We start from the raw sequence: 57,671 nt of genomic DNA on the forward strand, positions 1-57,671 counted from the left end.
GGGCTGTTGATCGGGGCGGAGCGCGGCTGGCAGGAGCGCGACGAAAAGGAATCCTGCCAGAGCGCGGGAATCCGTACCTTCGCGCTAACCGGCCTATTGGGAGGCTTGACCACCTTGCTCAGCCAGTCTATGGGCATGGCGGTCTGGGTCACGGTGCTGCTGGCATTAATGCTGGTCGCCAGCCTTGCCTACGTGAGCGATTTGCGCCGTACCGGCGACCAGGGCATTACCAGCGAGCTGGCGTTGCTCATCACCTTCCTGCTCGGCAGCCTTGCATTGTCGGGTTACGCCATGCTTGCCAGCGCCGGGGCCGTGGTGGTTGCCTTGCTGCTCAGCCTCAAGAATGTCCTGCATTCCCTCCTCAAGCGCTTGAGCGAAGCCGAACTGTCCGGCGCGCTGAAGCTATTGTTCATATCCGTGGTCATGCTGCCGGTACTGCCCAACGAGACCTACGATCCCTGGCAGGTGTTCAATCCCTACACCACCTGGTGGATGGTGGTGCTGATCGCCGCCCTTAGCTTTATTGCCTATATCGCCGTGCGCCTCACAGGCACGCGCTACGGCTTGATGCTCACTGCTATCCTCGGCAGCCTGGTTTCCTCCACGGCCATGACATTGACCTTGTCGCGGTTGTCTTCCAAAAACCTATACAAATTGCTCGCTGCGGGATTGCTGGCGACGTCAGGCTTGATGTTCCCGCGCGTGCTGCTGGAAGTCGCAGTTGTGAACGCCTCCTTGCTGCTGCCGATCGCCTGGCCGCTGGGCATCATGTTCCTGGTCTATATGGCAGGGGCGGCTGTTTTCTGGCGGCGCGCTGTCAAGGAAGAGCCCGCAAACGCTGAAACTCCGCTGCGCAACCCGTTCGAGCTGGGTCCTGCGCTGCGGTTCGCCTTGCTGCTGACACTGATCCTGTTTCTGGTGGAGGCGGGCAGGCGCTATTGGGGAGATGCCGGTGTCTACCTGGTCTCCCTCCTGGCCGGGATCGCCGATGTGGATGCCATTACCTTGTCCCTGTCGCGCAGCGCGCAGCATGAGCTTGGTAGCCATGTCGCGGTGCAGGGCATCGTGCTGGCGGTCATCAGCAACAGTGTGCTCAAGGCCGCTTTGGTGGGTTTCATTGGCGGACGGGAGCTTGCATTGCGTACTTATCCGGTGGTCGCGATTGCCTTGTGCTCGGGCATGCTGGTGATGTGGCTAAGTGGGTGAGGCTGCGGCTCCAGCACTGATTTATATCAAGCTGCCAGTCATCATCCCGCTTTCATGCGCCAGCAGCCATTGCTTGCGCGGCAGCCCGCCGCCATAGCCGGTCAGGGATTGATTGGCGCCGATGACGCGATGGCAGGGAATGACGATGGAAATGGGGTTCGCGCCGTTGGCCATGCCCACGGCGCGAACCGCGGCAGGCTTGCCGATGCGTTGCGCCAGCGTGCCGTAACTGATGGTCTGGCCGTGCGGAATCTCCCGCAGCGCCTGCCATACCGCGCGCTGGAAATCCGTACCGCCCGTGGCATACGGAATCTGGTCGATGATGGCGATATTGCCGTCGAAATATTCCAACATGGCGCGCGTGGCCGCAGAAGTCTGGTTGGTTTCATGCAGGCTGATACTGTTGCCGTGATACTGACGCCTGAAGAATGTATGCATATCCTCTTCATGATCCTGCCAATCCAACGCGCGCAAGCGCTGTTGCTGATCGGTCACGATCAACATCTGGCCCAGCGGCGTGGCAACCCGTTCCAATAGAAAATCAAAATGTGTCATGCAAGACTCCAAGCAAAGTGAGCGCCGCCGTGAATTCCCGGCGGTGTGCCATGAGCATACTGCAATCAGGAAAAATCAGCATCCAGCACTACTCTGTATCGCGCATTGCCATCAGCCAGATGGCGCATGGCAGCATTCACTTGGCTCATGGGAAAATGCTCGACTTGCGGATAAATACGGTGGCGTGCAGCGAAACGCAGCATATCGGCAGTGGCGGATGGGCTGCCGTTGAGCGAGCCCGCTACCCTCTTTTGCCCGAAAATAAGGTCAATAGCCGAGATTTCCATAGGGTCGAGGATTGCACCGACAATCGCCATGCGGCCATTGGGCTTCAGGGTTTTCAGCAGTGCGGACCAATCCAGCAAATTATTGACGGTAATCAGCAGCAAATCCAGCGTATTGGCAGCTTTGACTATCTCTTCAGAATGACGGCTGTTGACGACATGGTGCGCGCCAAAGCCGCGGGCTTCGTCATATTTGGCGGGATTGGAGGTAAATGCCGTGACCTCACAGCCCCATGCCATGGCAAATTGCAGTCCAAGATGCCCGAGTCCGCCTATTCCGACAATACCTACGCTATCGGTTGGTTTGACGCCAAAGGTCAGCAGAGGTGTGAACACCGTTGCGCCCGCGCAAAGCAAGGGGCCAGCGGCGGTCATATCCAGGCTATCAGGCAATGGCACTGCCCAGGCCCAGTGTGCTCGCACCCGCTCCGCGAAACCGCCGTGGTGATTGACGATGGTGGGTTGTATGCTGCCGCAGAGGTTATGTTCTCCCGTTATGCAGGAGTGGCAGTGCATGCAACTACCGGCATTCCAGCCTATGCCTACCCGTTGCCCGAGTTGCAGACCCTTGACTTGCGGTCCCATGGCAACGATATGGCCGACTATCTCATGACCGGGAATCAGGGGGTAACGGGATAAGCCCCAGTCATTATTCAACATGGAAAGGTCAGAGTGGCACAGGCCGCAATGGGCCACCTTGATCTCGACCTCTTCCGCACCCAATGCAGAGGGAGAATATTGATAGGGCTGGAGTTCGGCATGAGGGGCAAGTGCTGCCCAGCTTCTGATCGGTTCCATGAGATTTCCTTTATTCGAATGGAGGAGGAAACACTATAAAGCTTGGCGAAAGGAAAAAAACTCCGATTCTTGCTATTGTGTCATGGTGCTTGCCATTGCCATAAATGCGCCGCGAGCAGCGCGCGCCACGGGCTGAATGGCTGTAACCAGCTTTCGGCGGATTTTTCGGTCAGCTCATACGCCTGGAGACGAGGGTCGGACTGCATCAAGGTGCGGATGGCGCGCCTGACGGCGGCATCGCCGTGCAAGGAGCCATCCAGCCAGCCATATCCGCGCAGCAGGGTGTAGTTGACGGTCCATGGGCCTATGCCCTTGATGTTTCTCAGCGCGGCGGAGATATCGGGGAAAAGTTCGGCAGGCGCGTGCAGCCAGTCGTCCAGCGGCAAACGCTGTTCCAGCACGGCATGGCTGATGGAAAGCAGGGCGGTCGCCTTGCCCTGCGATATGCCGGCCAGCCTGAACGTGTCGCTATCCATGCCGGATAGATGATAGGCGTCAGGATAGCAATACAAGCCGGATGAATGGCGGATGCCAGCCTGCCGGATCAATTTCCTGCGCAGGGAAAGGGCGGCGGCCAGGCTGATCTGCTGCCCGGTAATCGCCCAGCTCAACGCTTCAAACGGCGAGGCGCATACCGGCACCCGCAAGCCGCTTTGCTGCCGGATCATCGTGCCCACCACAGGGTGCGTGCCGTGCGCGGCTTCAAACTGCTCAATATTCTGCGTCAGGCCCAGCATGCGGCGGGCCAGCGCAGTCAGCGCGGGCGCATCCTCCGGGCATGGCTGCGTGTCATCTATCTGCAGATCAATCCTCGCAAGCCCGGTTTGCAGGCTGATGGACAGCAACGCGGGCTTGCCATGCCAGAGCATGCCTTTTTGCAGGATGTTGCCCAATATGCGCTCGGAAACGCTCTGGCTGTCGCGCCCATGAAACGACAGCATGTCTGCGGGCCGGTAGTTCAGCGGCAGCGGAAGGGATTGAGCAATCAGCATGACGGCCTATTTTTCTGCATCATGCAGCATCACGCCCAGCGTATGTCTATGGCCGGACAATATCCTGCTGACGCCGTGGCGTAGATGCGTGCGGTAAATGCCGCGCGTGCCTGTGGCAGGTTTGTGGTGCACGGCAAAAATGACGGCGTCGCCCTGTTGCAATGGCACGACCTCGACCCTGGATTGCATGCGGGGCCTTTGCTCCGTCATGACAAATTCGCCACCAGTAAAATCCTTGCCAGGTGCGGACAGCAACACCGCCATTTGCAGCGGAAATACGTGCTCGCCATACAAATCCTGGTGCAGGCAGTTGTAATCACCCTTTATATATTGTAGTAGCAACGGCGTGGGCAATGTCTGACCGGCTTGGTGGCACTGGGCGATGAAATCTGCATGGCGTGGCGGAAACCGCGCCTCCAGCTTCATGAGCTGCTGCCAGCGGTTGGCAATGGAGGCCAGATGGGTGTAAAGCGTTTCCCTCAGCGCTTGCAGCGGCGTGGGCAAGGGATAGGCAAAATATTGGTATTCCCCTTGGCCAAATCCGTGGCGCTCCATCAATACACGTTTCCTGAACCGGCTTGTATTGTCATATAGCCGCGCCATCCACTGGCATTGCCTATGAGAAAACAGGCCGGGAATAATGGCATAGCCATGATGATTCAGGTGATCCTCCAACGTCGGCCAATCCTGCTGTTGCAGAATGCTGGCCGGGGATGGATGCGGCAGGGCGGTTTCACTCATTGCCATTTTCCGGCTGGTTTTTCCGTGTCTTGGCCTGCGCTTCCTTGTCGAGCAAGAGTCGCTTGCGTTCAACGCCCCAGCGGTAGCCCGAGAGTGCGCCATCGGTGCGCACGACACGATGGCAGGGAATTGCCACTGCCAGCATATTGGCCCCGCAGGCCTGGGCGACTGCACGGACAGCCTTGGGCATGCCGATTTTTTCCGCAATCTCGCTATAGCTTGCCGTGCTGCCATAGGGAATATTGCGCAACGCCTGCCACACCCGCTGCTGGAATGCCGTGCCGCGCACATCCAATGGCAAATCCAGCCCGAGCTGCGGCGCTTCGACAAAGCCTACCACTTGCGCCACTAGCTGTTCATAAGCGGCATCCGCGCCGATCAAGGTGGAGCGGGGAAACCTGTCCTGCAAATCCCGCAGCAGGAATTCCGGGGCGTCATCCATGAGAATGGCGCATACTCCTTTGGCGCTGCTGGCGACGAGGATGCTGCCCAGCGAACATTCCGCAATCGCAAACCTGATCTCGGTATCCTGGCCGCCTTTTTTATAATCCGAAGGCGTCATCCCCAGCACCTGTCCCGCCGTTTCGTAAAAGCGGCTGCTGGAGCTATAACCGGCGGCATAAATGGCATCTGTGACCTTGCTTTGTTGGCCGAGGTGTTCCTTCAACACGCGCTGGCGCTGGGCGGTGAGGTAGGCTTTTGGCGTCAGCCCGGTGGCGGCCTTGAACAGGCGGTGGAAATGGTGCTCGCTCATGCCGACATGTGCCGCGATCTGCGCCAGGGTGAGCGCTACGCTGGATTGCTCGATGAAGCGGCAGGCTTGCTCCACCAAGATGCGATGCCGCTCTGTCAAGCGCAGTTGGTCAGGCCTGCAACGTTTGCACGACCGGAAGCCCGCTGCCTCAGCCTCTTGCGCGGTATTGTAGAACACCACATTTTTAGGATGAGCGGGGCGGGCACCGCAGGAAGGGCGGCAATATACCCCGGTTGTCCTGACCGCATAATAAAATGTTCCGTCAGCGGTGGCATCACGCGCCAGCACTTTCTGCCAGCGAGGGTCGTTCAAGGTGGCGGCAGCGCGTTCAGCGGTTGTTTTATTCATGATGCTCACTCTAATCCTCTCGGGTCTTGCAGGCATCATAAGCCACACTTTCCATGCAAACACTCCAACTCTTGCTTTTGAATTCCGTCTTTTAAAATAACAGCTCCATTCGAGGCTGGTGAGGGATGCCAAAATATTGTGACAGCAAACGCTTGACGTTGTGTACATTCGTACAGTACATTTTTGCTTATGGGACAAGACAAAGACTTTGAATATCTGGGCAAGATCCAGGACTATTTCGCCGAGCACAAGACGTTGCCTACGTTCAGTCATGTGGCGCAGTTGCTTGGCTTCAAATCCAAGAATGCCGTGACGTCTTTCGTGGCGCGGCTCAAGCTGCAAGGCTTCCTGGACTATGCGCCGGACAAGCGACTCAAGCCCGGCAGGCGCTTCTTCGAGCGTATCATTGCCGAGAGCACGGTGCAGGCCGGGTTCGCCACGCCGAGCTATGGCGACAGCCTGGACACGATGGGAATCGACGATTACCTCATTGAAAAGCCCTCGCAAACTATCCTTATCACCGTGCGCGGCGACTCGATGAAAGATGCGGGTATTTTCGACGGCGATGTCGTCATCGTGGAAAAGCGCGCGTTTGCCAATGTCGGTGATATCGTTGTCGCTATTCTCAACAAGGAATTTACGCTCAAGACTCTGGGCAAGCAGGACGGGAGGTTTGTCCTGATTCCCGCTAACAAGGATTTTCCCATCATCCGGCCCGAAGGCGATTTTGAGATATTCGGCGTGGTGGTCGGCCAGTTTCGCAAATACGGTTAAGATCGCTAACAAGACTATTACCTACAGCAGAGCCTTTTGTTGAGTTTTGTTAGTTACTTTAAGCACGGATTCATATTGAAAAAATGCCATCGCCTGAAAAATAGGCAATGGCATTTCTGTTTACCGCTCTAGAGACTGTTGACGTTTCACATGGATAACCCTAGTAAAGCACAGGCCTGGGCAACCACGTTTTCGTAATTTTGTTTGAGCTTATCGAAACGTAATGCTACTGCCCGGAACTGTTTCAACCGGGCTAAGGCGTTCTCCACCAGGTGAAGACTCCGGTAAAGCCCCTAGTCCATATCCGTATTGCCTTTAACCGAGTTGCGTCTTCTTGGAATGACCGCTCTGGCACCTTGCTGCTTAATCTGATCGCGTATCCTTCAGTGAAGGCTACGGAAAACCGTACTGACCCTCGTGCTTGTATTGGCGGTCGGTCTGTATTTTGGCCAGCCTGCATTTTGTTGTGTACCACTACAAGTTGATAACGGGCGATGCGAAACGGGATTTACGCCTCTCTCAGATCAAATGGGAGTTTCAGAAAGCTGATTATCAAGTACGCATGGCTGAGCTGACGCAGGAGTGCGATAGACAGAAATACATGCTGGGGCAGCAAGCCAAAGCTCCGTAGAGGCACGAGCTAGTGGAGTTCATCAGCCAAGAAAAAACCCCGCAATCAATAGGATTTGCCGGGGTTTGTTAGATGGGGTGGAACACGGTGAAACAGGTGCTGGGGTCAATCTAACAGATCTTTGAAAGCCTTGTGCTGCAATGGTTTGTGAAATTAAGTTTTTCAAGTTACCCCAATTATTTCAATGCTAGTCTGTTTTTGCACACGTCCATTTCACTATGCTCCCTCATTTCAACTCTCTGAGTCCCGACCGCGGCGATTGCTTCCATCCCATCATTAATGATAAACGTTCGCATATTAGTCCGTTAAGACTATTGCCGTGCCTGAGGCGCTACGGCAAGCTTGCTGCCGATTAACAAAAATTAACAGTTGTAATTATTAAAGGGGAATGTTGTGAAGATTTTAAATACCGTATTGGTAATAACTGTTTCAGCTGTTGGATTGCATTCCATAGTTGCTCAAGCAAATCCTGTTATCAATCAAATCTTGTTCTATGAAGAGACTATCCAATCGGACTTTGTCCTTTATTTGGCCAGCCATCACAATTTGTTCTGAGTAATGGAAGCTCATTGGATATTGGGCATTATTGGTATAGTCCTCCTACTACAGGTTCAGCATATGGAAACTCTTCGATAGTTACTGACACCAAGGTGCAAGATGGAAAAATTTATTATACGTTTAGCAATCCCAAAGCCTTTCCACCAGGTGGGGGATATGAATACATTGACCAATTAGCTTTTTTAGTTACCACTGATCATGACCTGCCCTATACCGTATCAGGCAGATTCGAAGCCTACTCTCCTTTGGTATTAGTTGCAGAGGAGGGCTCAACTAAAGCCATCTTGTCAGGCTACGCCAAGTTGGTAGAAAATAATAATGTTCATTATGACTATGCGTGGTATGAAGATCATGAAATCAATTTTGCCGCGCCCATAGGCTCTTTGGTCTATTACGAAATGGAGTTCAATATCTCCTGGTGGTCCTCAGATAATCATAAACACGCATTTACCACAGATTTTTTCGAGTCGCCGACTGATTATTGGAATGACCCGTACCCTGTCATCAAGATTACAGGGAAAATTGACTTCACCAATATTCTCATACCAGTTCCAGAACCCTCTACATACGCCATGCTCGGCTTAGGCCTCGGCGTTATGAGTTTCGCAGCACGTCGCCGCAAATCGGCCTAACCTAAGGCACATCAATCACAGGGCTTATGCCCCTATTTTTGTTTCAGCTTTAAAGGTTAGGGCTATTGGTGTCACCTAGCACACTTACATCAAGTAGCAGGCAATAAAAAACCCGCCGGAGCGGGTTGGGTGTTTAAGAAAGCAACAGTCCGAGTATTGCAAGCCCCTGAACGGTCTATTCCAGTAGTGAGTGATCGCACGCCAAAAGTTACGTATGTCGTACGTTTTGAACGCTATGGTAGTAATACCGGCTATAAGCATGCCGAACCCTATAACCAGCACTAAAAGACCGAGACGCTTGATTGGGGGGTTAAGCGGGGAGACTGGCTGCATTTGTCTTATCGTTTATATGAGTACCGATCAACCATCGGAACATCCTTTTCAGCCTTACCAGTTCTTTCGCTCCAAAGGGCAACTAGTGTGCATCCCGTAGAGTACTTGGGCTCTGCCCCACCTTTATATCCCTGCAGTGTGCTGTAAGGGATGCTGGTTTGTTCTGCCGTTGCGTGAAGCGAGATACCAATCTTATTGAGGTCTGCCAGAATGCGGAACCAGTCTACCATTGAAGAGGTAGAGTGTTGACCATAATGAGCCATTTTCCCTCTTATTATAAACGTACGTGCGCGCGCGATTAAGTCAGGGGCTGTTTTGAGTATCTTTTTAAACGGGTGAGGGCAGTCCTGCTCGCTAATCAGTTTTACCTTTCTCAGCACAACCTTTTGCTTTTCGTCGATTGGTAGGGTATCAATCGAGAAAGTCTGTTCATCCAAGTTCTGGATGATTGACTCAAATGGAATGGCTTGGCATTGCGTAGTGATACGTCTGAAAGTGCCATTTTGGGGTAACCATTTGTGGGGTAAGTGCTGTTACCCCTAAAGTTACCCCCGCTGGATGGGTCAAGACACGGCATGAGACGGTATGAGACAATAAAAAAGCCAGGAACGTTGATTTTCCTGGCTTTTTGACACGTTATGACATGTCGTGATACTTGATTATGGTGGTGGGGTGGAACCCTGTGCCAAACCTCAGTAACTCAGCGCCTTACAACCGCTTCGAACTGCTGCGGAAAGGTGCGGAATCCAGCCCTTGTTGCCCGCAATCCTACCAGTTCAGCCTGGCCGAGGTCACCTGCCTCGGGCATCGCGCCGGACACCCGTTCGATTCCCTTTTGCGGAATTGAACCCGCGTCCTTCCTTAAAATTTTGCTTCTTGCGGATCGTAGGGAAAGGGATCTTTGATAGCCATTGTTAGCGGACCGTCAGAAGGCTTGCGCAAATAACTTGTCCAATGCTCGGTGGTATTGCGAAGATCTATTTCAGAGTTGGCTTTGGACTGTCGGCATGCATCCATGCGCTCCTCTATGAGGTATTTCTCACGGATGAACGATGCCAGCTGCTCCTCGTCGAATGAACGCGCGAGGTACGGGTAGTGAATAGCCAATTCGGCACATCCGTCTCTTTCCAGTTGGGCATTGATCTTGCCAAAGAGACGATCCACACGTCCTACGCGCTGCTCGTTATCACCTGGCGTCCATGCGATACCGTAGTGATGCACTTTGCGGCACTGCAGGTGCAGATTCACCCCTTCCTGTAGCACTGAGGTTGCTGCCAGCACGTTCGGGTAGAAGGGGCTGTTGAAACCGAAGATCAACCGCTGCCGGTCCTTGACTGCGCCGCTGGCATAAAACGCTGGGCTGCTTAGCCCTGTCAATACGTGCCAATTGCCCTTGCAATGATCCTCCCAGTTCTCGCAAAGCACCTCAAAAGTTTCCAATGCTGCGCGGAAGTAGGCGAGCGCTAGGGACTCGTTCAACTTGTTGTTGATGAATTCCAAAAAAGCCCGGTAGCGCTGCTGTGCATCGCCCGTTTCGCCGCGCCTGCAAAACTCGGCATGCCAGCAGTACAACTCAACGATTACAGGACTAGCAAAAAGAAAGCCGTTTTTCAGATAGTGTCCAAAGTTTTCAGCTTGTGCAGTGTTGCGAGCTAATCTTTCGATCCTCTCGCGGTCTGCAGGTTCGAGCACCCCGTACATCAACCCCCAAAGTGTTTGCATCGGCTTCTCGAATTGCAGCTTGTTGTCCGCAACCACCCCGACACCTCGCTGTTCGCCAAATCCACGAGTTTCAAGTGCCGCAGATGCGTACTCATCCCGCAACCTATCGCCGGATTGTTTGCGGTAGTAATAGGGGTATGTTCCGTCCCGATAGTTGCTAGCCGGTTCGAGCAATAGGGAGAACAAGCTCTCCGGTTTGCGCAACCGCAGACTAAAGTTCGAGCAATCGGTGCTGCGATTAGCCCCAGTTTTCTTCACGACAAAGAGATTGGCCACCCGCGAATGGACATCCGCATCGGCGTCAGCGTGCTCCTCGGGTAGTTGCTCATCGCCGTCCAACAAGACGGTATCGTCAGCTTGTGCCTGGCTCCCGAAAAGCCGATTAAATGCCTCGCGTGACCAATGACTAGACTCCCATCTGCTGAGTAGCGTTCCAGAATCATTGGGTGCTAACGCATTTGCAATCATCTGGGCCATCTGTCTGTCGTAGCCAGTGTTGATACGCTTGGCGATCTCGCGTACTGAGGGAATCCTCCGCACGAATATCAGATGCTTGTGCTCGTGGACATCCATGGCAGCATTAAATACGTCGCTGGGCATGCAGCGGCTTACCAAAGCGTCGTACTTTGGGTGTGCTGGCAAACCGCCCAGGTCTTCATGTATTCGTGCCAATCTAACCAGAATTTCCGTGTCTGGCGCACCCTGGAAGTCCCGTTTAGCAGCGTCTTCTTCTGTGCGTTGCTCCTCATCATGTTCCTGGTGCACGTCGCAAGATTCGAATCCTTCCAGGTAGCCATAGAGGAACCGTCGGCCGTCCTTGACCTCCTGTTGAACCAAAAGCTTCTGGTAGAGCGCGAAGAATATCTCCGCAGCCGGGTCGTTGAAGTCTGCTCTTACGTCCAGCTCATTGCGGTAGCTGTATTTATCGTAAGTGCCATTTAGTCCTCTCATGCGGCGCAGCCTGCGCAATGCGAATTTCTTCAAAAGAACATCGGCCCTAGTTTCTCCCACATCGGTTGCATAGCTAAGGATCGCAGAAATATCGTCCATTGATTTATGACTGGGCGTCGCGGTCATCATCAGCGTTCGAGCCCCCAGCCGGTGACCTGCATGGCCGAAGAACTCACGAGCTGCCTTGGCCCGCTGAGACTTCCCTTCGCTGTTGCGAAAATAGTGCGCTTCGTCCACGATCACCAAGTCGAAGCCTTGCTCGCCCAGTGCCTGCTTGATTCTGCGGTGAATCGCAGCTGCTGTGTCGGCCGCCCCTTTGAGCTTGTCAAAGCCTTCGTCATCCTCGCCACGAACCAGTCCACTCAGCGAATAAATCGTCGTAATGAAGAAGTGGTGGCTTTGCTCTTCAACTGCAGCAGCCAGCTCATCTAGACGCCAAAGCAGTTTGGGAGGGTGAAGAGGTTCACCACTGCCAATGGCACGAACGACACCATCGGACGCTCGATAATGCGTCCTCACGAACTTTCGGTATTCCCGCTCCCAATGCCGACAAATATCCCGATTTGGTGCCATCACCAGCACACGCGCACCAGGTTGCATACGCCACAGCAATGCCATCACTCCCAAGGCCTGTAGCGTCTTGCCCGTGCCTACCTCATCGGCAAGCAGTGCAGCGTCGTAACGGCTCAGCTTGTTCCACAGGCCAGCTACGCCTTCCGCCTGGCGTGCGGGCATCGAAGTGTCGCCCTCTTGGTAAGTCCAGTTCATGTCGTCGCGATCAAATGTCACCACATCGGACACCTGTTGGGGAGTTAGCACGCTCCAGTTCTTAGCGCACATAACCGCACATTTCCTGAATCTGCTGCATGTACTGGACATTGCCGCTGATCTCTGGTGGCAATGAAATTGCTCGGCCTTGCAATCTTAAGCTGGCCCATTTGCCGTTCTCGGGTGGCACCGTGCGCGAGTGTTTAGCTCGATGCTTTGCATATGCTTGCAGCACTGCCTGCTGCAGACTACTGACCTCCTGCCAGAGAAACCAATTGAATACAGCATTGCCGTCCAATGCTGATAACTGCGCGCTAACCTTTTGCACCAACTCTTGTACGCTGCCCGGGTACACAAACAGCAATTTTTCGAGTGTATCCATCGATGTCGCCTCGCGCAGGCGCTTACGCAACTGCTCAAAGGCGTGAAACAATCGAAAGTAAGTCAGACTGTCGCTCGCGTCAGTAGCTGATGTGCCAAATGCCTCATCTGTCAGGTCATCGTGCCGTAAAACTGGGCGTAAACGGGGTTTGGTACTGGTTTTTGAGTCCACACCGTTGATTAGATCGTTTAGTAAATCCTTCAAAGAGTCATAACCCTGGGCTCGCCTATGGGCAGCACCACTCTCCTGCACCAGACCGCGAAACTCCAGTTGACCATCTCGCCAGACCTCGTAACAGTGATCTGCCAGCAACGATTCGTTGTCGGCGACCTCGCACGTCACGGGTTCCAACGGCCAAGCGCCTTCGCTCCGTCTTGTCTTCCAGCGCAACGGAATCTGACTTTTTACTCCTGGCAGGCGCAAGATGTAGTGCGCCCCATCGCTTTCCTTATGGAGCTTTCCTTGCACATCGTAAACCCTGTGTTCCCAGTCGAAGCAGACCTGCAATTCGAAGGGCAAAGGATAAGGTTCGACCTCCAACGCTTCGTCTTCCAGTAATTGTTGGGAGCCGAAATCAGTCTCGTCCAAGCAAAGATCCTGACCCGCGATTTGAGTCTTAGCTGCCACGCCAATCAATATTCCCGCCTCGATGTTGCTCCGTTCAAGGCTCGCGCACCCTGGTTCCGTGCAGTTCCAAGAGCCTATGGCCAGGCGTGCCTTCTGGCCCGATGCCAGCCAAAGCTTGGCATGGGTCATTTCGATATTGTCTGAACGTGGCGAAGGGCGATCATGGAAACTCAGTATTCCGTCCTGCATTAATTGGCCAATGGCTGGTGACCACTCTGTGCGCACATACCGATGCGTGGCACGATCAGGCACGATGGCATACTTCAAATCCTTGCCCGCAAAGGTGGAAATTTTGGCGAGTAAGGCTGCCAGATCGCGTGAAAAGTACGGTGACCACACCGTCAATTGATCGGCCTGGGTGTCTGCCAGTAGCTGCTGCAAAAAGTTCGCTTTTTCAAAGCTGTGCACAAACCGCCAATCGGTATCGTTACCACCAAAGCGACGGCGTACGCCAAATGCCTCAGTGATATCGATGCTTGCTGTCTTTGCCAAGGGCGTGAAAAATCGCTTGATCTGTTGGTATTGCTCGTTGTGGCTCACAGGGCGAAAGATGAACACCTCTTGGTTGCGACCCCAGCCGCTTATGCTCAGATTGGCGCTACCGGCACCCAGCACCATATGGCCGTGAATATCTTCTAAAAAAATCACTTTGGGGTGGAATAGCGACTCCTGATCAAAACTCCCCAGCCATCCCGGCAAGATGCCATGCACAGGAATGGCAGTGCGTTTTAGCTGGTCTGCCTCCATCATGCGCATATCGCAAAAAACGCGCACATCGATGCCAGACTCGGCTAGCTGCAGCTGCATGTTCTCGTAGTCCATGCGGTTTACCGGTGGGTCGGCTGCAAGTAACGCTGGTAGTAGGTGTGTCTCGAAAAAGGGGATTCCAAGATTAAAGGTGGTAAACCAGGCCCGCTTGAGCGGACCCAAGGCTTTCACCTGATCGCGAAAAGCGTTCAACAGTTTCATGCGCATCCTCGCAACCCGGACAGCAAATTGCGAAACTGCGGCAGATAGTAGTGGTGTACCCAAGCCCCTATTGGGCGATCATCCTTTGCAGGCAGCTGCCGAATGCGCACATCGACTTTGAGTTGATTACCTCCAAGTAGTCTTAACCAGGGTGACTGACCACGGGCTTGCATCACTTTTTCGTGGTAGTGGAGCAAACCTTCCATTTGTTGCTCGATATTTTTAACGCGTGCGAGTGCGAGCAATTCGCTTAAACGAACGGATGCCGTGCCAGAAGCTTGCGCCTGCATGGCGGTATTCGTTTCGATCGGAGCGGCCCGATCCGGCAGGGTGCGGGCATCACGTCCAAGAGACTTCCACTTGTTGGTTGCCTCGCCCAGTGTCTGCGATTTGGCTGAGAGCATCACGCCCAGCAGCAAGTCCATCTCAGCTAGAAAGGGCTCTAACACGCGCACATATTCAAGCTTGGTTTTGTCATCGGCAGTGAGCGAGCTGTTCGCAGCAGCCTGTGCAAAAACATCAGCGGTTTGTCGTTCCTGGCGTTGGTTTGCGGATGTCCACTCCTGATTAAGCACCTCATACAAGGCCCCCGGTGCGCCTTGATCCAATTCTGTGACGGCGAGCCAGAAATCACGTGTATATGTACCGACCACAACGGGCGAGCGGAACGTACTTACAAAGGCGCGTTTTAGTTCAGTGGGCAGGTCTGAGAAGCTGCACTCCGGTATACGGCGCACGTCGGCAAGCAGCTCGGCCAGATGCTCTCGAGCCAGCTTATGCAAGTTCGCCAGCGGCTTTGACTTCACAAGCAATTGCGTCCGAACCTTCTCCCATTGGACGCGCGACTCTGGTAACGCATAGTCATAAGCGCCATCAAAGAATTTCATTTCAACCAGGGGCGTCTTGTAACGCCCACTCACCCCGAGTGAATTTTGGCGCACCAGCACATGGGCATTGGATTCGTGGCTAAAAAGCAGCCGGGGATTGCCTTGCGTTTCATCCCAGCGACGGCGAGCTTTGGAAATGCCGAGTACGCCAGTGGTTTCCACGTCCTTATTGTTCTGCGCCGCAATCATGGCGTAGGTGAATGCATTTTCCAGGTAGATCAGGCAGGCCTGTTTAAAAGCGGCGGAATCCTTGCCCCTCCCGGCATACGCAGGGTCATTACGCAGACCTTTACCCAAGACCACGCCGTCATCTTCGATTAGCGATCGAATCACCGCATGATTGAAAAGGTTCAACGTAAAGTTGCGCACATCATTAGAGATGGAGCTGATGCGACGCCGGAAAATGTCCTGGCCATAAGAAGACCAAATAACCAGCAGCCCCAGAGGATCAACATTCAGTTCGCTACTGATTGTTTCATCAAACTCGGTAAGTATTTCATTCAGTACATGCAATTTGGTCATGCATGCCACCAACTGGACCTTGGGTTTGTATACGAGCCCGACTTACCAGCTCTCAACAAACCTGGCGTGACAGCTCCTGCCCCCGGTTGGATGAACTTTGTGCGGGTAGTGTCCGATTTATTGGGTTTGCGGGCCATGACGTCATAGCCCTGAAGTCCCGCCAGGTGGCTTCTGATGTTTCCAAGCAGGTTCGCGGTGTACGAGTCGCTGCTGCGAGGCTGGGTCTGTTGATCCATTCGTATTCCTGTCTTATCCCTGATTCTGTGTCCTCATTGCGTATCGTTGCGGCACCTGTTGCTGGCAATTGAAAGCATCACCACCCTTAAATTCTGTTGGTTGTAATCACAATGCGTCGCATACAAATACTACGAGGATGCGTTGGACACATTGTAGAGCGGCTTATATACTGTACGCAATAGACCTAACCAACCATTGTTGATCCGAATGAGCCAGCCAGGATGTCGATAGAACAACTTGCCGACTTGACCCAGCCGCAACGCGACCGGCTCGCGTTTGTAGAGTTGCGCGTCCGCTTCATTGGGGAGATCCGCCGTCAGGACTTGGTGTCTCGGTTTGGCATCCAGTCTGCTGCGGCTACGCGGGACTTGGCTCTGTATAAAGAGATCGCCCCGGGCAACATCAACTATGACACCAAAGGCAAGGCCTACGTCCTGGGGCCAGACTTCCGCCCCATCTTCGACTTTCCTCCGGAGCGGGTGCTGTCTTGGCTGACCCAGGGCTTTGGCGATGGTGAGCCGATGCGGCTCAAGGCGTGGGTGGCCAGCGAGAGCCCGTCACGGCTCACGCATCCGGATCTGGATGTGCTGGCGAGCGTGACCCGGGCGATCCACCAGGAGTGTCCGCTCGGCATCGAGTACCACTCCATCTCCAGTGGTCGCACCGAGCGGGAGATCGTCCCGTTCGCGCTGATCGACAACGGCCTCCGTTGGCACGTCCGCGCCTTCGACCGGAAGTCGCAGGAGTTCCGGGATTTCGTCATCACCCGGATCAAGCGCCCGGTCCTTATGAGGGATGCAGATGTGCAGCCCCATGAGCGCAGCGATCAAGACATTCAGTGGACCCGGATCGTCGAGCTGGAGCTGGTGCCGCACCCGGATCAACCCCGGCCGGAGATCACCGAGATGGATTACGGCATGCGCGACGGTGTGCTGCGGATGAAGCTACGCGCTGCCACGGCAGGATACATCCTCCGCCAATGGAGTGTGGACTGCTCGCCAGACCACAGCCTGCGCGGCCATGAATACCGACTTTGGTTGAAAGACCACCTTGCTATTTACGGTGTGCGTAGCGCCGTTTTGGCGCCGGGCTTTGCGCAGATGAATGCAAAAGCGTCGATAGATGACTGAACGGGAGCGTCCATGAAGTTGATCCACAACACCGGCGCAGACCGAGTCATCGATCTGATCCGGCCGCATCTCAAGCACGGCAATCAGCTCGGCTGCGTGACGCCCTCGTTTTCTCTCTACGCCTTCGCTGAAATGCGCGAAGCGCTGTCAGTCCTTGATCGGGTCCAGTTGATCCTGTCTCCTGACGACGGGGCGCTCGAGTTCCTCGGCGCGGAGGGCGATCGTGCCGCACGCAATCGCTTGCAAGCGCGATGGTTGGCCAATCAGTGTGCGAATTGGATAAGTCGAAAGGTGGATCTTCGGCGGGCACTGGGACCGGTGCCACAAGGCGCTGTGGTCATGCGCAAGCCTGACGCCACACCTGAGCAAGTGGTACTCGGATCGCTTGCCTTCAGTACCGCCGGCCTTGGACTAACGCCGGGTAACCCATTGAGCCTGATCCAGGCATCTGAATCCGCCGACGAGGCAGCCCAACTCGCCCGGTGGTTCGATCAACAGTGGGCGAGCCTGCACGGGCAGTCGGGGGAATCAACTAGCGGCCGCGACGCACTGATCAGCGCCTTGCGGGCCATTGGCGAGCACCGCGATCCGTTCACCGTCTACACACTGATATTGCATCACCTGTTTCGCGATAGCGGTGACGAGATGGACGAGGACCGAATCGTCAAGTCCGCTACCGGCATCCGCAATACCGTGGTGTGGAAGAAGCTGTTCAAGTTCCAACGTGATGGCGTAGTGGGCGCCATCGACAAGCTGAACCGCTTCGGTGGCTGCATCATCGCGGACAGCGTCGGCCTCGGTAAGACCTTCGAAGCCCTGGCGATCATCAAATACCACGAGCTGCGCAACGATCGTGTTCTGGTGCTGGCGCCCAAGCGTCTGCGCGACAACTGGACGCTCTACAAGGCCAACGACAAGCGCAACATTCTCGCGGCGGACCGCTTCAACTACGATGTCCTGAACCACACCGATCTGTCACGGGACGGCGGCACCTCCGGCGACATCGATCTGTCGCACGTGAACTGGGGCAACTACGACCTGGTGGTGATCGACGAGTCGCACAACTTCCGCAACAAGGCGACACACAAGGGCAAGGAGTCGCGCTACGACCGGCTCATGCGACGGATCATCAAGGAAGGGGTCAAGACCCGCGTCCTCATGCTGTCGGCCACGCCAGTCAACAACCGGCTTGCAGACTTGCGCAATCAGATCGCCTTTGTCACCGAAGGCGATGACACCGCCTTGCTGGAGCACGGCATCGCCAGTATCGAGGCGACCACCCGCAAAGCCCAGGCCCAGTTCAACCGTTGGTTGGCGATGGACGAGTCCGAAAAGACGCCATCGAAGCTCGTTGAAATGTTGGGCTTCGACTATTTCACTCTGCTGGACCACCTCACCATCGCCCGCTCGCGGCGGCACATCGAGAAATACTACGGCACCAGTGAGACTGGCCGTTTCCCGGATCGCCTTCCGCCAATCAACATCAAAGCAGATGTTGACCTCGCCGGTGAGTTCCGCGCCATCCGCGATATCAATCTGGAAATCCGCCGCCTCACACTGGCCAGTTATGCGCCCCTGCGCTATGTCCTGCCACACAAGCAGGCGGCTTATGACGCCAAGTACAGCACCCAGGTTCGCGGTGGCGAGGGCTTCTTCCGCCAGGTGGACCGCGAAGAGAGCCTGATTCACCTGCTTCGCGTCAATGTGCTAAAGCGCATGGAAAGCGCAGTGTCGTCCTTCACGCTGACGGTCCAAAGGCAGCTCAGGGATGTGGAAGCCACGTTGGCCCATATTGAATCGCACACGGACGAGCTCGAAGAAATCGACATCGCCGATGTCGACATAGACGACCCGGCTTTCGAGGCGCTGCTCGTAGGGCGCAAGGTCAAGGTGCTGCTCGGCGACGTTGACCTGATTCGCTGGAAACAGGATTTGATCGAGGACCGCAACCGGCTGGCCACACTGCTGGCGGCAGCGAAACAAGTGGATGCCACCCGTGACGCAAAACTGGCTGCGCTGCGCCAGATGATCGAAGACAAGTGCCGCCACCCCATCAACACACTAGATGGCAAGAGCAACCAGAAAATCATCGTATTCACTGCCTTCTCGGACACTGCGCACTACCTCTACGAGCAGCTCGCCCCCTGGGGCAAGAGCACGCTGGGTATTGACGCCGCGCTGGTGACCGGCAGCGCCGGCATACAGACTACCTTGCCCGGTTTGCGCAAGAGCATGAGCGGCGTGTTGTCGGCGTTCGCCCCGCGTGCCAAGGAGCGCCCCGAAGAGCTCGCTGCTGAAGGCGAGATCGATTTGCTCATTGCCACCGACTGCATTTCCGAAGGCCAGAACTTGCAAGACTGCGACTGGCTGATCAACTACGACATCCACTGGAACCCGGTGCGCATCATCCAGCGCTTTGGCCGTATCGACCGTATTGGCTCACCTAACGAGTACATCCAGCTGGTCAACTTCTGGCCGAACATGGAGCTGGAGGAGTACATCAACCTGGAACAGCGGGTCAGCGGACGTATGGTGCTGCTCGACATTTCCGCCACCGGCGAGGAAAACCTAATCGAGCAGCAATCCGGCAATCCTATGAACGATCTGGAATACCGGCGCAAGCAACTGCTCAAATTGCAGGATACGGTCATCGACATGGAAGACCTTTCCACCGGGGTGTCGATTACTGACCTGACCCTGACTGATTTCCGCATCGATCTGGCGCAGTACCTGAAGGCGCACCCCGGCAAACTCGACACCCAGCCGCTCGGCGCCTATGCCGTCACGACCACCCTGGATGCCGATATTCCGCCGGGCGTGATCTTCTGCCTGCAAGCCTGTGGTCCGGCGGCCCACAAAGCCAAAGAGTCTGACTACCCCTTGGCACCGCATTATCTCGTTCATGTCGGTGACGACGGCGCCGTATTGCTGCCTTACCCCCAGGCCAAGCACATCCTCGATCGCCTCAAGCGTCTCGCGCTCGGGCGCGAAACGCCCGACACGGGCGCCTGCGCCCGGTTCGACAAGGCGACCAGGCAGGGGGAAGACATGCGCCATGCCCAGAAGCTGCTTGCCTCAGCGGTCGCTTCGGTCGCGGGCAAGAACGAGGAACGCGCCGTCGCCAGCTTGTTCACGCCGGGCGGCACCCACGCCATCAAAGGTGAGTTCGCCGGCAGCAATGATTTCGAGGTGGTCGCTTTTATGGTGATCCTGCCGGAGAGCGAGACGCCATGACGGTCAGCCCCGCATCAACGCTTTCGGCGCAAACCCTTATCGACGCCTTGCGCTTGCCCGAGGGTTGCCGGGTGGATCAGCGCGTCCCCAAGAAATTGCTGCTGGAGAACGGCGCCCCCACGGCGGCAGACAAGCGCCTGATCACGGAGGCCATCGAAGAGATCCAATGGGTCGCTGCGCTCAAGCCCAACACCATCGGTGTGCCCGACTACCGGGATACGCTGCGTGAGTACCTGGAGATCGCTGTGCTGGCAGTGACTGTGCGGGGTGTCGTTAAACCTGCAAGTCACTCGCGGCTCGCCGAGCTGGTGCACCGAGCCGTGCCTTACCCGGTGCTGTTGCTGCTGGCAGCACCACAGATGGGAGGGCAATCGTTGACCCTGTCGCTGGCCCACAAACGCTGGGCACAGAACGAGGCCGACAAAGTGGTGCTCGACGGCAGCCCAATATCCGTAACGGTATCGGTGCCCGCATCAAGCACAGTGTCGGCCTCGCTGTCCGAGGTCAATGCGGCGGATGCCTCTCACCCTGATCCTGCGGAAGCTGCTCAAACCGAGAGTGCCTTTATCCAGTCTCTGTCGGTCACGCGCCAACCCCAGGCCACGCTGCACGCCCTCTATCAAGGCTGGGTCGATTGCGTGCAAGCCTTGCTCGCCGCTCGGCTGACGGGAAGTTACCAAACCCCGACAACCCCGGAACAGGCCGCAAAGCGTCGGCAAGCCTTGGCTGATTGTGAGCGGCTTGAGGCCGAAGTCAGCCGCCTGCGGGCGCAAGCTTTAAGAGAAAAACAACTGGCACGTCAGGTCGAGCTGAACCTGACGCTCAAGCGCGTGCAGGCCGAACTGGCCGCCGCGCGCCGACAACTTTGAATCATTGAGCTTTAAAGCTTGAACGACTGATGGAGAACAATATGAACAAACTCACGGCAGCCAGTCCCGAGGCCCAGTCCGCCGATCTGGTGGCGGGCAACATCGACCAGCTCAAGGCCCTATTCCCGGACCTCATTACTGAAGGCCCGAACGGCACGGCGGTGAATGTGGATGTGCTCAAGGCGCTGGTGGGTGACCAGACCGTCACCGATGCCGACGAGAAATACGGCCTCAACTGGCACGGCAAGCGCCGCGCCCGGCAACTGGCGCTGACACCGAGTACCGGCACCCTGCGGCCCTGCCCGGACGAGAGCGTGGATTGGGACACGACGCAGAACCTGATGATCGAGGGCGACAACCTCGAGGTACTCAAACTTCTGCAGAAGAGCTACGCCGGCAAGGTGAAGCTGATCTATATCGACCCGCCCTACAACACCGGCAAGGACTTCGTGTACCCGGACAACTTCCAGGACAACATCAAGAATTATCTGGAACTGACCGGTCAGGTGGAAGGCGGGCAGAAGATCAGCAGCAATACCGAAGCCAGCGGGCGGTTTCACACCGACTGGCTGAATATGATGTATCCGAGGTTGAAGCTAGCACGCAACCTTCTACGCGACGACGGCCTTATTGTCGTCAATATCGATGACGGAGAGTCTGCAAACTTAAAAGCTGCGATGGTGGAAATCTTTGGGGAAGAGAACTTCCTTGCAATGATTTCATGGGAAAAGAGATATACGCGTAGCAACAATGCACGATTGTTTTACTCTCTCAAAGACACGCTAGTGACATTCCGGAAATCGGAAGCAGTTAGCCTCTTGCGGGAAGCGCGTGGAGAAAAGTCAAAGGACATTTACTCGAATCCAGATAATGACACTAGAGGTGTATGGACAAGTTCTTCCTACGTCAATCCGGCAACAAAAGAGCAGAGACCAAATCTCGTCTACACAATCGTTAACCCCTTTAACGGGGAAAAGATTGATCACCCCACGCATGCATGGAAGTATGAATATTCAGAGCACGAACGACACGTCCGCGAAAAGAGACTTTGGTGGGGTCAATCTGGAGACGCAAAATTTCCGCGACTAAAGAATTTTCTTGCGGAGATGGACGATGGCATGGTTCCTATCGATCTGTGGGATTACAAATCCACAGGAACGACCGATGAAGGTGGCCAAGAAGTAAAAGAGCTTTTTGGGCAAGCAGTTTTCGACAACCCAAAACCGACTCGTCTAATCCAAAGGTTGCTTGGGCTGTCGAGTCCTGAAACGCATCAACCCTGTGAAGCGCCAATTATTCTTGATTTCTTTGGTGGCTCCGGTACCACCGGTCATGCTGTCCTGGCCCAGAATGCAAGTGATGGGGTCGCCCGCAGATATGTTCTTGTCCAGCTCCCGGAGCCGCTCGGCCCCGATAACAAAGACCAAAAGGCCGCCTCCGATTTCTGCGATCAGCTCGGACAACCCCGCACTATCGCCGAGCTCACCAAAGAACGCCTGCGCCGCGCCGCCGCCAAGATCAAAGCCGACAATCCGATGTTTGCAGGCGACACCGGCTTCCGCGTCTTCAAACTTGACCATTCCAATATCCGCGCATGGAACCCCAACCCTGCGGATCTGGAAGCCTCTTTGTTCGACCACCAGGATCATTTGCTCGAAGGCCGTAGCGAGGCCGACGTGCTCTACGAACTGCTGCTCAAGCTAGGCCTCGACCTGTGCGTGCCCATCGAGCAGCGCACCATCGCGGGCCGTGAGGTGCATTCCGTGGGTGGCGGCGTCTTGATGACCTGCCTTGCCGAGCAGATTACCGGCGAGCAGGTGGAGCCGCTGGCCCAAGGCATTATCGACTGGCACAAGGAACTGGCGCCCGCCGGTGACACGACCTGCGTGTTCCGCGACAGCGCCTTTGAAAACGATGTCGCCAAGACCAACCTCGCCGCCATCCTGGAGCAGCACGGCATCCAGAACGTGCGCAGTCTATGAGGGGGGCGCTATGAAACTTCACTTCGAGCCCAACCTCGACTACCAGATGCAGGCCATTGAGGCCGTGTGCGACCTGTTCCGTGGCCAGGAGGTGTGCCGCACCGAGTTCACGGTGACGATGAAGGCGCCGATGCCGGTGGGGTCGGACCTGTTTCCCGGTACTCAACCAGAGCAAATGACCCTGGGCGTGGCCGAGTCGGATCTGGGTGTCGGTAACCGCCTGACGTTGCTGGACGATGAACTGCTGAAGAATTTGAATGACGTGCAATTGCGCGGAGGCCTGCCGCCTTCCAGTTCACTGACTTCCGGCGACTTCACCGTGGAGATGGAAACCGGGACGGGCAAGACCTACGTCTACCTGCGCACGATCTTCGAGCTGAACAAGCGCTACGGCTTCACCAAGTTCGTGATTGTGGTGCCGTCGGTGGCGATCAAGGAGGGCGTCTACAAGACCCTGCAGATCACCGAGGATCACTTCAAGGGGCTCTACGCGGGCGTGCCCTTCGATTACTTCCTCTACGACTCCGGTAAGCTCGGGCAGGTGCGCAATTTTGCCACCAGCTCGAACATCCAGATCATGGTGGTGACCGTCGGTGCCATCAACAAGAAGGACGTCAACAACCTCTACAAGGACAGCGAGAAGACCGGCGGAGAAAAGCCCATCGATCTGATCAAGGCGACCCGGCCCATCGTCATCGTGGACGAACCCCAGAGTGTGGATGGTGGCCTCGAGGGGCGTGGCAAAGAGGCTTTAGATGCGATGAATCCACTCTGCACGCTGCGCTATTCCGCGACCCACGTGAACAAGCATCACATGGTGTTTCGCCTCGACGCAGTCGATGCCTACGAGCGCAAGCTGGTCAAGCAGATCGAGGTGGCCTCGGCCACGGTGGAGGATGCGCACAACAAACCCTTCGTGCGCCTGCTGAAGGTAGACAAGCGAGGCCGAATCAGTGCCACGGTCGAGCTGGATAAACAGACCGCCACCGGCGTGCAAAGGGTTGAGGTGAGGGTCAGTGATGGCGACGACCTTCAGCAGAGCGCCGATGGCCGCGCGATTTACGCCGATTTTCGAGTGGGCGAGATCAATACGGCCAAGGGCGAAGAGTTCATGGAGCTACGCTATCCGGGCGGTGAAGTGTTTTTGCGGCCCGGACAGGCTCACGGCGATGTGGATGCACTCGCCGTGCAACGCGAGATGATCCGCCGCACGATTCGCGAGCACCTCGACAAGGAAAAACGCCTGCGTCCGTTGGGGATCAAGGTACTAAGCCTGTTCTTCATCGACAGCGTGGAGAAATACCGCCAGTACGATGCGGACGGGAAGCCGATCAAGGGCGTTTATGCGCAGATATTCGAGGAGGAATATCGCCGTGCCGCCAAGCTGCCTGCGTACCAGAGCTTGTTTGCCGAGATCGACCTGAAGTCCACCGCCGAGCAAGTGCATGATGGCTACTTTTCAATTGATAAGCGAGTAGTGACACCTTTCGCAGATATTGAATTGAAGAAGTCCTCCAAAAAAGAGGACGTAGAAACCAGTTCTTATAACTTGATCATGAAGGAGAAGGAGAAGCTGCTGTCCTTCAACACGCCGCTGAAGTTCATCTTCTCCCACTCCGCACTCAAGGAAGGCTGGGACAACCCGAATGTGTTCCAGATCTGCACCCTCCGTGACATCCAGACCGAGCGCGAACGTCGTCAGACCATCGGCCGCGGATTGCGTTTGTGCGTGAATCAGCACGGTGAGCGTGTGCGGGGCTTCGAGGTCAACACCCTGACCGTAGTGGCGACGGAGAACTACGAGCAATTCGCCGAAAACCTGCAGAAAGAGATCGAAGCGGATACCGGCATACGTTTTGGCATTGTCGAGCATCACCAGTTTGCCGCCATTGCCGTGACGGCACCGGACGGGCAGACCGTGCCCTTGGGCGTCGAGCAATCCAAGGCGTTGTGGGAGCATCTGAAGGCCGCCGGCCACATTGACGCCAAGGGCAAGGTGCAGGATTCGCTGAAAAAGGCGCTCAAGGAAGGCACCCTGGTGCTACCCGCCGAGTTTGATGCCCAGAAGGGCCAGATTACCGAGGTGCTGCGCAAGGTGTCGGGCCGCCTGGAGATCAAGAATGCCGATGAGCGCAAACAGGTTCCACTGCGCAAAGGCCAGGATGGTAAGGCCATATACCTGAGTGACGAGTTCAAGGCGCTATGGGATCGCATCAAGCATCAGACCACCTATCGCGTGCAATTTGACAACGCCAAGCTGATCACGGATTGCATCAGCGCTCTGCAAAAGGCACCTGCGATCGCGAAAGCGCGCCTGCAATGGTGCAAGGCCGATATCGCCATTGGCAAGGCTGGCGTTCAAGCGACCGAGAAATCGGGTGCAGCGACGGTGGTGCTGGATGAATCGGATATTGAACTGCCGGACTTGCTGACGGACCTGCAGGATCGAACCCATCTGACCCGTCGCACGATCACCGGCATCCTGACCGGAAGTGGGCGCTTGGACGACTTCAAGCGTAACCCGCAGCAGTTCATCGAGCTGGCTGCCGAGACCATCAATCGCTGTAAACGGATGGCATTGGTCGACGGCATCAAGTACCAGAAGCTCGGCGACCAGCATGTCTATGCGCAGGAATTGTTCGAGCAGGAAGAGCTCACCGGATATCTCAAGAACATGCTGATGGACACCCAAAAATCGATCTACGAGCATGTGGTGTACGACTCGACGACGGAGCGAGACTTTGCCGACGCGCTGGAGAAGAACGACGCGATCAAGCTGTATGCAAAGCTACCAGGCTGGTTCAAGGTGCCAACCCCGCTGGGTAGCTATAACCCCGACTGGGCCGTGCTGGTGGAGGAAGACGGCGCGCAGCGTCTTTACTTCGTAGTGGAAACCAAGAGCAGCCTGTTTACCGATGACCTGCGGGACAAGGAGAGCGCCAAGATCGAATGCGGCAAGGCGCATTTCCACGCGCTGGCAGTTGGCGAGAATCCGGCACGTTATGTGGTCGCGCGTTCAGTTGGCGACCTGTTGACGGAAGCGGCCACCCCCGCATCCTGAAAGGCCTGGCGCACACATTCGGCATGGGCGACGGTCGAGCAGAACACGATCGTCTTGCGGTCGCCGGCCTTCTCGCGCCAATGGCGGATCACAGCATCGGTGATGGGCGTCTTGTTGAGAATCGCCTCGACTTCCGTCATGTCGAAGTCAGTGGCGGTGCGCCGGACCTTCGTCAACTGCTCCTGGGCCCCGACATCGATGACAAAGGTGCGTGGTGGCACGAGGTGGCCGGAGGCGATCAGCTCGCCGAGGGTGATTTGATCCGCGACGTTGCTGAAGACCTCTCGCAGTCCCTTGCCGTCACTGCGGGCTGGCGTCGCCGTCACCCCGAAGATCTGGGCCCGCGGGTTCTTGTCCAACAGGCGGTCGATTACGCGGCGGTACGACGCCGAGGCTGCGTGATGCGCTTCATCGATCACCAGCAGATCGAGGATCGGGATGGCAGCGAGATGGTTGTCGCGCGACAGCGTTTGCACCATCGCGAACGTGGCGCGCCCAGACCAGGATTTGTCCTTGGCATCGAACACGGAGGTGCTGACGCCCGGATTCACCAGTGATGCCGGTCAGAATGATCGCTGGAGAGTACGTCTCGATAGATCTCCACCCGTTGAAGCCGAGCAGCCAGATTGCCTCGAGTGTCTTGTGGTCAAACTGGATGCGACCCTTGCCGGCGCTGATGTTCACGCCCCGAGCGTCTTCGACTACGTGGACCTTGGGTGCATAGCGATCCCATAGGTCCTCAATTTCTTGTTTGCGCTCGGGCGTGGCGCCTTGCAGCAGAGCCTTAATAGCGATGCCAGCTTCAACCATTGCCGTTCCCATTGATTGCTGCTTCTAGCGCACGCAGACGATCGACGATGGCATCGAAGGCGGGGGGCTCGCCGATGAACATGCCAGCACCGATCATGCGCTGGAAGTCATCGCGCAGCGCGGCCAGTGCGGCATCTTCCGGAATGAGTCTGAGCTGCCCGGCCAAGCATGCGTCGTAGTTGGCGTAGCTCGCGTTGTAGAAGGCCTTCTTGTGCTTGACGACATCGGCGAGCAGAGCGCGATCGGCCACAGCGGCTTGCCCATGGGCAAGATCGGCCAGCATGGCCAGGTCGTACCAGTGGCGTGACAGGCGTTCGGCGCCTGTGCGGAACTCGTCGCGCTGACACTCGACGTGCATCAGCGTCGCTTTCTCCCAGAAGGTACGTGCCGGAGACAGCACACTGACCGTCGATCGAGGGAAATCGAGTTCAGCGACATGTTCCGCGATATCGGGCCGTACCTCATGCTCTTCGTTCGGTTCGGTGATGTTACGGCCACCGAACTCGATCAGGACGCTGTTGCCCACATAGTCTCCCGGTACCTCCAGCACGCTCGGGTAGTGCATCCGCATCTGCTCGCCGTCATCGCTGACTTCAAGCTGGAACGTTTGGGCATCGAACTCCTCCGCCAGCATCCTCTGGAAGTGCGGCGCCACGACACCGTGGGCATGGTCGCGCACGAAAGACTTGAGATCCTCGCTGAATTTCTTCAGCCGATTGCGTGAGACGCCTTCGGCAAACGGGTCGAAGGCGCCGTCCAAGCCACGGTAGTCGAGCGTGATGTCCACGTCCTCAGAGAAGCGGGCAATGGCGCCGAACACCTTGGAGAGTGAGGTACCGCCCTTGAAGGCCATCGGCAGTCGGTTGGGCATGGTGAAGAGGGCCTGCAGCACCCAGCAGACCCAGACATCCTTTTCCAGTACGACGGGCGTGCGCGCAAGCTGCGGGGCCAGTGCCCGATAGATTTGGGACTGCTCTTGAGCTTTTAGGTGCAGGAAGGACTCAGGCATGAACGGCCGTCCGCTCGTTGCGGAAGATAGCGTCGCTCATCCACGCGGGCATTGAGCTGGTGGCTGACTTCAGCACCTCGAATTCGCTCGATCCCAGCTTGCGCCGAATCTTCTCGACGAGAGCCGGCGTCACTTCCTTCTTGCCGAGATACCACATCGCCGCAAGCGCGAGCCCGGCGGGTCGTCCTGCCAGGGCCAACTTGCGTTGGCAGACGTGCTGCAGTCGGATCTCCATCTTGCCCACGCGGATGCGCTTCGACGGGCCGGATGTCACGAATACAGACTGGGTCGGGACCTGCGTGGTCAGTTCGAGCCGACGCGCCGCTTCGGCACCGTGAACCTGGACGACGGCACCAGTGGTCTTTGCAACGGTCTCGGCCACCTTAAGAGGCTCGGGCATCACCTTGCCAACGAAACGGCTTACCTCGGGACGCACAAAGACGCCGCGCGTCACGCGCTCGATCGACCCTGCCTTGACGAGGCGGGAGAGGGTCTGATCGACGGACGCACGCGTGCCGCACTCCAGGAATGCTGTCGGGGTGAAAGGCTCCCCGATCGGCATCGCCTCGATGCGCTGGCGAATCAGCTCGGCGGTCTTGGTCGTCGTGTTCATGTACGAAAATATATGCGAGTTTCTGACAAACTGCAAGTGCGATTGACTCCCATGGAGATGCTCGTGTTCCCTCCGGCAGCCAATACTGCAATCCAACTGCTTGATTCGTCCGCGCGTAACTCTTTGATCTGTATGGCGCTGACTTGTGGCCTTTGCGGACTTCGGGGCAGTTTCGGGGAGCGAGGTCGGAGCGAGGAATGGCCAAGAGAGAGTGGAATGTGGCCCGGAACGGGCTGAGAGGCTGACCGGCGTAGTCCGCAGGCTTCCGCAGGAACCCCCAAGAGCACGCGGGAACCGGCGCGAACGGGCAAAAAAAATCCCAACCGATAAGGGTTGGGATTTTAGGTATTGGTGGAGCCGGGGGGAATCGAACCCCCGTCCGCAAGCCCTCCACAGACAGTTCTACATACTTAGCTGTGTTGTTTGATTTAACCTGAAGCTCACCAACGAGCAAGCAAACAGCAGGCGAGTTACCTTGGATTTAATGTTGTACTAAGTAACCCAGCACAACACGATCCTCTCTAAATGACGCTGCTGCGGGATACCCCGCCCGGCCGAGAGGCCTTCCGGTGCAGCGTCCAGCCGGGATTAAGCGGCCAGAGCGTAAGTTTCGTCGTTTGCGACTATACTTGTTCTAGTTTATTTACGAGGTGACTAGGCCTCGGTATGCCCTGCGCTGCTTTGCAACCCACGTCGAAACCTGGTCGGCCCCTGATGGTTTGAAGCTATTGTTATGACTCAACTTGAAAAATAAAGTTCTCAAGATGGCCGGGAGGCGGATTATAACCTTTCTTCGGGTTTACGCCCATGATTGTTATGTTGCTGATTGAGAGATGGGGCTAATAGAGTGTTTATCAAGAGAGGAAAGAGATTTTTTACCCCCTTACTTTCAATGCTGGGTTGCGAGCCGGGCGTTGATGCCGATATTCTGTTGAAACAGGTTGGCTGGATGGTTGAGCAAATAAGTGATGTCTGCGGCGGGCAAGGCCTTGCTGAACAGGAAGCCCTGCATTCTGCTACATCCGATTTTATTGTGCAGGGTTTCCATTTGCTCGATGGTTTCTACGCCTTCTGCGATCAGGTCCAGCTTGAAGCCCTTGGCTATGCCCGAAATGGCGGTGATGATGGGCACGTTATCGTTGTACGGGGTAATATCGCCAACAAAAGATTTGTCAATCTTGATGTTGTGGATGGGGAATTGCCGGAGGTAAGAGAGGGATGAGTAGCACGTGCCAAAGTCATCCAGGGCGATTTTGATTCCTTGGCTGCCCAGGGATTTCAGTTTGGTAATGATATTTTCAATATCTCTGACCAGTAGATTTTCAGTGATCTCGATTTCAAAGAATTCGGGTTGTAGGGATTGAGCTTTGATGTGGTTGAGCGTGTTGGCAACGAAGTGCTCCTCTTCCACAAGAGAGGGCGATACGTTGATGGCCAGCCTGAAATTCAATAAACCTTCTTTATGCCAAGTATGCATTTGTTTGCAGGCTTGCTCCATCAGCATGTCGCTCAAGGGGAAGATCAAGCCGGTTTCCTCTGCCAGCGGGATAAATTCGGTTGGAGAAATAGAGCCAAGCTCAGGGTGTTGCCAGCGTGCAAGAGCTTCCAGTCCAATGATCTGCCGGGTTTGCACGTCAACCTGGGGTTGATAGTGCAGAATGATCTGTTTTTTCTCGATAGCGCGTCTGAGTTCGTTTTCCATCGATAATTTTTTGTGGAACATGGCGTTCATGCTGGCATCGTAATATTGGTAGCCATTCTTACCACGCCATTTCACCTGATACATGGCAATGTCGGCATGTTTGATCAGGGTTTCGATGGAATCACCATGGTCTGGATATAGGGCAATACCAATACTGGACGAGATGAAAATTTCCCGCTCATCGAGCAGGAAAGGGCGCTTGAGTTCGTCCATGATCTTGCCGGCAACCAGGCTGGCATCCTCAGGCTGCTGCACGTCATGCAGCAGCAGGGTGAATTCATCGCCGCCCATGCGGGCCAATGTGTCTTGCGCGCGCAGGCAGTTGGAAAGTCGATGTGCTACATGTTTTAGCAGTTCGTCTCCATAAAAATGCCCCAAGGTGTCGTTGACCCATTTGAAACGGTCCAGATCCAGGAACATGATCGCCAGTTGCTGCTGATTTCGCTTAGCCTGGGTTAACGCCATATTCAGCCTGTCCTTGAACAAGGCACGATTAGGTAAGCCTGTGAGTGTGTCGTGGTAGGCCTGGCGGGTGATGACTTCTTCTACTTTTTTACGGTCGCTGATATCACGCGCCACGCCATAAGTCCCGCTGAACGGCATCCCGACTTCTGGGGTGCTGTCGTAAGTGCCGGTAGCGTTGAGGACGACCGTGATGAAGTTGATTTCAAAGTGGCGGGTGTCGATTTCCTTATCTTTGCATTTCAGGCGCAGCTCGATGTTGCGTGTGGAGCGAGTGCCAGTGCGCCGTTCATTAAAAGTATAAGAAGCGCGGTCATAGTCATCGCCATAGATGATTTCAGTGTAATGCTTGCCGATGAGCGATTCGCGTTTGTAGCCCAGCAAGGTTTCTACGCGGTGATTGATGAAGGTGAAGTGGCCGTCTTCATCCAGGGTATAAATGATATCCGGCGAGCTGTTCACCAAGTAGCGGTAGAGCGTTTCCGACTCTTCAAGCCGTGCGTGGATACTGCGGTTCTGTGTTTCCAAACGCGATTTCTCAATCGCGTTTTCAATGGTGTGCAGCAACTCTTCTGGTTGGTAAGGCTTGCGGATGAAGTCGTAAGCCCCCAGGCGCATGGATTCGATGGCGGCATTCAGGTTTTTCGTGCCGCTGATGACGATCACCGGTGGCGGCATTGCATGTGTGGAGAGCGCTGTGAGGACATCAAACCCGTTCATGTTAGGCATGGAAAGGTCAAGCAGCATCAGATCGAACTTGATGTCTTTGACCAATTGCAGGGCATCCTTGCCGGATGAACATATCTCAGCATTGTAACCATGCAATTGCAATAGTTGCTGCAGACTCTGGGCCAGCCGTTCATTGTCATCCACAATCAATAGATTGGGGCTGGCGATGAGGTTGTTCACGATATGCTTGCGGGGGAAATGTTGTGCAGACATTCGGGTAGTGTACCTCAAACAGATAAAACGGCTGCTTGCGCGCCAATTTGCAGGGGTAGGTGGATATCGAAACTGGTGCCTGTAGTGGAGGTGCGGCAAGCAATGCTGCCGCACAACCCCTTGACCAGGTCGTGGCTAATGGTTAGCCCGATACCGCTGTGTTTCTCCCCTTTGGTGGATGACACTGGCGTGAACAGCTTATGCAGCACGCTGTCGGGAATGCCCGGCCCATTATCTGTGACCTGGATCATGATGCCTTGTCCGCCATCAGACAGATTTTCCGTAAAGGTGGAAATAATAAGCTTGCCGCCATGATGCATGGCTTCTGCGGCATTGCGAATCAGGTTGACAAGAATTTGCCGCAATTGATACGGGATAGTAGTGATGTGAGGCAGCCTGGGTTGCAGGTTGAGCGTAACCTCAATGTCTGATGGCTGCAGGTAGGTCTGGCGATGCAGCAAGACGAGATCCTGAATGAGCTGGTTGATGTCTGTGCTTGCCGCAATATGTTCCTGCTCCTTGGAATATAGATTGCCGATCAGGGAGCCAACCCGGTCGATCTCTTCATTCACGATGGAAATATCGCGGTTGGGCAGCCCATTCAGCAACATTTTCTGTTCCAAAATGGCGAGGTAGTTCTTGATGGTGGATAAAGGCGTGCTGGTTTCATGCACGAAACGCTTCAAACGCTCTTCGTGCATGGCGGTTTCCAGTTCGACATCAGTGGTTTGCGTCTCGGGCACCAGGCGGGAAGCCACGATCCTCGCCAGCGCTGCATGCACATTCAGCTGCTGCTTGGCAATGAGGAATTCAGCTTGATTCAGGGCAAACACCATTACGCCAACAATATCGTTTTTCGTCAGCATCGGAAAACACAGGATGCCATCCACCTCGCACATGCGCATGATCTGCTGATCCGGCAATGATGGCTTGAATCCCTCGAAAGACTGGAAGCTATGGCAATAGGCTTTCTTGATCCAGGATGCGGTGATGATGCTGGTAGCAGGTTTGATGGGTAGCACAAAACTTTTAACCCATTCCTGGCCTTCGGCAATCGGGAGGCCGACAATATGCTGCCTGGCTTCATCCGCCATGAATAACATCACCTGTTGCGTATTGCATAACATGCGGGAGAGTTTGGGTAGCAACTGGAAAAACCCATCCTGCTGATCTTCCTGATGACAGGTGGATTCCAGATGGTTGATCAATGCAGTATTCATTACCCCTTGAATCAGCTTGCTTTTGCTGGCAGGGGTAGCTATATGAGCCGGGCTGAAATTCTTGCTGAGTGCTTGTACTAATGCTTCGATATCTGGAGCATGCTGATCCCAATCATGCTTACTAGTATGAGCACTGCCAATATGGATGCCGAGCGAGTCGGAAAGGATATGTACCTGCGACATCGCCACGCTCATGATTTCATTGATGACAGTGCTTTCGAGTCCCAGCCATTTATTGGCGAGAATCATGGCGGATTGGCGTTCTGACTTGCGCTCCGTCAATAGCAGGTTGGACAGGTAAACGATCTTGACCAACGCGGACGTATGTTCTACTTGTGCAGCAGGCAGATGGTGGTAGGCCACCGCGTCTTCGAGAAAAGACTTGATCTTCCAGTTGCGGATGATCCAGGCGCCAAGTTCGCAATGGTCGATGCCAAAGTGGGCCACTTCGCTTTCTACATAGCCGGGCAAGGAGTCATCGATGGCGAAAAAGGCTGGATATTTATTTTTGAACCCCGTGAGCAGACCAAGACGGCCAATGTTGTGCAGCAGGCCGGTGACGTAGGCTTCGTCGGGATAAACAGTACCGGTGCGTGTGGCAATCGACTTGGCAATGACGGCGCAACGCAGGGAGTGGTACCAGTAATGCTCAATATCCTGGTTGCTTTGTTCATAGTAGTCATGAAACATGCGCTGGCAGACAAGGCTGAGCGAGAGCATCTTGACCATGTCCCAGCCAAGAATCAGGATGCCAGTACGTATCGATAACACGGGTTGGTGATCACGGCGATAGGCGGCAGAATTGGCTACTTCCAGCACGCGTGCGCTGATGACCACATCCATTTCAATCAGGGCGGCAAGTTGTTCCAGATCGGAATTCTCGTTCTGCAGCGTTTCCAGCAGTTTGGTCAGAATTTGTGGAACGGAGGGTAGGGTGCTGATCGTGGCATGATTAAGAACAATTTGCGCCCCCATGGTATTGCACATATCTAAACATTCCCCATATCTGTTTTTATAGTAAAACCAGTGAAGTTATAGTTGCGCGAGTTGTCCTTGTTGTATTTATCCCGCTTGGCTGTGACATGGACCTGCCTATCCTGCTACCCTAATCCCGAGGTTGTTCAGCCTGAAACCAGATAGATATTCATCAATATGAATCTATTTTGCTGGAATCTTAATGGAACACTTTAACATTGCATTGTTAAAGTGTTAATACTTTTTTATCTTTCTTTCCTAGGCCATTATCTTGAATAACGGCCTGTAGCGGCTGTGATTTAGGTAAAGGTCACAAATTATCCTTCAGTATCTTCTTGTATTGGTGCTTGGGAATCTATCTCCCGGTAGAAATACCCGGATCAAGGCAGGAAGTTTTGACATTGTCCAAGGGGAGTACAGTCCTTACACTGATCTGTTTTTTTTAATTTGATGATTTAGATAGAAACGAGGAGTGAGCATGGCTGTGCAGCATTTGAGCATGAGCAATTTCAAGCAGACGATAGAAGATCATCCGTTTGTAATTGTGGATTTCTGGGCGCCGTGGTGTGAGCCATGCGTTTCTTTCACCAATACCTTTGAAACTGCTTCCAATGCGCATCCAGAGGTGGTATTTGCTATGGTTAACGTGGATGAGAGTCCCGACATCAGCAATTATTTTAACGTCAAGCAAATTCCCGCTGTCATGGCAGTGCGCGATCAAATTGTAGTGGATGCGCAGGTGGGGGAAATGAATGCCAGTGAACTGGAGGAGGCCATCAAAGGATGGGCTGCATTTGACGCGTCGGAAATCAACCACCATTTCGATGAAAAGGCGTCCGCTTGACTTAAAAGAAATGCTGAGGGAAGTAAATCACAAATAAAAAGCCAGGAAATCCCTGGCTTTTTATTTCAGGGTGATGCTTGTAGCTGTTTAAGGTCGTCAATGATCTCTTGTGAATGACGCGAAGTATCCACTTTCAGATAAGTCTTGGCGATATTGCTCTTAGGGTTGATCAGGAAAGTATAACGCTTGGCAATCTTGAGAACGCCAAGATTGGTTAGAGCGCCATATTTCTCGGCCACTTTGCCATCAATGTCAGAGAGTAGCGGGAAGGGCAGTTTATATTTTTCCGCAAACTTAGCATGCGAGTTGGCATTATCGACGCTGATGCCAACCACTTTGGCCCCCAGTTTTTCGAGTTGGAATAAATCATCACGAAAGCTGCAAGCCTGTTTGGTGCAGCCTGGCGTGTCGTCCTTGGGGTAAAAGTACAACACCAGCCATTGACCGGCATAATCTGCCAGTTGATGTTGTTCTTGTTTTGCATCAGATAACGTGAAATCCGGGGCCGGAGAACCAGGCGTGGGGACTGGGGCGGCGTGTGCGGCACGGAATGCAAGAAGCGAAACCAGCAATGCTGTGATCAATAATAAAAAATTTTTTAACATGCATCCTCCGGAAAATTACATGGAAAAAGACGGCTGGTGATGGCAAGTGATTGAAATTAAATGTGATCAGTATAACTTGTTACGCTTGGAATTCAGCCTGCCGTACTGCATGCGGCAAATAAAATAAAAAAAACTGCGGGGACCTATTCCCAAAATGAAAAAATGCTGTAGAATGCGCGCTCTCAGTAAGGCGCGGGTGATTAGCTCAGTTGGTAGAGCGTCGCCCTTACAAGGCGAATGTCGGCGGTTCGACCCCGTCAGCACCCACCATAACAACCATCAATCAGACGTTAGTTTTATTAAGAAAATAACGTGAAGTCATGGAGCGGTAGTTCAGTTGGTTAGAATACCGGCCTGTCACGCCGGGGGTCGCGGGTTCGAGCCCCGTCCGCTCCGCCAGAAAAAGCGAACCTTCGGGTTCGCTTTTTTATTGCCTATATTCTTCAATATCGGTATTGCTTAAATCACTAGAGGAAATATCAGCAATTTTCCGCAGATATTGCGATGCAATAATGAGCAGCAGCCAAATTTGTATTGTGAATACTTTTTGTCGGCTGGCAACTGGCACATTGGAAAAATACCAGCAGTCGGCATTGGCATTAACGAGCAGGTCGTTTTGCAGGGTTGAACGGACGGCTATTTTCAAGGTGTCTGAAAATAATCCTGCCCTTGGCTAAATCGTAGGGAGATAATTCCACGGTCACTTTATCGCCAGCCAGAATACGAATGTAGTGTTTACGCATCTTGCCGCCTGTATATGCGATCAGCGTATGTCCATTATCCAATAGTACGCGAAAGCGGGCATCAGGTAGAATTTCTTCAACTTTTCCTTGCATTTCAATGAGTTCTTCTTTTGCCATTGCTTCTCCTTTGCAAAAATAAATAGATCAGGCAAAAGCCTGAGGGTTCTCTAACCAAATCAATCCTTGGTCAGCAGCATGAATCAACGCTTTTTCGCGAGACTTGAATTCGCGGGAAAAACTGAAAATACGGCAATGAGTGCCAATACCTTGCCCACTGCGGATGGAGAGTGATGCAAGATGTCGTCCATTCCCGGTAGATTGTGAAATAGGGGTAATTAAATATTTCCCGACTGTGTAAGGTCGGGTATTGGAATGTTTCATGTAAATTACTCAAGTAGCACCAGGCTACAGAAAAAACGACTTTGACGAACGCTTTCAAGAAAGCACAGGTTCGTGAAGAAAGTCTGGAGGCTAAATTGCCATTAGGGGAGAGGATTAACCACTGAAAAAAGCTCATCAGCAGAGCTGTGGATTGAGTGGAGAGCGTTGATGCAACACACCTCGGATATACTAGTAGAAAAGGCTCTGGCTACAGTACTAATCAGTATAGTCTTTTTTACTTGCAGTGTCGAGGAAATCTATGATTTCGCTTTAAAAACCAAGGTGATGTCAATACTGGCAGAGGTTGTGTGGAGACCTGCGCCCTGAAACCCTGGTGATTATCAGCGGTGCATATATATTGAGTGGCCCGCCAACTTGAATCAAGAGACAGATATTTCCATATCACAATGCAATATGCCGCAACCTGGTTAGGCATTTTCAATACATTGCACTTGGCCTGAGTGAGTGAAGACGTGCCCCTGCAGGCTGGAGAGAACGGTAAAGTTAACAATATCCTACACATATTCCAGATTGAGCTGACATAGAGTTCAAGCTAATTCCTACATTTCTCCGTAAAACAATATCCTAGTATGAAACTTCGACAGGCAACTAAATAAAGGAGAATAAGATGAAAGGATTTTATAAGCTATTGATGTCAGGAGTGTTACTGGTTTTGATGCCTTCTGCTCAGGCAGAGCCAGCAGTGGAAGCCCCTCCTGTTCACCAGCAAAAACAGGATGTCCCTGACTCTACGAAAAATGGAAATTATCTGGAACCACAAGATCAAAATACGTCAGGTCCTGAAAGTTCGCGCGATGGTGCTACTTCTGGAAATGCGAAAGAAAAAAGCAAGCGGTTTGAGAAAGACCCTGAGCACGGGGGCACTGACGTTAAGCAAAAGAGGAAATAAAAGTTGATCTGGTTGATACAGAAAAAACGGGAAACAACTCTATGTTCTCGCAGTGGGGATGGGCTTATGAGTCCATTCCTTTTTATAATCTTTTCGCCACCATGTCAGAAGTAGGTATAAAACTAAAGTTGCAACATGGAAATGGCGTCCTCGTCAGGACTCGAACCTGAAACTGACCCTTAGGAGGGGCCGGTGATATCCGTTTCACCACGAGGACATCCAAGCCCGGCATTTTACCTTTTTAGTCGGCAGAGCGGTACTGTTTTGCTTGGTTTTTGACCGTTGCTTTTTGGCTTTTGGCCTTGTTTCACAGTACCGCTGCCGGGTTAGTGGCGAATCAGGTGTTCGAACGCGCCGAGAGCTGCCTTGGAACCTTCACCCATCGCGATGATGATTTGCTTGAACGGCACAGTGGTGACGTCACCTGCGGCAAATACACCAGGGATGGAGGTTTGGCCTTTGACGTCCACCTCAATTTCACCATACTTACTCAGTGTCACAGTATTCTTGATCCAGTCAGTGTTAGGTACAAGGCCGATCTGGATGAACACGGCTGCTACGTCGATACGGTGCGATTCACCGGTCTGGCGATTGATATAGGTGAGGCCGTTGACCTTTTCGCCATCGCCGTTGATTTCGGTGGTTTGAGCACCGGCGATCACTGTCACATTGGGCAGGCTGAACAGCTTTTTCTGCAACACGGCATCCGCACGCAGTTCACCATTGAACTCGATCAGAGTGACATCCTTGACGATGCCTGCAAGGTCGATCGCGGCTTCGACACCAGAGTTGCCGCCACCAATAACGGCGACGCTTCTACCCTTGAACAAGGGGCCATCACAGTGCGGGCAGTAGGCCACACCACGGCCACGGTACTCCTTTTCACCAGGGACATTGATTTCCCTCCAGCGCGCGCCGGTGGCGATGATGACGGATTTTGCCTTCAATACCGCGCCGCTTTCCAGTTGCACTTCAGTCAGGCCGTTGCTGCTGGCTGGCACCAGGCTGGCAGCGCGTTGCAGGTTCATGATGTCCACGTCGTAGCTCTTGACGTGCTCTTCCAGCGCGGCAACCAGTTTGGGGCCGTCGGTTTCCTTGACCGAGATGAAGTTCTCGATAGCCATGGTGTCCATGACCTGGCCGCCGAAACGCTCGGCTACAATGCCGGTGCGAATGCCTTTGCGCGCGGAGTAAATGGCCGCAGAAGCCCCGGCAGGGCCGCCGCCGACGATCAATACATCGAACGGTTCCTTGGCAGAAAGTTTTTCCGCTTCCTTCTTGACCGCGCCAGTGTCGATCTTGTTGAGGATTTCCTGCACGCCCATACGGCCATGGCCGAATTCCTGCCCGTTGAGGAAGATGGTGGGCACGGCCATGATCTTGCGCTCGTCCACTTCCTTCTTGAACAAGGCGCCGTCGATCATGACGTGGCGGATATTCGGGTTGATCGCCGCCATGAGGTTGATCGCTTGCACGACTTCAGGGCAGTTATGGCAGCTCAGTGAAATGTAAGTCTCGAAATTGAATTCGCCTTCGATGTTGCGAATCTGCTCGATGACTTCTGGCGCCTCCTTGGAGGGATGCCCGCCCACTTGCAGCAATGCCAGCACCAATGAGGTGAATTCGTGGCCCATGGGCAATCCGGCAAAACGGATGCTGGTGTTCTTGCCTGGGCTATTCAGGCTGAATGATGGCTTGCGTTGCGTATCATCGTTGCTTTGCTGGACGGTGACAAGGGAAGACAGGCTCTTGATGTCGTCCAGCAGCTCAAGCAGCTCACGCGATTTGTCGCTGCCATCCACGGAAGCTACGATTTCGATAGGCTGAGTGATTTTTTCCAGATAGGCCTTTAATTGTGTCTTGATATTTGCGTCCAACATAGCATGCTCTCAATTCTGTAGATATTGCTCCAAAAAAATACCCGGGCTGAAAGGCAGGGAGGTAAACATAGCCCGGGCTTAAGACAACTGCGTGTTAACTAGTGATGTGGCTTAGATCTTGCCAACGAGGTCCAGGGAAGGAGCCAATGTGGCTTCGCCTTCCTTCCACTTGGCTGGACATACTTCGCCTGGGTGGCTGGCTACATATTGGGCAGCCTTGATCTTGCGGACCAGGTCGGAAGCATCGCGGCCAATGCCTTCAGCAGTGACTTCGATAGCCTGAATCACGCCGTTTGGATCGATGATGAAAGTACCGCGGTCAGCCAGACCTTGGCCTTCACGCATTACGCCGAAGTTGCGGGTAATGGTGCCGGTTGGGTCGCCGATCATCGGGAACTTGATCTTGCGGATGGTATCGGAGGCATCGTGCCAAGCCTTGTGGGTGAAGTGGGTATCTGTAGAAACAGAGTAGACTTCAACACCAAGCTTTTGCAATTCGTCGTAGTTGTCTGCAATATCGCCGAGTTCGGTTGGGCAGACAAATGTGAAATCAGCAGGGTAGAACACAACAGCAGACCATTTGCCCTTCAGGTCTGCATCGCTCACAGTAACAAACTCACCGTTGTGGAATGCACTTGCCTGGAATGGCTGGATTTCGGTATTGATAAGGGATGTTGTCATTGCAATCTCCTGGAGTGGTTGAAATAGTGAGATTGCAGTGTAAGCGATTTAATGAATTAAATAAATTTGATTATTTAAATTAAATTGATATATAAAATTTATCGTTAATGTTCATCGTCAATATTATATTGCAACATGCAATCACGTCCAGCGGCCTTGGCAGCATATAGCGCGGTATCGGCACGATGCATCATGGTTTCCCAACTGGCCGCCAGATCAGTCTCCGGGTTCCAGATATATAGGCCCAGGCTGCAGGTCACATTGCGGTTGTCGCAGACGGCGTGGCGCAGGTTGCGGAAGGCGTTCAACAGGCGTTCACCAAGAGCAATGGCCTCTTCTCTGGAAGTTTGCGGGCAGATGATACAGATTTCCTCGCCGCCGTAACGGCCGATGATATCAGTACTGCGGCAGGTATTGCGCAGCGTCTGTGCTACATCGCGCAGCACCTGGTCGCCGGCATCATGGCCATAGGTGTCGTTGACTGTCTTGAAGTGGTCGAGATCCAGCATGAATACGCTGAGAGGGCGCTGATAGCGGTATGCCATGTCAATCTCGCGCCGTCCGCACGTGATCAGTGCGCGGCGGTTATGCAGTTTGGTCAGTTCATCGTGCGTGGCCAGATGCTCTTTCTCCAGAATGATGGATTCGAAATACATTAGCAGCAGGCCTAACGAGCCTAGCAGGTTGCACCACATGGGAATCAGATAAAGTCCGAATACATTGATCGGATCATGATTCTCCGGGGTGAAATCAATGTTGCCATTGATCGTCAGGATGCCGTACAGGAGGAAATTTGCGGCAGCCAATGTATAGGCAATAATCACCAGGCTGTTGGCGAACGATAGCTTGAGCTTTCTCGCGCCGATCACCTCAATGACATTCATGAAAGTCAACAGTGCTAACGCGAAGGAAAACAGTAGCGTGCGCGCAGCCAGAGTCGGGTGCATCATGGTAACCAGGCTGTAGGCGACGAAAAAGCCCAGCATCAGGTACCAGCCGACATAGGCAGGCCTTTTGCCGAAAAATGCCTGGGTTCCCCACCATTTTGCCGTCATGGCGGCAATCATGAGTGTGGAAGTGATGATCAGCGGCAATTGTCCGAATTGAGAAATGTTGAAGGCGGTTAAAGTGGAGCCAAAGACGCTAAGCAGACCGGCAATTGCCCAATAGCGTGTGGAGCGCGCGGTCGGCGTCAGGAAATACAGGCCGCCCATGATAATGGCGATACACAGCTGGCTAATGGCGTAGGCGATATTGGCTGTATACGAACTCCACAAACTGTCCAAATAATGACTCCTTCAGGTGTTCATGGATGTGGTGGCTTATTGTACGGGATTTGCATGAACGTGCCCGGCCTGACGTTAATGCCGGCTCTCCAGCTCTTCCCAGCGCAGCATGGCCGCATCGATTTCTGGATCGATCTCGCTGAGCCTTTGTTGCAGGGATCGGGCCTGCTCTGCGTTTTCCCGGTAGATATCGGGGTTGGCCAGCGCCTGGTTAATAGAAGCCTGTTCCGCTTCCAGAGCTTCGATTTTGGCAGGCAGGCTTTCCAGCTCGCGGGCTTCCTTGAAGCTGAGCTTGGCGGTTACTTTCTTGGCAGGCGCCTCCTGCTTGGGTTTGTCCGCGCTCTTACTGACGGCTTTCTCCGCCGCCTGCGCCTGTGCTTGGGTATAGCGATGCCAGTCATCGTAGCCGCCGCCAAACTCGCTCAACACTGCATCGCCTTCAAAAGCAATGATCTGGGTAACGGTGTTTTCCAGGAAGGCGCGGTCATGGCTGACCAGAAACAGGGTGCCGTCAAACTCCTGTAGCAGGCTTTCCAGCAGTTCCAGCGTCTCGATGTCAAGATCGTTGGTCGGCTCATCCAGTACCAGCACGTTGGCAGGGCGGGCAAACAGGCGCGCCAGCAGCAGCCGGTTGCGCTCGCCGCCGGAAAGCGATTTCACCGGTGAGCGAGAGCGCTGCGGCGGAAAGAGGAAATCTTCCAGGTAGCTGATGACATGCTTGCGTTCGTTGCCTATCTGCACGAATTCGGAGCCGGGGCTGATGGTGTCAGCCAGCGAAGCTTCTTCATCCAGTTGTTCGCGCATCTGGTCGAAATAGGCCACGTTGAGGTTGGTGCCGCGCTGGATGTTGCCGCTGTCAGGCTCCAGCTCGCCCAGAATCAGCTTGAGCAGGGTGGATTTTCCTGCGCCATTTGGCCCGATCAGGCCAATGCGGTCGCCGCGCATGATGCGGGTGCTGAAGTCCTGGATCAGCAACTTGCCGTCATAACCCAGGGAAATTTTTTCCAGTTCCGCCACCAGCTTGCCGGAGCGCTCGCCACTGTCCAGTGTGAGCCTGACATTGCCTTGTCGTTCACGACGGGCAGCACGTTCGAGGCGCAAGGCTTCCAGTCGGCGCACGCGGCCCTCGTTGCGAGTGCGGCGCGCCTTGATGCCCTGGCGTATCCAGGCTTCTTCCTGCGCGAGAAATTTATCAAACTTGGCGGCATGAGTGGCTTCCACTGCCATCAACTCTTCTTTCTTGGACAGATACTGGCTGTAATTGCCATGAAAATCAGTCAGGTAGCCGCGATCCAGTTCGACGATACGGGTGGCGAGGCGATCGAGGAAACGGCGATCGTGGGTGATGAAGAGCAGGCTGCCCTTGAAATCCAGTAACAGGTTCTCCAGCCATTCGATGGCGGCAAAATCCAGGTGGTTGGTCGGCTCGTCAAGCAGCAGTACTTCAGGCTCGGCTACCAGCGCGCGAGCCAGCGCCACGCGCTTGCGCCAACCGCCGGACAAGGTGGCGACATTGGCTTCCGGGTCCAGTTTCAACCGGCTCAGCACGGCTTCGACTCTGGCTTGCGATTGCCATCCGCCCTGGGCTTCCAGGTCGTGCTGCAGGGTTTGCATGCGTGCGATGAGGCTGTCGATATCGGCTCCAGGTTCAGCCATTTGCTGCGATACCTGGTGATATTCCACCAATGACTGGCGCAGATTGCCCAAGCCTTCCGCTACGGCTTCAAAAGTACTGTGTGCTGGGTTGAGCGCGGGTTCTTGTGGCACATAGACCACGCGCGCCTTGGGCGCGCGCCAGAGTGTGCCATCGTCGAGTTTGCTTTCTCCGGCAATGACCTTGAGCAGGCTGGATTTTCCTGCACCATTGCGGCCAATCAGCCCGACTCGCTCTCCCGCATCAAGCTGGAAATTGGCGTGGTCGAGCAGAGGGTGGTGTCCATAAGCCAGGCTGGCTTGATCTAGTGTGATATAAGGCATGGTGCCTATTGTATCAGCAGCGCGACGCAAGGCTGTATGGTCCATTTGGGCCTGCCTGCATTGCCGAATATTACTTGCTTTCAGTGGCCGGGAATGGCAGGAGCGGTCTCCGCGGGCGGCGTGACCTTTTCAGCTTTCTGTGACTCGCCGGTCAGTGCTGGAGGGGCATGGCCCTTCAATGCCTGGCTGCACTGGTAGGAGTTGCTGCTGGAGCCAGCATCCAGGTAGGGCAGGATGGCCGCCAGGGGATTGACGAAGGCCAGCGCAACGCTGCCCAGCAGACGGGCGGCGATCGGGGCGGCTTCCGGGCGCACCTTGGGCTCGATGAAGCTGCCTTGTATCTTGATGGGGGAGCGCACGGTCAGCGGAGAGAAGTTCTTGGGTTTTGCCGCCAGCAGCAAGTCGAGCTTTTCCTGTCCCAGGTCGATATTGCCATGCATCAGCACCAGGGTTACAGGAGTATCGACCAATGCCACTTCAGGTTTGATGATGCCATTGCTGGCCTTGAGGTCCATTACGGCGCATTGCAGGCGCTGGGAGTGGTCGCCGCCCAGCCAGGCGCTGATGCTTTGCGCAATGTCCAACCCTAATAACTCCATTACCAGGCGTGATATTTCCCCATGTTCGATGAACAGCGTGGCCTTGCCGTTGAGCGAGCCCAACAGTTCGGCCGTGGTGTTGCCCTTGCCGACAAGGTCAGTGCGACCGTTTAGCGTGCCGGTGATATAGGGCGGGGCCTCCTTGCCTTGTTTCTTGGCGGCTTCCTGGCGATCCTTGGAAACTTGCAGCCATTTGCCCAACTGGATGTTTTTCCAGTCCAGCTTGATTTTCCATTGGGGCGGATATTGCTTCTGGTTGTCGGCGTGGGTTTGGTGCGCGTCGATGGAAATGGCTCCGGACAGGTTCCCATCCGCTGTATTGGCCGTGATGTCTTCGAGCGCGAGCTTGCCCTGGTGCAGGTTGAGCTTGGCCTTGAAGGGAGCAACAGGCAACGCAAAGGCATTGCCCAGATTCATGTAATCCAGCTTGATGGCGATATCGGCATCCATGAGGTTGAGCGCAGGCAAATCCAACGGACGGTTGGGAATTGTGCGGCCATCTGCAGGTTTTGCCGTGCTGCCGTCTGCTTCCAGCGTGCCGAAAGCAGGCGCGAGGTCGGCAAGGAAAAAGCGGCTGCCCTCAATCTGGCCGCTCAATAACGGCACGTTGCCAGAGGAGTGTCTGGGGTCATATTTCAGTTCGGCGCTCAGATCGCTCCTGCCTATCCTGGCCGAATCCACATTAACTTCCCAGATATCGCCATGCTTGTTGAGGGTGCTGCTGAGGCGGAAGGAAGGCGTAGTGGGGAATACACTGCTGGTCAGTTCGCCTAACACTGCCAGTGACGGGCCGGTCACGACGACATCGCCGGCAATATCCGGCTGTCCAAACAGGTCGGAAACTTCCCCATTGAAATCCACGCGTAGTTTTGCGTATTCCAGCCAGCCTTTGGATTTGACAGGTGCTGCTTCCTTATCCTGTGATGCAATGGGGAGGAAGCCCGGGGTTTCCAGGAAGGCTTTCAGCGGTTGTCCCTGGAATTGCCCATCCACGCTGACCTCGGAGCGCACGCCCTCCAGCTGGGAGCCTTCCTCGGTCTTGAAACGCGCAGTCAGTTTGCTGCGGGTGACGGCGTCATCAATGCGGCTACTGCCATTTTTCACAATCAGGGTTTCGATGACGGGGATCGGAGTATCAGGCGCGTTTTCATCCTTGGGGAATTGCCAGGTGGCGCTGCCATCGGCATGACGGATCAACTGGGCATCAATATCATCCACCTTGATTTCGCGAATGCGCAAAGTGCCTTGCTGCTTGAATTGCCACAGATCACGATAGCGCAGCTTGAGGCTAATGTTGTTGGCATCGAGCAGGTGAGGCGTTTTGAAAGCCGCAGGCGCGGCGATGTAAAGATGGCCGAGGTCAAGCTGTATCCCCGCCCATAAATGCAGTTGGAAAGGGGCGTCCAGCTTTACTTCGCGCTGTAGTTGCCTGGCTAGCAGGTTTTCCGCTGGTTCGCGCAGAAAGGGCCAGCCCTTGATTTCGCAGACAATAAAGACTGCCACCAAGACGAGAGCAAGCCAGAACAACACCTTGAAAAAACGGTAAGAGCCGCGGATCAGTAATCTGGATAACGGTTGCGCCATGTTTTACCCTTGCGTTTTGCCAGCCGGGCGGGATGCTCACGTGCTGGATATTATTGCTTATTGTTCCTGCTGTAATGATGCATGCTGTATACGGTCAGCAAGGCTCCGCAGACGGCGACGATAGCGCTGGCGACCGCTACTGCGGGAAGCCCCAGGCCAAAGTGAATCACTGCGCCGCCGAGGAATGCGCCGCCAGCATTGCCGAGGTTGAAGGCACTCTGGTTCACCGTAGACGCCATTAGCGGCGAATCGCCTGCCTGCGCCATGGCATTGGTTTGCAGGCCGGGGCCGACCGCGAAACTCACCATTCCCCAGACAAAAGCTGTCAGGATGGCAGCTATCGTGAAATGCATGCTCCAGGCAAACACGAGGCCCAGCAACGCCATCCCTGTTAATGAGAGAACAATTGTTGGCAATAGTTTCCAGTCCGCCATTTTTCCGCCGATATTGAGTCCGATCGTGGCGGCGATGCCCATGGCAATCAGCATAATGCCTACATGGTGCGGCAACAGCCCCGACATATCTTCGAGAATCGGCGTTATATAGGTAAAGATAGTGAATACCCCGGCGAAGCCGATCGCGGTGATCGCCATCGCCAATAACACGTTGGGTTGGAGGACGGCGTGCATTTCCTTGCGAATATCCGGCTTGGGCATGGCGCTCAGGTCGGGCACGAAGCGCCAGACGGCATACATGGCGACGGCGCCGCAAGCCGCCACGGTCCAGAACGGGATACGCCAACTGGTTTCCTGTCCCAGCAGCGTACCCAGCGGCACGCCGAGCACGTTGGCCATGGTGAGCCCGGTGAACATCAATGCCAGCGCGCGGTTGCCCTGGCCGGGCGGCGCCAGGTAGAGCGCCACGACCGCGGCAATGCCAAAAAACGAGCCGTGGCTCAAGGCCGTGAACACCCGCGCAACCGATAGCGTCAGGTAATTGGGCGCTATCGCGCACAAGATGTTGCCCAATGTGAATATCGCCATGAGGGCGAGCAGGGTAGCCTTGCGTGGGCGGTTAATCGTCAGGGCCACCATGAGCGGTCCGCCGACCACCACCCCCAGCGCGTAGACAGTGACCAGGTTGCCAGCAGCGGGAATGGAAACATCCAGTCCGTGCGCGATGTTGGGCAACAGCCCCATGGGGAGAAATTCGGTCATGCCGATGCAGAATGCGCCGGCGGCCAGCGCAATCATCCAACTGCCCATTGTTATTCAACTCGCTTTAACTAGATTGATATTTTGAAAAACAGAGACTTGGGAAGGAAACTTTGTGCTTCCGAATGAGCGGAGCGCACGAAAGGAAAGTGCCTGTCAAAGGCGATACTTTATCATGCTTGGCCGATGTAAAAAAACAGGACAAATGCAAGCCTCATCCGTCGGGCGGGCAGATGAGGCGTGAATGCGAGACCGAAGCTGTTTTTAGTTTGCAGGCTTCTTGCGCGAAGCGGCAAAACCGAGAATGCCCATGCCTGCCAGCAATAGGGCATAGCTGCTGGGTTCCGGCACGGCGGCGGTGATCATGGTCGAGAAATAAGCGACCTGGGTGTTGTTTGATGAATGCCAAATCCAGGTGGCATTGGAATCAATCCCTAAATGCTGGCCCCACGGAGCAGCACCATTGGTACGATCTCCTACAGGCGTTTCAGCAGGAACCTCCCAAAAACCGCGACTTGCGCTTACCGTCCAGTCAGTCGTGTTGGTAACTAGTGTCTGGGTGCCATTGGCAAAACTGAAGCCAGCATCGCTAAGGGAGAAGCTGCCCAGGAAGCCAGCGTCGACAAAATAGCCATGAGATTGGAAATCCAAGTTGGTAGCCACGACATGCAGATAATAATTCTGACCGGGAGTGAGCGCATAATTGATGAAACCGTAGGCCATGCCCCAATGGTTACCGGAAAAAATGGTTGTTCCCAAGATATCATTGCTATCGCTTGCAATAGTCTGTTCAGCCTAACGAGATTAAACACGCTCCATATGGGAGTATGAGAAGAGCCTGGCTCAACTGCTGCTCTGCCCGCCCAACATGGCGCGAATCTGTGCCATGCGCTGCCGGGCGTTTTCCTTGTTGGCCGCCGGATCCGTTTGCGGCTGGCCGGAGTGGCGCACATCGTCTTCCGGCAGTTCGGCGATGAAGCGGCTGGGTTCGCAGGATTCATGCTCCCCAGCACGCTTGCGCTTGCGGCACCAGGAGATGTTGAGCGACTTTTGCGCGCGCGTGATGCCCACATACATGAGCCGCCGCTCCTCCTCGATCTTGCCTTCATCCACGCTTTCACGGTGCGGCAGGATGCCTTCCTCGCAACCAATGAGGAATACGTGGCCGTATTCCAGCCCTTTTGAGGCGTGCAGGGTGGAGAGCTTGACTGCATCCGGCTCTTCATTTTCCCGGCCTTCCAGCATACTCATGAGCGAGATCATCTGCGTTAGCGCCAGCAGGTTTTTCTCGTCCTCGTCGCCTTTGCGCGTGAGCCAGGCGACGAACTCCATCACGCTCTTCCACTTGTTCTCGGCGCTGCGCGGCTCTTCCGTGTCATAGAGGAAGGCTTCGTAGTTGATCGCATTGAGCAGGTCGTTCAGCACTTCGCCTGCCGGGTCTTTTTCCGCGCGTTCCTGCATTCGGCTGATGAACTGACAAAAGGTGAGCAGGTCCTCCAGCTGCCGGTTGCCCACCTCGCGCTGGAAATCGCCCTCGAACGCGGCTTCGAACAATGACATCTTGTGTCGGCTGGCATATTCACCCAGGCGCTCCAGCGTGGTGTTGCCGATACCTTTCTTCGGCGTCGTGGCGGCGCGGATGAAGGCCGGGTCGTCGTCCTCGTTGGCAATCAGCCGCAGGTAGCTGACGAGGTCCTTGATCTCAGCCTTGTCGAAGAACGATTGCCCGCCCGAGATGGTGTAAGGAATTTTCTGCTGCCTGAGCTGTTGCTCGAAGATGCGCGCCTGGTGGTTGCCGCGATAGAGGATGGCGTAATCGAGGAATTTGGTGCGGTGCTCGAACTTGTGCGCAAGCAGCTTCATGACCACAGATTCCGCCTCGTGCTCTTCATCCTTGGCGGCGCTGACCTGGATCAGGTCGCCGGTGCCCAGCTCGCTCCAGAGCTTTTTCTCGAACAACTTGGGATTGTTGGCGATCACTTGGTTGGCAGCGCGCAGGATACGCACGGTGGAGCGGTAGTTCTGCTCCAGCTTGATGACCTTGAGCCTGCTGAAATCCTCGGTGAGCTGGCGCAGGTTCTCCACATCCGCGCCACGCCAGCCATAGATAGCCTGGTCGTCGTCGCCCACCGCGGTGAAGCGGCCTTCCACGCCGGTGAGCATTTTCACCAGCTTGTACTGGCAGGCGTTGGTGTCCTGGTACTCGTCGATCAGCAGGTATTTGAGCTTGAGCTGCCAGCGGCGCAGGGCCTCGGGATGCTGCTCGAACAGTTCCACCGGTAGCTTGATGAGATCGTCGAAATCCACCGCCTGGTAGGCTTTCAAGGTCTGCTGGTAGATCTGGTATACCTTGGCGGCGGCATGGGCGATTTCTTCATCTGCAGTTGCAGCAGCCTGGTCAGGATTGACGAAGGCATTTTTCCAGCTCGAAATCTGCCATTGCGTTTTCCGCAGCAATTGCTTGTCTGTAGTTGCCAAAATGTCAGACAGAATCTTGAAGCTGTCCGATGAATCCAGGATGGAAAACTGTGGTTTATAACCCAGCAGCTCCGCTTCCTGCCGCAGCATCTGCAAGCCCAGCGAGTGGAAGGTAGCGATGGTCAGCCCCTTGGCCTGGCTGCCCTGCAGCAATTGCCCAACCCGCTCCTGCATCTCGCGCGCGGCCTTGTTGGTGAAAGTGATCGCGGCAATCTCCTTGGGCAAATAGCCGCATTGCTCAATCAGGTAGGCAATCTTCTGCGTGATGACGCGGGTCTTGCCGCTACCGGCGCCCGCCAGCACCAGCAAGGGGCCATCGAGATATTTCACAGCTTCGCGCTGTTGGGGATTCATGGAGTTCAGCATGTTGGTTTGCCTGCGGCAGGCTGGTGGGTCAAACAGAAAAGCGGCTACGGGTAGGTAGCGACATCGTGGCGGATTTTATCTTGAGTGGAGGTTTGAGGCTAGCAGAGAAGGGATATAAAAAAGCCCCGCCAGATTCTGGCAGGGCCGATGGATATGTTATTGCATTGATTCAGGAGAGAAGATGATCAGCTTTGCGGCGGCGTACCATGAAGCCAATCAAGCCTGCGCCGACTGCCAGCATGGCATAGGATTCAGGTTCTGGAACGGCAGTCACGCTGTAAAGGGTGTAATCCGATTTGTCGGCGTGGGAGGTAAAGACAATGGATTTAACCGCAGTAGCGCCAAACGGATTGTCTATGCTCCAGACGCCGCCCAGGCCTTCTTCAGCGGGGCTGAGATTGCTTACGCTGCCCAAGCCGGACCACAATGCGGCAGTGGAACCTATGGCCTGCAATTCGAATTGTGCGGTGGTATTGTTGAAGTAGGTGACTGAAATGGTGGCGATTTCCTTGTTGTCGCCATATTCGGGACCGTCGAATAACAGGCCCAAGGTCAGGTTGCTGATCACGCGGGCATCGGTGAAGTCAGCAAAAATCCATTCATTCCTGTCGATTTCGCCTACAGTGACATCACCGCTTGCCGCCGGGGAAACGCCGACTCCTTGATATCCATCTTGTCCGGCCTTGTAGCTGAAAATACCGTTATCAAGCTGGTTCTGATTGCTGCCTGTCTTGGCGGAAAATGTCACGTTGGTGCCATTGATGGCAGTGGTATGGCTGGAGCCATTGCCAAAATCCTTGCCATAGACAGTATCCGCTGCAGCAGCGTGCAGGGATGCCGCCATCAGGATGCTGCTTGCGGTAACTGCCAGTAATCTTGAAGTGCCCATGTTTATCTCCTCGTCGCAAATGACTTGAGTGCATCAATGTGGTTAACAACAAGGCCATGGTAGTCCTGGCGAGAGAAGGGACTCAATAGTCCATTATGGCTGATACGTTTGGACTAATCATCTCATGTTTTTTGTAAGATTTTATTGATAGTGTATTGATTAATATAATGAAATATTATTAATGGAAAATTCCGATGAGGGAGTATTTTTGTAGGGATTGTTAGCAAAGATGTAAATGGGATGCAAAAAAGCCCCGCCAATGACCTATGGCAGGGCTGTGTAAAACGTTTTGGCGTTATGCCCGTTTCTGCTGCCTGCGAGTCGACCAGCCAACCAGGCCGAGCCCCAGCGCGAGCATGGCATAAGTGCTTGGCTCAGGCACTGGTGTGAGGATGAAACCGAACGTATTGCCGCTGCCAGTCATTGATCCCCAGCCTACGATCTGGCCCGAGGTATTGATATCGCGCGCTTCTCTCAGCGTCCAGCCCAGCGCCGGGTCGATCAGGTCGTTGAGGTTGAAGATGTTGCCATCCTGCCAGAGGGTCGCGAAGCCGTTGGATTCACCCACGATCTGCCCAATGTTGTTGATGCCGAAGGCATAGCTGCTGCCAGCGCCGGTCAGGGTGCCAAGGTCGATGATGTTGCCGTTTTCCCAGAGCGTGGCGTGCGTGGCATTGTTGCCGGAAAGGTTGGAAGTGCCAACAATCTGGCCCAGGTCGTTGATATCGCGTGCTTGACCGTGGATGCCTCCCAGCGTGCCAAGATTGATGATGTTGCCGTTGCTCCACAAGGTGGGAATGCTGTTCCCAGCGGTTTGATAGGAATAGCCTGCGATGTCGCCGTTGTTGTTGATGGCGAACGCCTGGCTGTTCTGGCTCAGCGAGCCCAGCTCGGTCAGGGTGCCGTTTTCCCATAATGTTGCGCGGGTACGCTGGAAGCTGCCTACTTGCACGCTCTGCGAATAGCCGACAACTTGCCCCTGGTTGTTGATATCGTAGGCGATGCTGGTGCCGCCCAGCGTGCCAAGCGCAGTGGTAGTGCCTGCATCCCACAGCGCGGCGTTGAAGCTGGAAGTTGCCGAGCCACGGCCCACGATCTGTCCGGAATTGTTAATGCCATAGGCACTGCTGCTGTTGCCGTCAATCAGGGTGCCGACGCCGGTTTCCCATGAAAATGCACGGGAGAAACCACCCGCTGTTATTGAGCCGGCTACCTGACCCTGATTGTTGATGGCGTAAGGTTGAACGGCAGTTGCGGGAATGTCTATCAGCGTGACGGTATATTGAAACGCAAATGCCGGTGTGGCGGCAAAGAGCGCGGCAGCCAGCAGGCCTCGGACGAGGTTTCTGTTTTCCATATCAAAGCTCCCCAATAAAGGTTGGTATTGAGTATTGTTGAGTGACAAGCCGTGTTGTCAGCCGTGCGCAGTCAACTGGCGCCGGCAAGGAAAAAACTGCGCCTTACATTCCTGGTGGCCTGATAACGCGATTGATTATCATCTAATCATTTGAAAAATAATAGTGATTGTTGCAAGGTTTGACAATAGTCTATTAGGACTAATGGGGTGGCGGGTATCTTTTAGAATTCTCTTACGCCACCAGGCTCCAGGCCGCGTTTGGGGCGATCGGGGCGTGCTGTCATATCGAGTGCGGGGGTGAGCTCCCGTGACGTCCTGCGGCATTTCTGCATTTTTGACAAGGCCCAAGAGCGGGCTACAGATCGGGATGACGGAGAAAAGCAACCTCAACCGATGAACGGAGAGGGAGTGCCAGAAAGTTTAGGCGCGTCACCGCCTTGGGTCATCGGTAGGCTCATCCGGCTCCTGAGCATTGTCCAGTTGCGCTGCGGCTGCCTGCGCCACCATTTCCGCGCGTGAATCCGGTGTTTCCAGGCTGATGCGTCCCAGCGCGCCGGAACGGTAATCCACCAGCAGCGCCATGGCGGTTTTTTCCATATCCAGCTCGCCGCCCTTGAGCAGATAGCCACGGCGCTTGCCTACAGTTTGCAGCAGGTCAATGGCGTCCATATTGCCCACATCAGTCTTGTAGCGAGCCTGCAGTAGATCCGGGTAGCGTTGCAGCAGGATGCCTGCGAGAAATTCTGCCACTTCTTCATCAATCACTGCATTGCGACCAATGGCATGGCTGGCGGCGAGCATGTAGCCATCCGAATCGTATTGGATTTTCGGCCACATCATGCCGGGCGTATCGGTAATACTGAGTTGGGGGCTGAGCTCGAAGCGTTGCTGACTCTTGGTCACGGCGGGCTCATCTCCCACCTTGGCGATACGGCGGTTGAGCAGGGCATTCATGAGGGTAGATTTGCCGACGTTGGGGATGCCCATGATCATCATGCGCAAAGGCTTGAGATTGGTGCCACGGTGTGGTGCGAGTGCGCGGCAAAGCCCGGGAACCTTCTTCGCGTCGCCCGGCTTCTTGCACGAAAGCGCTACCGCCTTGACGCCATCTTGACGGTTAAAGTGGTTGAGCCAGGCCTGCGTCACGATAGGATCGGCAAGATCGGCCTTGTTGAGGATTTTCAAGCTGGGGCGCTGACGGTACAGGCGCAATTCCTCGATCATGGGGTTATGGCTGGCTTCTGGTACGCGCGCATCCAGGACTTCGATCACCATATCGGTGAATTCCATCGTTTCTTCCGCTTTTTTGCGGGCGGAGGTCATATGCCCCGGGAACCATTGAATTGCCATAATCTTTAAGCTGCTTTGCCTGGAATCAGTGTGGATGGAAGATTTTTTCTCCCGGCAAAATCTCCGCGAAAAAAGTGTCATTTTAACATTCTGCTTGGTATTTCTGTCTGATTTTGCACCTTTGTTGCACGAATGATGACAGTCATGGTGCTGGAAATGGTTCTAAAGGACTAGATAGCCACCATAAAACTAACACAAGCGCTTTCTAGTATGCCCCCGGATTGTTTTACTCTCAACCACAAGGGGAATCATGATGAAGTTCCATACACATGGCATGGCGCTGGCTTTGGCTAGCTCTTTGCTGGTTTCTGTTCCTGCGTTTGCGCAGGAAGTGATCGTCAACGGCGGGTTCGAGGCGGATGGCACCGAAAGCTACAGCCCACAGGGCTGGCAAGTGGCTGAACAAGGCATAATGGGTTCTGTGTTGGCCACTGACGCTACCGAATCCTATGCCAGCGGCTACAAGACCATAGGCGCTGCCAGCGGCCAGTTCTACGGCTTCCTGGATTCTTCCTATCCTAGCAGCCAGGCGCTGTACCAGAATTTTTCCATCGGTGCTGTTACATCTGCCGTACTGTCCTTTCAGATGTTCGTGAATGACCAGAGCGACAACGGCATTGTCTATATCAACCAGGCAGGCCTGGATGCCACTAGCGGCGACAGCTATCAGCCTAACCAGCATGTGCGTGTCGATATCCTGCGCTTCGATGCCGATCCATTCTCTGTTCACGCGAATGACATCATTGGTACCTATTATCTCGGTGGCGCCAATGGCCGCCGCTTCGATGGCAATGACAATGTGAACCGCTATGTCGATTACAGCTTTGACGTAACCGACCTGTTGGCTGCCGGCGGTGAATACACCTTGCGCTTTGCCTCCGTGAGCAACCAGGGTGCCCTGCAAGTAGGCCTGGACAACATCAGCCTGAATGTCACGCCAGTGCCTGAAGCAGATACCTACGCCATGCTGCTGGCTGGCCTGGGTGTGCTTGGCCTGGCCTTGCGCCGCCGTAAAACTGTTTAATTCCGGGAGTGTATGAGATGAAAAAAGTAACAATGAAGATGTCTGCCCTGGCCGTGATGCTGGCCCTGGCTGGACAAGCGCTGGCAGAAGACGCCAATACCTGGTATCAGGATGGCCAGAATGCGCTGGAAGCAGCCAAGAAGCTTTACCCCAATAACCGCAAGGCCAAGAACGTGATCCTGTTCGTGGGCGACGGCATGGGCGTGTCCACCGTGACGGCGGCACGTATCCTTGAGGGCCAGTTGAAGGGACTGGATGGCGAGCGCAACAAGCTGGCATTCGAAAAATTGCCTTATCTGTCGCTGTCCAAGACTTACTCTGCCAACCAGCAGACATCTGACTCCGCGCCGACCATGACTGCCATGGTGACTGGTGTAAAAACCAATGACGGCGTGATCTCCGTTGATCAGCGCATCAAGAACGGCGACAAGGACAACAGCCAGGTGCAGGCCGCCAAGCTGGCCACCATCCTGGAACTGGCTGAGAAAGATGGCCGTTCCACTGGCGTGGTTTCCACCGCCCGCATCACACACGCCACCCCTGCGGCGACTTATGCTCACACCTCCACCCGCGATTGGGAGTCTGACAACAATATCCCTGCCGATGCTAATGTGAAGGATATCGCTTCCCAATTGATCGACAATTTCGGCCCCGGCGCGATTGGCGACGGTATTGAAGTGGTATTGGGCGGCGGCCGCAGCCGTTTTCTGCCCAACACCGTGGATGATCCTGAAAACGCTGGCCGCAAGGGCGACCGCCGCGATGGCCGTAACCTGACGCAGGAATATGTGAGCAAGTTTGGCGGCAAGTTTGTCTGGAACCAGGCGCAATTCGACGCCATCAATCCAGCCAACACTAACCGCCTGCTGGGCCTGTTCGAGCGCTCCCACATGCAATATGAACATGACCGTCCGAACGACCCGGGCAAGGAACCATCCTTGGCGCAGATGACCGACAAGGCCATCGATATCCTCAAGAAAAATCCTAAGGGGTTCTTCCTTATGGTGGAAGCGGGTCGTATCGACCACGGTCATCATGCCAACAACGCCTATCGTGCCTTGACTGACACCATTGCCTTGTCCGACGCGGTAAAGAAGGCGCTGGAAAAGGTTGATCTCAGCGATACTCTGGTGATCGTGACTGCCGACCACAGCCACACCATGACCATTGGCGGCTACCCAGAGCGTGGCAACCCGATCCTGGGCAAGGTGATGGTGGACGACAAACTGGTGCTTGCGACCGACGGCAATCCCTACACCACGATTTCCTACGCCAACGGTAAGGGTTACTACCCGCATGTATCCGGTGAAGATGTCTATAACTTCCCGGCACGCAGCGGTCGTATCGAAGATATGACCAATGTGGACACTTCCGATCCTGACTTCCACCAGGAAGTGACAGTACCGTTGGATTCGGAAACCCATGCTGCCGAGGAAGTAGAAATCTTCGCAGGCGGTCCCAAGGCGCACCTGTTCCAGGGTATTCAGGAACAGCACTACATCTTCCACGTAATGAAGGATGCCTTTGGTTTCTAATGCAATACCTTCTGCGGAAGTTTGATTGATGAAGGATGGGGTGGCGCAGGCCATCCCATCCATTTTGTTTTTGATTGATGAGAGTGCTGGAAATGCAAAACGAGATGAAATACGCCGCTATGCTGTTATCGGCCTTGCTGCCCGGATTGGCAGTGGCCGATCTCTTGCCTGCGTTGGATGCGCGCTTTGAGACTTCACAATGCGAGGTGCCATGCAAACATTCCATCAAGCGCGAATGGCTGATGCTGCGCACGGCGAACCAGGTTGAACTGCGTGACATGAATGCCAGCCACAGCGATTTATGGCAATGGCAGGATAGTACTGGCCTGGACTATGTGTATCTAATGCACGGTGAGAAGCGCGCGATTGATTACACTTCCATTGATCTGCGATTACTTGGCATCGGGGTGGGGGAGCAGAAATGGCAAGCGTTGACGCAACTGGTGACGACAAGCGAACTTGCCAGCATGCAGAGTAAACCAGGCCAGATATATGAAGGAATGCCGACAGAGATTTACCAAGGCAAGTTGAAGGGCGTGGAAACCGAGGTTATCTGGGTGCCGGCGTTGCAAATTCCCTTGCAAGTGGATTATCGCTATCCAAAACATCATGTGACCGTGAAACTGGTGGAGCGGTATCAAGGTAGCCTACCTATGGAAAAGACTACCAACCAGATATTGCAGGTGTACCAGCATGTGGATTTTATCGATATCGGTGACATGGAGCATGACAAACAGGCTGTGACATGGTTATCGCAGGCCAAAGGAGCACCAGGGGTGCATATGCACGGGCATGCTCACGCTGTAGATTGAAAGGACCACCCGGCATCCCGATAAATGCATTGCTGCAGGCCCAGTTTGTTTTGACATTTTCTCGCGCTTTAGGGAAAGTATGGTTTGGGCTGCCCAAGAATCCAGCTTTTGCCTTATCCTGGAGCTATGATGAAACGATATCGTGTAATTGCTGCCGAATTCGAGACTCGGGTATTGACGTTGGAGCCGCCGGAAAGCCATCTGCCTGCCCCGGAAAGATTCATGCAACAGCAACATTATGAGCGCACGATGTTTTTGCTGAGGTCTGAATATGGCGAGTTTGGTTTTGAGGCCAAGCTCGACAACTTGCGGTTATTGCGGCCCAGGCCGGTGTCGGTGGTAGATTTCCATAATCAATGTCTGGACCAATGCCGCAAGGCTTTTGTCTGCGGCCAGTATTATCCTGCCCTGACCTCGGCATTTTCCCTGGCCGAGCGCATGCTGGTGCATCTCGTCAACGGCTTACGGCCACGTTATTGCGACAAATCAAGCAGGCGTGCCCTATTTGCATGGGAGCAAAAGCAGAACCCCTATATGGCGCTGGAGCTACTGCTGGCATGGCAGGCGATCCGGTCAGAGGTCGCAGACAGGTGGCTGGAGCTGCAAGTGGGGCTGAAGAACCGGTTGTATGTGAATAATGAAGACCTGCTCTACAAACGTGAGCTGGCATTTGAAGTCCTGACCCAGGTAGAGGATATCATCAGCCAGCAGTTTTCTGGCGCGGGCAATCTGCCCTGGCTGTTTGCTGTGAATGACGAATATTACATCCGCAAGGAATTTGAGCAGCATCCGTTCATTCAGCTGGTTTACCTGCCGACCAGTGAGTATCTTGGGCATCGGCACCAGATCAAGCGCGTGTTTCCCTGGGAATTTACCGATATCGAAGATGAGATTGACCATGGCATCAGCGACGAGGAATTTGCCAAATTGCGCATGGAATTCTGCCGTGAGACCTTGGACAAGCCACATGTCTCCGCCACTGCTTGATGATGCGGGATGCTAAAATGGCAGGATGACACTCATCCCCGAAATCAAGCCGCAGCAATCCATCGAACTGCTTAAGGAACTGCACATCCTCACGCGCGAGGGTAAGCTCAACCAGGATACTCGCCGCAAGCTCAAACAGGTTTACCATCTTTATCACTTCATTGAGCCATTGCTGCTTGAGGTGATGGAAAATAATCCCGACCCCATGCTGGTCGATCACGGTGCAGGCAAATCCTATCTGGGGTTCATTCTCTACGACTTATTCATGAAACAGCAGCATGCCGGGCGTATTGCTGGCATAGAAACCCGTGGAGAGCTGGTGGAAAAGTCGCAGGAACTCGCCAACAGGCTGGGTTTTCAGCGCATGCAATTCCTGCACCTGAGCGTGGAAGAAGCCGTGACATCGCCTGCGTTGCCAGAACAGGTGGATATCGTCACCGCTTTGCATGCCTGCAACACCGCTACAGACGACGCTATTCGTTTCGGACTGGAGAAAAAGGCCCGGTTCATGGTGCTGGTGCCATGCTGCCAGGCCGAGGTGGCAGAAGT

At 54.7% G+C, this 57,671-nt stretch carries 44 protein-coding genes, 3 tRNA genes, 1 other RNA gene and 1 pseudogene (2 of these 49 only partly in view); 17 read left to right on the top strand and 32 right to left on the bottom strand.

The genetic code is table 11. The features are described from left to right. A protein-coding gene (locus V7Z75_RS00875; protein ID WP_334106455.1) for an MgtC/SapB family protein crosses the window boundary here: on the top strand, window positions 1-1,206 show its 3' portion. 57 nt of this gene lie to the left of the window's left edge; 1,206 of the gene's 1,263 nt are visible here — the last part of the coding sequence; the start codon falls outside the window, past its left edge; the stop codon is at window positions 1,204-1,206. 21 nt (window positions 1,207-1,227) lie between these two features. On the opposite strand, the gene ogt is transcribed toward V7Z75_RS00875, so the two are convergent. From ogt to ada, 5 genes are all read right to left on the bottom strand, one after another. Next, window positions 1,228-1,761 (bottom strand): methylated-DNA--[protein]-cysteine S-methyltransferase, encoded by a 534-nt coding sequence (gene ogt / locus V7Z75_RS00880; RefSeq protein ID WP_334106456.1) that lies wholly within the window; start codon window positions 1,759-1,761, stop codon window positions 1,228-1,230. A 65-nt stretch (window positions 1,762-1,826) separates the two neighbouring features. Further along, a complete protein-coding gene (ahr, locus tag V7Z75_RS00885; protein WP_334106457.1) occupies window positions 1,827-2,843 on the bottom strand; it encodes an NADPH-dependent aldehyde reductase Ahr in 1,017 nt (338 codons plus the stop codon). 80 nt (window positions 2,844-2,923) lie between these two features. Beyond that, window positions 2,924-3,835 carry a DNA-3-methyladenine glycosylase 2 gene (locus V7Z75_RS00890; protein ID WP_334106458.1) on the bottom strand — a complete coding sequence of 304 codons (912 nt, stop codon included), beginning with the start codon at window positions 3,833-3,835 and terminating at the stop codon, window positions 2,924-2,926. A gap of 6 nt (window positions 3,836-3,841) precedes the next feature. Next, window positions 3,842-4,576 (bottom strand): 2OG-Fe(II) oxygenase, encoded by a 735-nt coding sequence (locus V7Z75_RS00895; RefSeq protein WP_334106459.1) that lies wholly within the window; start codon window positions 4,574-4,576, stop codon window positions 3,842-3,844. After that, complete coding sequence (gene ada / locus V7Z75_RS00900; RefSeq protein WP_334106461.1) at window positions 4,569-5,678, bottom strand: bifunctional DNA-binding transcriptional regulator/O6-methylguanine-DNA methyltransferase Ada; 1,110 nt, start codon at window positions 5,676-5,678, stop codon at window positions 4,569-4,571. The genes V7Z75_RS00895 and ada overlap by 8 nt, the downstream gene beginning before the upstream one ends. A 189-nt stretch (window positions 5,679-5,867) precedes the next feature. Here ada and V7Z75_RS00905 point away from each other — a divergent pair, with 189 nt between their 5' ends. Then, complete coding sequence (locus V7Z75_RS00905) at window positions 5,868-6,452, top strand: LexA family protein (RefSeq protein WP_334106463.1); 585 nt, start codon at window positions 5,868-5,870, stop codon at window positions 6,450-6,452. Between the two features lie 146 nt (window positions 6,453-6,598). Here V7Z75_RS00905 and V7Z75_RS00910 read toward each other — a convergent pair. Further along, window positions 6,599-6,835: pseudogene (locus V7Z75_RS00910) on the bottom strand (IS5/IS1182 family transposase); the annotation flags it as partial. Window positions 6,836-7,652: 817 nt separating this feature from the next. Between V7Z75_RS00910 and V7Z75_RS00915 the strand changes: the two are divergent. Further along, a complete protein-coding gene (locus tag V7Z75_RS00915; protein ID WP_334106464.1) occupies window positions 7,653-8,273 on the top strand; it encodes a PEP-CTERM sorting domain-containing protein in 621 nt (206 codons plus the stop codon). A gap of 338 nt (window positions 8,274-8,611) precedes the next feature. Here V7Z75_RS00915 and V7Z75_RS00920 read toward each other — a convergent pair whose 3' ends face one another. The 4 genes from V7Z75_RS00920 to V7Z75_RS00935 all read right to left on the bottom strand — a co-directional run bounded on the left by V7Z75_RS00920 (window position 8,612) and on the right by V7Z75_RS00935 (window position 15,434). Continuing rightward, window positions 8,612-9,043 carry a hypothetical protein gene (locus V7Z75_RS00920; RefSeq protein WP_334106466.1) on the bottom strand — a complete coding sequence of 144 codons (432 nt, stop codon included), beginning with the start codon at window positions 9,041-9,043 and terminating at the stop codon, window positions 8,612-8,614. Window positions 9,044-9,467: 424 nt separating this feature from the next. Then, complete coding sequence (locus V7Z75_RS00925; protein ID WP_334106468.1) at window positions 9,468-12,119, bottom strand: DEAD/DEAH box helicase family protein; 2,652 nt, start codon at window positions 12,117-12,119, stop codon at window positions 9,468-9,470. After that, a complete protein-coding gene (locus tag V7Z75_RS00930) occupies window positions 12,109-14,025 on the bottom strand; it encodes a hypothetical protein (RefSeq protein WP_334106470.1) in 1,917 nt (638 codons plus the stop codon). The genes V7Z75_RS00925 and V7Z75_RS00930 overlap by 11 nt, the downstream gene beginning before the upstream one ends. Then, window positions 14,022-15,434, bottom strand: a complete 1,413-nt coding sequence (locus tag V7Z75_RS00935) for a hypothetical protein (protein ID WP_334106472.1) — start codon at window positions 15,432-15,434, stop codon at window positions 14,022-14,024. Before V7Z75_RS00935 ends, V7Z75_RS00930 begins: the two co-directional genes overlap by 4 nt. 458 nt (window positions 15,435-15,892) lie before the next feature. Here V7Z75_RS00935 and V7Z75_RS00940 point away from each other — a divergent pair, with 458 nt between their 5' ends. From V7Z75_RS00940 to V7Z75_RS00960, 5 genes are all read left to right on the top strand, one after another. Next, a complete protein-coding gene (locus V7Z75_RS00940; protein WP_334106474.1) occupies window positions 15,893-16,801 on the top strand; it encodes a WYL domain-containing protein in 909 nt (302 codons plus the stop codon). 12 nt (window positions 16,802-16,813) lie between these two features. Then, window positions 16,814-20,035: a helicase-related protein gene (locus V7Z75_RS00945; protein WP_334106476.1), complete on the top strand. Its 3,222-nt coding sequence runs from the start codon at window positions 16,814-16,816 to the stop codon at window positions 20,033-20,035. After that, window positions 20,032-20,904: a DUF4391 domain-containing protein gene (locus V7Z75_RS00950; RefSeq protein WP_334106477.1), complete on the top strand. Its 873-nt coding sequence runs from the start codon at window positions 20,032-20,034 to the stop codon at window positions 20,902-20,904. The genes V7Z75_RS00945 and V7Z75_RS00950 overlap by 4 nt, the downstream gene beginning before the upstream one ends. 41 nt (window positions 20,905-20,945) lie before the next feature. After that, window positions 20,946-22,886 carry a site-specific DNA-methyltransferase gene (locus V7Z75_RS00955; RefSeq protein WP_334106478.1) on the top strand — a complete coding sequence of 647 codons (1,941 nt, stop codon included), beginning with the start codon at window positions 20,946-20,948 and terminating at the stop codon, window positions 22,884-22,886. 130 nt (window positions 22,887-23,016) lie between these two features. Next, window positions 23,017-25,947 (top strand): type III restriction-modification system endonuclease, encoded by a 2,931-nt coding sequence (locus V7Z75_RS00960; protein WP_334106479.1) that lies wholly within the window; start codon window positions 23,017-23,019, stop codon window positions 25,945-25,947. On the opposite strand, the gene V7Z75_RS00965 is transcribed toward V7Z75_RS00960, so the two are convergent. The 6 genes from V7Z75_RS00965 to V7Z75_RS00990 all read right to left on the bottom strand — a co-directional run bounded on the left by V7Z75_RS00965 (window position 25,887) and on the right by V7Z75_RS00990 (window position 33,692). Further along, on the bottom strand, window positions 25,887-26,498 hold the full coding sequence (locus V7Z75_RS00965; RefSeq protein ID WP_334106480.1) for a DEAD/DEAH box helicase: 612 nt from the start codon (window positions 26,496-26,498) through the stop codon (window positions 25,887-25,889). The genes V7Z75_RS00960 and V7Z75_RS00965 overlap by 61 nt on opposite strands. Before the next feature lie 251 nt (window positions 26,499-26,749). Then, window positions 26,750-27,766, bottom strand: coding sequence for a nucleotidyl transferase AbiEii/AbiGii toxin family protein (locus V7Z75_RS00970; RefSeq protein WP_334106482.1), 1,017 nt, complete (start codon window positions 27,764-27,766; stop codon window positions 26,750-26,752). Beyond that, complete coding sequence (locus V7Z75_RS00975) at window positions 27,759-28,379, bottom strand: DUF6088 family protein (protein WP_143504896.1); 621 nt, start codon at window positions 28,377-28,379, stop codon at window positions 27,759-27,761. The genes V7Z75_RS00970 and V7Z75_RS00975 overlap by 8 nt, the downstream gene beginning before the upstream one ends. Before the next feature lie 349 nt (window positions 28,380-28,728). After that, window positions 28,729-29,091: a transfer-messenger RNA gene (ssrA, locus tag V7Z75_RS00980) on the bottom strand. Window positions 29,092-29,268: 177 nt separating this feature from the next. Then, on the bottom strand, window positions 29,269-31,485 hold the full coding sequence (locus V7Z75_RS00985; protein WP_334106484.1) for an EAL domain-containing protein: 2,217 nt from the start codon (window positions 31,483-31,485) through the stop codon (window positions 29,269-29,271). A 14-nt stretch (window positions 31,486-31,499) separates the two neighbouring features. Beyond that, window positions 31,500-33,692 carry an HDOD domain-containing protein gene (locus V7Z75_RS00990; protein WP_334106486.1) on the bottom strand — a complete coding sequence of 731 codons (2,193 nt, stop codon included), beginning with the start codon at window positions 33,690-33,692 and terminating at the stop codon, window positions 31,500-31,502. Between the two features lie 466 nt (window positions 33,693-34,158). Between V7Z75_RS00990 and V7Z75_RS00995 the strand changes: the two genes are divergently transcribed. Then, window positions 34,159-34,524 (top strand): thioredoxin family protein, encoded by a 366-nt coding sequence (locus V7Z75_RS00995; RefSeq protein ID WP_334106487.1) that lies wholly within the window; start codon window positions 34,159-34,161, stop codon window positions 34,522-34,524. 65 nt (window positions 34,525-34,589) lie between these two features. On the opposite strand, the gene V7Z75_RS01000 is transcribed toward V7Z75_RS00995, so the two are convergent. Further along, complete coding sequence (locus V7Z75_RS01000) at window positions 34,590-35,129, bottom strand: peroxiredoxin (RefSeq protein ID WP_334106488.1); 540 nt, start codon at window positions 35,127-35,129, stop codon at window positions 34,590-34,592. A gap of 194 nt (window positions 35,130-35,323) precedes the next feature. On the opposite strand from V7Z75_RS01000, the gene V7Z75_RS01005 reads away from it, so the two are divergent. Further along, window positions 35,324-35,399: transfer RNA gene (locus V7Z75_RS01005), tRNA-Val, on the top strand. A 52-nt stretch (window positions 35,400-35,451) separates the two neighbouring features. Continuing rightward, window positions 35,452-35,528 (top strand) — tRNA-Asp (locus V7Z75_RS01010). 28 nt (window positions 35,529-35,556) lie between these two features. Here V7Z75_RS01010 and V7Z75_RS01015 read toward each other — a convergent pair. The 3 genes from V7Z75_RS01015 to V7Z75_RS01025 are packed head-to-tail and all read right to left on the bottom strand — an operon-like array spanning window position 35,557 to window position 36,253. Then, window positions 35,557-35,775 carry a hypothetical protein gene (locus V7Z75_RS01015; RefSeq protein ID WP_334106892.1) on the bottom strand — a complete coding sequence of 73 codons (219 nt, stop codon included), beginning with the start codon at window positions 35,773-35,775 and terminating at the stop codon, window positions 35,557-35,559. Beyond that, window positions 35,729-35,989, bottom strand: coding sequence for a translation initiation factor IF-1 (gene infA / locus V7Z75_RS01020; RefSeq protein WP_334106489.1), 261 nt, complete (start codon window positions 35,987-35,989; stop codon window positions 35,729-35,731). Before infA ends, V7Z75_RS01015 begins: the two co-directional genes overlap by 47 nt. A 27-nt stretch (window positions 35,990-36,016) precedes the next feature. Continuing rightward, the gene (locus V7Z75_RS01025) at window positions 36,017-36,253 is read right to left on the bottom strand and encodes a hypothetical protein (protein ID WP_334106491.1); all 237 of its coding nucleotides are present in this window, start codon (window positions 36,251-36,253) and stop codon (window positions 36,017-36,019) included. A 628-nt stretch (window positions 36,254-36,881) separates the two neighbouring features. Between V7Z75_RS01025 and V7Z75_RS01030 the strand changes: the two genes are divergently transcribed. Beyond that, the gene (locus V7Z75_RS01030) at window positions 36,882-37,163 is read left to right on the top strand and encodes a hypothetical protein (protein ID WP_334106493.1); all 282 of its coding nucleotides are present in this window, start codon (window positions 36,882-36,884) and stop codon (window positions 37,161-37,163) included. 142 nt (window positions 37,164-37,305) lie between these two features. Here V7Z75_RS01030 and V7Z75_RS01035 read toward each other — a convergent pair. The 12 genes from V7Z75_RS01035 to ylqF form a co-directional block, all read right to left on the bottom strand. After that, a tRNA-Arg gene (locus V7Z75_RS01035) sits at window positions 37,306-37,380 on the bottom strand. Window positions 37,381-37,489: 109 nt separating this feature from the next. Continuing rightward, entirely contained in the window at window positions 37,490-39,043 is a 1,554-nt protein-coding gene (gene ahpF, locus V7Z75_RS01040; protein WP_334106495.1) for an alkyl hydroperoxide reductase subunit F, read from the bottom strand. A gap of 111 nt (window positions 39,044-39,154) precedes the next feature. Beyond that, complete coding sequence (ahpC, locus tag V7Z75_RS01045) at window positions 39,155-39,724, bottom strand: alkyl hydroperoxide reductase subunit C (protein ID WP_334106497.1); 570 nt, start codon at window positions 39,722-39,724, stop codon at window positions 39,155-39,157. A gap of 104 nt (window positions 39,725-39,828) precedes the next feature. Further along, window positions 39,829-41,010, bottom strand: a complete 1,182-nt coding sequence (locus V7Z75_RS01050; RefSeq protein ID WP_334106499.1) for a GGDEF domain-containing protein — start codon at window positions 41,008-41,010, stop codon at window positions 39,829-39,831. Between the two features lie 75 nt (window positions 41,011-41,085). Continuing rightward, window positions 41,086-42,987 carry an ATP-binding cassette domain-containing protein gene (locus V7Z75_RS01055; protein WP_442919857.1) on the bottom strand — a complete coding sequence of 634 codons (1,902 nt, stop codon included), beginning with the start codon at window positions 42,985-42,987 and terminating at the stop codon, window positions 41,086-41,088. Between the two features lie 80 nt (window positions 42,988-43,067). After that, a complete protein-coding gene (locus V7Z75_RS01065; protein ID WP_334106501.1) occupies window positions 43,068-45,170 on the bottom strand; it encodes an AsmA family protein in 2,103 nt (700 codons plus the stop codon). Between the two features lie 50 nt (window positions 45,171-45,220). Next, the gene (locus V7Z75_RS01070; protein ID WP_334106502.1) at window positions 45,221-46,375 is read right to left on the bottom strand and encodes an MFS transporter; all 1,155 of its coding nucleotides are present in this window, start codon (window positions 46,373-46,375) and stop codon (window positions 45,221-45,223) included. Between the two features lie 213 nt (window positions 46,376-46,588). After that, on the bottom strand, window positions 46,589-47,083 hold the full coding sequence (locus V7Z75_RS01075) for a PEP-CTERM sorting domain-containing protein (protein WP_334106503.1): 495 nt from the start codon (window positions 47,081-47,083) through the stop codon (window positions 46,589-46,591). 84 nt (window positions 47,084-47,167) lie between these two features. Next, a complete protein-coding gene (locus V7Z75_RS01080) occupies window positions 47,168-49,168 on the bottom strand; it encodes a UvrD-helicase domain-containing protein (protein ID WP_334106505.1) in 2,001 nt (666 codons plus the stop codon). Window positions 49,169-49,337: 169 nt separating this feature from the next. Beyond that, window positions 49,338-50,057 carry a PEP-CTERM sorting domain-containing protein gene (locus tag V7Z75_RS01085; protein ID WP_334106507.1) on the bottom strand — a complete coding sequence of 240 codons (720 nt, stop codon included), beginning with the start codon at window positions 50,055-50,057 and terminating at the stop codon, window positions 49,338-49,340. A 295-nt stretch (window positions 50,058-50,352) separates the two neighbouring features. Beyond that, a complete protein-coding gene (locus V7Z75_RS01090) occupies window positions 50,353-51,414 on the bottom strand; it encodes a PEP-CTERM sorting domain-containing protein (protein WP_334106509.1) in 1,062 nt (353 codons plus the stop codon). 429 nt (window positions 51,415-51,843) lie between these two features. After that, window positions 51,844-52,764, bottom strand: a complete 921-nt coding sequence (gene ylqF / locus V7Z75_RS01095; protein ID WP_334106511.1) for a ribosome biogenesis GTPase YlqF — start codon at window positions 52,762-52,764, stop codon at window positions 51,844-51,846. Window positions 52,765-53,014: 250 nt separating this feature from the next. Here ylqF and V7Z75_RS01100 point away from each other — a divergent pair, with 250 nt between their 5' ends. From V7Z75_RS01100 to V7Z75_RS01120, 5 genes are all read left to right on the top strand, one after another. Continuing rightward, the gene (locus tag V7Z75_RS01100; protein ID WP_334106513.1) at window positions 53,015-53,788 is read left to right on the top strand and encodes a PEP-CTERM sorting domain-containing protein; all 774 of its coding nucleotides are present in this window, start codon (window positions 53,015-53,017) and stop codon (window positions 53,786-53,788) included. Between the two features lie 17 nt (window positions 53,789-53,805). Continuing rightward, window positions 53,806-55,323: an alkaline phosphatase gene (locus V7Z75_RS01105; protein WP_334106515.1), complete on the top strand. Its 1,518-nt coding sequence runs from the start codon at window positions 53,806-53,808 to the stop codon at window positions 55,321-55,323. 92 nt (window positions 55,324-55,415) lie between these two features. Then, complete coding sequence (locus V7Z75_RS01110; protein ID WP_334106517.1) at window positions 55,416-56,135, top strand: hypothetical protein; 720 nt, start codon at window positions 55,416-55,418, stop codon at window positions 56,133-56,135. Between the two features lie 126 nt (window positions 56,136-56,261). Then, on the top strand, window positions 56,262-57,122 hold the full coding sequence (locus tag V7Z75_RS01115; protein ID WP_334106518.1) for a hypothetical protein: 861 nt from the start codon (window positions 56,262-56,264) through the stop codon (window positions 57,120-57,122). Between the two features lie 25 nt (window positions 57,123-57,147). Beyond that, window positions 57,148-57,671 carry the 5' portion of a class I SAM-dependent methyltransferase gene (locus V7Z75_RS01120; protein ID WP_334106519.1) on the top strand. Its footprint extends 295 nt past the window's final position, so 524 of the gene's 819 nt are visible here — the first part of the coding sequence; its start codon is at window positions 57,148-57,150; the stop codon falls past the right edge of the window.

This window comes from Methylobacillus sp. (assembly GCF_036844465.1).
GTDB lineage: Bacteria > Pseudomonadota > Gammaproteobacteria > Burkholderiales > Methylophilaceae > Methylobacillus.

What these genes read in the sequence shown, in the direction of transcription:
- ogt (WP_334106456.1), bottom strand. Translation starts at nt 1,761, where the DNA reads ATGACACATTTTGATTTTCTATTGGAACGGGTTGCCACGCCGCTGGGC.
- ahr (WP_334106457.1), bottom strand. Translation starts at nt 2,843, where the DNA reads ATGGAACCGATCAGAAGCTGGGCAGCACTTGCCCCTCATGCCGAACTC.
- V7Z75_RS00890 (WP_334106458.1), bottom strand. Translation starts at nt 3,835, where the DNA reads ATGCTGATTGCTCAATCCCTTCCGCTGCCGCTGAACTACCGGCCCGCA.
- V7Z75_RS00895 (WP_334106459.1), bottom strand. Translation starts at nt 4,576, where the DNA reads ATGAGTGAAACCGCCCTGCCGCATCCATCCCCGGCCAGCATTCTGCAA.
- ada (WP_334106461.1), bottom strand. Translation starts at nt 5,678, where the DNA reads ATGAATAAAACAACCGCTGAACGCGCTGCCGCCACCTTGAACGACCCT.
- V7Z75_RS00905 (WP_334106463.1), top strand. Translation starts at nt 5,868, where the DNA reads ATGGGACAAGACAAAGACTTTGAATATCTGGGCAAGATCCAGGACTAT.
- V7Z75_RS00925 (WP_334106468.1), bottom strand. Translation starts at nt 12,119, where the DNA reads ATGTGCGCTAAGAACTGGAGCGTGCTAACTCCCCAACAGGTGTCCGAT.
- V7Z75_RS00930 (WP_334106470.1), bottom strand. Translation starts at nt 14,025, where the DNA reads ATGAAACTGTTGAACGCTTTTCGCGATCAGGTGAAAGCCTTGGGTCCG.
- V7Z75_RS00935 (WP_334106472.1), bottom strand. Translation starts at nt 15,434, where the DNA reads ATGACCAAATTGCATGTACTGAATGAAATACTTACCGAGTTTGATGAA.
- V7Z75_RS00940 (WP_334106474.1), top strand. Translation starts at nt 15,893, where the DNA reads ATGTCGATAGAACAACTTGCCGACTTGACCCAGCCGCAACGCGACCGG.
- V7Z75_RS00945 (WP_334106476.1), top strand. Translation starts at nt 16,814, where the DNA reads ATGAAGTTGATCCACAACACCGGCGCAGACCGAGTCATCGATCTGATC.
- V7Z75_RS00950 (WP_334106477.1), top strand. Translation starts at nt 20,032, where the DNA reads ATGACGGTCAGCCCCGCATCAACGCTTTCGGCGCAAACCCTTATCGAC.
- V7Z75_RS00955 (WP_334106478.1), top strand. Translation starts at nt 20,946, where the DNA reads ATGAACAAACTCACGGCAGCCAGTCCCGAGGCCCAGTCCGCCGATCTG.
- V7Z75_RS00960 (WP_334106479.1), top strand. Translation starts at nt 23,017, where the DNA reads ATGCCGGTGGGGTCGGACCTGTTTCCCGGTACTCAACCAGAGCAAATG.
- V7Z75_RS00970 (WP_334106482.1), bottom strand. Translation starts at nt 27,766, where the DNA reads ATGCCTGAGTCCTTCCTGCACCTAAAAGCTCAAGAGCAGTCCCAAATC.
- V7Z75_RS00975 (WP_143504896.1), bottom strand. Translation starts at nt 28,379, where the DNA reads ATGAACACGACGACCAAGACCGCCGAGCTGATTCGCCAGCGCATCGAG.
- V7Z75_RS00985 (WP_334106484.1), bottom strand. Translation starts at nt 31,485, where the DNA reads ATGTCTGCACAACATTTCCCCCGCAAGCATATCGTGAACAACCTCATC.
- V7Z75_RS00990 (WP_334106486.1), bottom strand. Translation starts at nt 33,692, where the DNA reads ATGTGCAATACCATGGGGGCGCAAATTGTTCTTAATCATGCCACGATC.
- V7Z75_RS00995 (WP_334106487.1), top strand. Translation starts at nt 34,159, where the DNA reads ATGGCTGTGCAGCATTTGAGCATGAGCAATTTCAAGCAGACGATAGAA.
- V7Z75_RS01000 (WP_334106488.1), bottom strand. Translation starts at nt 35,129, where the DNA reads ATGTTAAAAAATTTTTTATTATTGATCACAGCATTGCTGGTTTCGCTT.
- infA (WP_334106489.1), bottom strand. Translation starts at nt 35,989, where the DNA reads ATGGCAAAAGAAGAACTCATTGAAATGCAAGGAAAAGTTGAAGAAATT.
- V7Z75_RS01025 (WP_334106491.1), bottom strand. Translation starts at nt 36,253, where the DNA reads ATGAAACATTCCAATACCCGACCTTACACAGTCGGGAAATATTTAATT.
- V7Z75_RS01030 (WP_334106493.1), top strand. Translation starts at nt 36,882, where the DNA reads ATGAAAGGATTTTATAAGCTATTGATGTCAGGAGTGTTACTGGTTTTG.
- ahpF (WP_334106495.1), bottom strand. Translation starts at nt 39,043, where the DNA reads ATGTTGGACGCAAATATCAAGACACAATTAAAGGCCTATCTGGAAAAA.
- ahpC (WP_334106497.1), bottom strand. Translation starts at nt 39,724, where the DNA reads ATGACAACATCCCTTATCAATACCGAAATCCAGCCATTCCAGGCAAGT.
- V7Z75_RS01055 (WP_442919857.1), bottom strand. Translation starts at nt 42,987, where the DNA reads ATGCCTTATATCACACTAGATCAAGCCAGCCTGGCTTATGGACACCAC.
- V7Z75_RS01065 (WP_334106501.1), bottom strand. Translation starts at nt 45,170, where the DNA reads ATGGCGCAACCGTTATCCAGATTACTGATCCGCGGCTCTTACCGTTTT.
- V7Z75_RS01070 (WP_334106502.1), bottom strand. Translation starts at nt 46,375, where the DNA reads ATGGGCAGTTGGATGATTGCGCTGGCCGCCGGCGCATTCTGCATCGGC.
- V7Z75_RS01080 (WP_334106505.1), bottom strand. Translation starts at nt 49,168, where the DNA reads ATGCTGAACTCCATGAATCCCCAACAGCGCGAAGCTGTGAAATATCTC.
- V7Z75_RS01085 (WP_334106507.1), bottom strand. Translation starts at nt 50,057, where the DNA reads ATGGGCACTTCAAGATTACTGGCAGTTACCGCAAGCAGCATCCTGATG.
- V7Z75_RS01090 (WP_334106509.1), bottom strand. Translation starts at nt 51,414, where the DNA reads ATGGAAAACAGAAACCTCGTCCGAGGCCTGCTGGCTGCCGCGCTCTTT.
- ylqF (WP_334106511.1), bottom strand. Translation starts at nt 52,764, where the DNA reads ATGGCAATTCAATGGTTCCCGGGGCATATGACCTCCGCCCGCAAAAAA.
- V7Z75_RS01100 (WP_334106513.1), top strand. Translation starts at nt 53,015, where the DNA reads ATGATGAAGTTCCATACACATGGCATGGCGCTGGCTTTGGCTAGCTCT.
- V7Z75_RS01105 (WP_334106515.1), top strand. Translation starts at nt 53,806, where the DNA reads ATGAAAAAAGTAACAATGAAGATGTCTGCCCTGGCCGTGATGCTGGCC.
- V7Z75_RS01110 (WP_334106517.1), top strand. Translation starts at nt 55,416, where the DNA reads ATGCAAAACGAGATGAAATACGCCGCTATGCTGTTATCGGCCTTGCTG.
- V7Z75_RS01115 (WP_334106518.1), top strand. Translation starts at nt 56,262, where the DNA reads ATGATGAAACGATATCGTGTAATTGCTGCCGAATTCGAGACTCGGGTA.